Here is a 47,030-nt window from a genome sequence, read left to right as displayed (position 1 = left end):
TCCCGCGCGGCACCGAGCGCCTGCGCTTCACCCCGTCGCCCGCCCACACCGACGCCATGATGGACGACCTGGCCCAAGCCCTCGAAAGGCTCTGGGCCCACTGCAACATCAAGCGCGTCGGCGGATACGCCGCCTGACGGCAGAGCTCGCCGAGGCGGCGGTCAGGAAAAGCCGTCGTCAGCTTGCGATTTGAGGCGTGCAGGCGCATACGGGGAGCGCACTCACCGCTTCGGAGAAGCCTCAACTTCTATATTCATCTGAACGATCAGGCGGCCAGGCCGCCCAACTCAGGTCCGCCGCCGCACGCCCTTGCCGAGACCGATCTGCTTGGCGAAGTCCGAACGGCGCGCCGCATAGGCCGGCGCCACCATCGGATAGTCGGGCGCCAGGCCCCAGCGACGCCGATAGTCATCGGGGCTCATGTCGAACCGCGAACGCAGGTACCGCTTCAGCATCTTCAGCCGCTTGCCGTCTTCAAGACAGACGATGAAGTCGTGCTGGATCGACTTGTTGATCGGCACCGCCGGCTTGGGCCGTTCTTCCACGGCGATGGGCGCGGCCTGGCCAAGGCCCTGCAGAGCCTGGTGCACCGACCGGATCAATTCTGGCAGGTCGTTCTGAGACACAGAGTTACGGCTGACGAAGGCCGAGACGATGCCGGTGGCGAGGGACAAAACCTCTTCGACGTCCGTGCCGTCAGCTTCCCTATCGATACTCATCAAGCGCCCCCTGGGTACATGGCATTGCAAAAGCCCGACCACCCCTTCGCCCAGGGTCATCGGACTTGGCGTCAACGCCTCCGACCCGACATGGTTCCCAACGTTTGGCCCCGGGCCCGCAAGGCGGTAAAGAGCCGCCCAGGCCCGTCCTCCCCAGATTCCCGAAAGGCCCTCTCATGACCGCCCAAGCCGCTAATTTCATCGACGCCTTCTTCACCGCGCCCGCTTCAGAGAGCGACCCGGCGGTTTCCAGCGTGCTCACGCGGGAGCTGAAGCGCCAGCAGGATCAGATCGAACTGATCGCTTCGGAGAACATCGTCAGCCGCGCCGTGCTGGAGGCCCAGGGCTCGGTCCTGACCAACAAGTACGCCGAGGGCTATCCGGGGAAACGCTATTATGGCGGCTGCGAGGTGGTGGACGAGGTCGAGGAGATCGCCATCGAGCGCGCCAAGCAGCTGTTTGGCTGTGAGTACGTCAATGTGCAGCCCCACTCCGGCAGCCAGGCGAACCAGGCGGTCTTCATGGCAACCATGAGCCCGGGCGACACCTTCATGGGCATGGACCTGGCGGCCGGCGGCCACCTGACTCACGGCAAGAGCGTCAACCAGTCGGGCAAGTGGTTCCGGCCCGTGGCCTACGGCGTGCGCCAGCAGGACCACATGATCGACTATGATCAGGCCGCTGAAGTGGCCCTGGCCGAAAAGCCCAAGGTGATCATCGCCGGCGGCTCGGCCTATTCGCGGGCCATCGACTTCGCCAGGTTCCGCGAGATCGCCGACAGCGTCGAGGCCCTGCTGATGGTGGACATCGCCCACTATGCGGGCCTGGTGGCGGGCGGCGCCTACCCCAACCCGTTCCCGCACGCCCACATCGTGACTACGACGACGCACAAGACCCTGCGCGGTCCCCGCGGCGGCATGATCATGACCAACTCCAAGAAGTGGGCCAAGAAGATCGACAGCGCGGTCTTCCCCGGCCTGCAGGGCGGTCCGCTCATGCACGTCATCGCCGGCAAGGCCGTGGCCTTCGGCGAGGCCCTGCGTCCGGAGTTCAAGCAGTACGCCCGCCAGGTGATCGACAACGCTCGCGCCCTCGCCGACAGCCTGCAATCGGCGGGCTTCAAGATCGTGTCGGGGGGCACCGATAGCCACCTGATGCTGGTGGACCTGACGCCCAAGAACGTCTCCGGCGCCGACGCCGAGATCGCCCTGGAGCGGGCCGGGATCACCACCAACAAGAACGGCATCCCCTTCGACCCGCTTCCTCCCATGCAGACCTCGGGCCTGCGCGTCGGCACGCCGGCCGGCACGACTCGCGGCTTCGGCCCGGCGGAATTCCGTCAGGTCGGGACCTGGATCGGTGAAGTTCTGGACGGCGTCGCGGCCGGCGGCGACAATTCCGCCGTGGAAGCCAAGGTGAAGGCCGAGGTCCTGACCTTGACGAAACGCTTCCCGATCTACAGCTAATCCCTCTAATAGGGGTTCGATTGGCCGGAAGGGCTAGATCATGCGCTGCCCGTTCTGCGGTCATCTTGAGAGCCAGGTGAAGGACAGCCGTCCGTCGGAAGACGGCGCGGCCATCCGCAGGCGGCGGCTGTGTCCCGAGTGCGGCGGCCGCTTCACCACCTTTGAGCGGGTGCAACTGCGCGAACTGACCATCCTGAAGCGGTCGGGTCGGCGTACGCCATTTGAACGCGACAAACTTGCGCGCTCGATTGCGATCGCCACCCGCAAGCGGCCCATCGAACCGGACCGCATCGAAAAGATGATCTCCACCATCGTGCGCCAGCTTGAGAGCATGGGCGAGACCGAGCTGCCGTCGTCGGCCGTGGGCGAGATGGTGATGAAGCAGCTCAAGGTGCTCGATGACGTGGCCTATGTCCGCTACGCCTCGGTCTATCGCGACTTCCGTGAGGCCGGCGAGTTCGCCACCTTCCTCGGGGAAGAAGGCCTGAGCGAAGGTCCAGAGGATGAGCGTTAGCCTCAAGCTCGCCACCTCCCTCGACGGTCGCATCGCCACCGGAACCGGGGAGAGCCGCTGGATCACCGGGAGTGGGGCGCGCCAACAGGTCCACCGCCTGCGCGCCGAGCATGACGCGGTCGTCGTCGGCGTCGAGACCGCCCTGGCCGATGACCCCGAGCTCACCGTGCGGCTGGCCGATTTCAACGGTCCGCAGCCGGCCCGGGTGGTGCTGGACAGCCGCCAACGCCTGGCGGACGGCTGCAAGCTGATCACCACGGCCCGCGATATCCCCACCTATCTGATTTCCACCACACCCCCGGAAGCTCGCCTGATCGACGCCGGCGTCCGGGTGCTGCAGGTCCATGCGGTTGGCGACGAGCGGCCCGAACTGCACGATGTCGTCCGGGCCCTGGCCGCCGAGGGTCTGGATCGTCTGTTCGTCGAAGGCGGTGGACAGGTGGCGGCCAGCTTCCTGCGCTGCGGCCTGGTGGACCGGCTGGAGTGGTTCCGGGCGCCCATCATCATCGGCGGGGAGGGGCGGCCGGGGATCGGCGCCCTGGCCATCCAGGCGCTTTCCGACGCGCCCAGGCTTAAGCGGGTTGATCTTCAGCTGCTGGGTCCCGATGTGTGGGAACGCTACGAGAGGATCTGAATGTTCACCGGCATCGTCACCGATGTGGGCCGCGTCCGCGCCGTCCGCGACACCAACCGCGACCGCAGGTTCGAGATCGAGACGAAGTTTGATCTCTCGACCGTCGATATCGGCGCCTCGATCAGCCATGCCGGCTGCTGCCTGACCGTGGTGGAGAAGTCCGACGGCTGGTTCGCCGTGGAGGTTTCCGGCGAGACCCTGGCCCTCACCACCCTCTCGGACTGGGAGGAGGGCCGTCCGGTCAACCTGGAGCGCGCCGCCCGGGTGGGCGACGAACTGGGCGGCCACATCGTCTCGGGCCATGTCGACGGCGTCGGCGAGGTGATCTCCATCGAGAGCGAGGGCGGATCGCACCGTGTGCAGGTCCGGGTTCCCCGGCCCCTGCATCGTTTCATCGCCCCCAAGGGCTCCATCACCATCGAGGGCGTTTCTCTGACCGTGAACGAGGTCGAGGACGACGTGTTCGGGGTGAACCTGATCCCCCACACGTGGGACGTGACCACGCTGGGGACCCTGAACGTCGGCTCCCGCGTCAATCTCGAGATCGACATGCTGGCCCGGTATCTCGCCCGCTGGCGCGAAACAGCCTAAAGGGGGCGGCCAAGTAGGTGGCCGTCCGGAAAGAACCCATGCTCGAAGACAAAATCCGCATCCTCGTCGTCGAGGCGCGCTTCTATTCCGACCTGGCCGACGCCTTGCTGCAGGGGGCGGCGGACGCCATCACCTCGCAGGGCGCGGAGTATGACGTGGTGACGGTGCCCGGCGCCCTGGAGATTCCCGGCGCCATCGCGCTTGCCGAGGAAGGCGGCGCCACCGGCGTGCGCTATGATGGCTATGTGGCGCTGGGCACGGTGATCCGCGGCGAGACTTATCATTTCGAGATCGTCTCCAACGAGTCGGCCCGCGGCATCATGGACCTGACGGTCGGCAAGCGCCTGGCCATCGGCAACGGCATACTCACGGTCGAGGACGAGGACCAGGCCTGGGCCCGCGCCAAGGCCAGCGAGGGCGACAAGGGCGGCGGCGCGGCCCGCGCGGCCCTGACCATGATCTCTCTGAAGAGCCAGCTGATGGGCGTCCGATGAGCAAGCCCAAGCAGGCCCGCTCGGTCGCGCGCCTCGCCGCCGTCCAGGCCCTGTACCAGATGGAAGTCTCCGGCGTCGGCGTCGAGGCGGTGATCCGGGAATTCACCGACCACCGCTTTGATCGCGGCATCGAGGGTGACGGGGAGGGTGACCCCCTGGCCGCCGCCGACGAGCTGTTCTTCGCCGAACTGGTGCGCGGCGTAGTGCAGAGCCAGCGTGAGATCGACGCCGCCGTGGTCAAGCGCTTGGCCACCGGCTGGAAGCTGGACCGGCTGGACGCCACCGTGCGCGCCATTCTCCGCTCGGGCGCCTATGAGTTGTCCCACCGCGACGACGTGCCGGTCGAGGTGGTGATCGACGAGTATGTCGAGTTGGCCAAGTCTTTCTTCGAAGGACCGGAGCCCGGGTTCGTCAACGGCGCCCTGGACAAGGTGGCCCAGGATGTCCGCGCCGGATGAATTCGAACAGATCGCCCGGCTGTTCCGGCCGCTGACCCGCGGCGCGGCTGAGGCCCTCGATCTGCTGGACGACGCTGCGGCGATTCCCTCGCGGCCGGGCTTCGACCTGGTGGTGACCAAGGACGCCCTGGTGGCCGGCGTGCATTTCCGGCCCGATGACCCGCCTGACATCGTGGCGCGCAAACTTCTCCGCTCTAATCTTTCCGACCTGGCGGCCAAGGGCGCCGAACCCTACGGCTATTTCCTGATGACCGCCTGGCCGGCCGGGTTCGGCTGGGACCAGCGCCAGGCGTTCGCCCGCGGACTGGACGAGGATGGCCTGGCCTATGACGTCATCCTGCTGGGCGGCGACACGGTCTCCACACCTGGACCGCTGGTGGTCTCCATGACCCTGCTGGGCTGGGTTCCGAGCGGGACCATGATCCGTCGGGGCGGCGCCAAGGCCGGCGACCTGCTGATGGTGAGCGGACCGATCGGCGACGGCTGGCTGGACTGGGGCCCAGGATGGGGTGAACTGGATCGCCGCTGGCTGGCGGAGGCGCACCGCCTGCCCAATCCGCGCCTGGACCTGCGAGGGTCACTCCGCGCACACGCCAGCGCCGCCGCCGATGTCTCCGACGGGCTGGTGGCCGACGCCGGCCACATCGCCCAGGCCAGCGGCCTGGGCCTGAGGCTCGACCTGGAACGAATGCCCCTCTCCAAGCCCGCCCGCGCCTGGCTGGCCACGCAGGACGATCAAGCCACCGCCCTGCTGCGGCTGGCCACGGGGGGCGATGACTATGAGATCGTTTGCACCGCGCCGGCCGAGCATCCGGCGCTGAGCAGCCTGACCGTCATCGGAGAGATGGTGGAGGGCGAGGGGATAGAGGTCCGGGTGGGCGATGAGGTGATCGACCCCGGCGTGGGCGGCTGGACCCACGCCTGACCTGGCGCATATCGGCCGCCTGACCATGTCTCCACCTCAGCTGTCACGCCCTGCAAGCTTCCGGAAACCATATCCTGTCAGGGTGGCGAGATGGATCGTCGCGCCCTCATCGCCCTTGCGCCTCTCGCGCTCATCGCCGCCCCGGCGCGAGCTTCGGCGCCGAAAAAGCCCGCGGCGGCGGCGACGGACGGCCAGTACGTGGACCTGGCGCCAGTGGCGCTGCCCATCATCGTGCGCGGCCTGCTGGTCAACTACGTCTTCGCTTCCGTGCGCATCCAGCTCTCCGCCATGGCCAACACCAGCAAGCTGCGAACCAAGGAGCCATATTTCCGCGACGCGCTGGTGCGGGCCGCGCACCGCTCGCCGTTCTTCACCCTGGCCACCGACTACACCAAGATCGACGAGGCCAAGCTGAAGGCCGTCCTGCTGCGCGAAGCCATCGCCATCGGCGGGGCCAAGGAGGTGAAGGGCGTCGCCGTCCTCTCCCAATCGCCCAAGAAGCGCACCGGCCTGCCTACTCTGAGGTGACTTCGGCGCGGGGAATGCGGCCCTAGGGACCGAATGGCCAACAGGCGTTGCTTACGGGCGCCAGTTTTGGCACCTTCACGCTCTCAAATAAAAGGGGCGTCGCCAAAGGCGCTCCACTGGGGAAACACCATGGGGCCGGGAACATACCGACGCGCGCGCCTAAGGCTGGCGTCGTCCCCCCTCCGCACAATTGCAAAAGGGGCTTTCAGATAATGAGTTTTACGCTTGAGCTGGTGATCGCCGCCGGCGTTCTGGCGGTGCTTTACGGCATCGTCCAGACGGCCGCGCTGCTCCGGGAGTCGCCCGGGAACGCGAAGATGCAGGAGATCGCAGCCGCCATTCAGGAGGGCGCGCAGGCCTATCTGAAGCGCCAGTACACCGCCATCGCGATCGTGGGCGTCGTCGTCCTGATCGCCCTGTACTTCCTGATCGGCGGCTATTCGGCGGCCGGGTTCCTGATCGGCGCGGTGCTTTCGGGCGCCGCCGGCTTCGCCGGCATGCTGATCTCGGTTCGCGCCAACGTCCGCACGGCCCAGGCCGCCTCGGAGAGCCTGGCCAAGGGCCTGAAGCTCGCCTTCACCTCAGGCGCCATCACCGGCCTGCTGGTCGCGGGCTTCGCCCTGATCGGCGTCGCCGGATACTATGGCTACCTGACCCAGGTCCAGGGCCTGGCCCCGGCCGATCGCCACGTGATCGACGGTCTGGTCTCGCTGGGCTTCGGCGCCTCTCTGATTTCCATCTTCGCCCGCCTGGGCGGCGGGATCTTCACCAAGGGCGCCGACGTCGGCGGCGACATGGTGGGCAAGGTTGAAGCCGGCATTCCGGAAGATGACCCCCGCAACGCCGCCACCATCGCTGACAACGTGGGCGACAATGTCGGCGACTGCGCCGGTATGGCCGCCGACCTGTTCGAAACCTATGCGGTGACCACGGTCGCCACCATGGTCCTGGCCGCCATCTTCTTCGGCGGCTCGGCCCTGCTCCCGAGCATCATGCTGCTGCCGCTGGCCATCTGCGGCGTCTGCATCATCACCTCGATCATCGGCACCTTCGCCGTCCGCCTGGGCAAGTCTGGCTCGATCATGGGCGCCCTCTACCAGGGCCTCATCGTCACCGGCGTGCTCTCGGCCATCGCGCTCTGGTTCCTGATCCCCGCCCTGGTCACCGAACCCTTGACCGTCAACGCCGGCACCCCGCTGGAGAAGACCTTCGACTCGATGTCGCTGTTCTACTGCTCCATGGCGGGCCTGGTGATCACCGCGCTCATCGTGATGATCACCGAGTACTACACTGGCACCAACTTCCGCCCCGTGAAGTCAGTGGCTCAGGCTTCGGTCTCCGGCCACGGGACCAACGTCATCCAGGGTCTGGCCATGAGCCTGGAGGCCACCGCGGCCCCCGCCCTGGTGATCATCGTGGGAATCATCGTCACCTATAATCTGGCGGGCCTGTTCGGAATCGCCATCGCCACGACCGCCATGCTGTCCCTGGCGGGCTTCGTTGTCGCCCTGGACGCCTTTGGCCCGGTCACCGACAACGCCGGCGGCATCGCCGAAATGGCCGGTCTGCCTCCGGAGGTGCGCGTCACCACCGACGCCCTCGACGCCGTCGGCAACACCACCAAGGCGGTCACCAAGGGCTATGCGATCGGCTCGGCCGGTCTCGGCGCCCTGGTGCTGTTCGCGGCCTATACGGAAGACCTGAAGTACTTCGCGGCCAATGCGACGCCGGGCTCGTTCTTCGACGGACTGGGGGCGGTGGCCTTCGATCTGTCCAACCCCTACGTCGTGGTCGGCCTGCTGTTCGGGGGCCTGCTGCCCTTCCTGTTCGGCGGCATGTCGATGACCGCCGTGGGCCGCGCCGCCCAGTCGGTCGTGGTCGAGGTCCGTCGTCAGTTCCGCGAGAACCCGGGGATCATGACCGGTGAGGTGAAGCCGGAATACGGCCGCGCCGTCGACATCCTCACCAAGGCGGCGATTCGCGAGATGATCGTGCCGTCGCTGCTGCCGGTGGCCTCGCCAATCGTGCTGTTCTTCGTGATCAATGCGATCGCCGGCAAGGTCGACGCCTTCGCCTGCGTCGGCGCGATGCTGATGGGCGTGATCGTCACCGGCCTGTTCGTCGCCATCTCGATGACCTCGGGCGGCGGCGCGTGGGACAACGCCAAGAAGGTGATCGAAGAAGGCTTCACCGACTCTGACGGCGTCCTGCACGGCAAGGGTTCGGAGGCTCACAAGGCCGCCGTGACCGGCGACACCGTCGGCGACCCCTACAAGGACACCTCGGGTCCCGCGGTGAACCCGATGATCAAGATCACCAACATCGTGGCCTTGCTGCTGCTGGCTGTCCTGGCGCAGCAATAATCGACTGACACGCACATGAAGACGCCCCGGAGAGCGATCTCCGGGGCGTTTTTAATTTGGTGAAGGGTGTAGGTTTAGCGGCGGTCGCCAGGGCGGCTGCCGGGGACGCCCTCGTCGTCGTTGGGCAGCATGGTGCCGCGTCCGACGGTGCCGATCAGCTGCTCGAAGATGGTCAGCTCGCGGCCCCGGGTGGGGGTTTCGCGGTCGTTGAAGGCGATGACCTTGCCGTCCTTCAGGCTGTACTGGCTGACGCTCTCCACCACTTCGCTATCCTTGTTGAAGGCGATGGCGGTCACGTCCCGCCGCGTGGTCTTGGGCATGCGGAACGCCACGGTCTCCTTGACCTGGTCGATATAGAACCAGACGTTCGGGTCGAAGGTGGAGGTCGCCGAGGGTGAGCCCAGCCGGCCGCGGACGACGGACTTGGTGTCAGTCCCCACCTTCACGTCCTTGGGATTGGCGTCGATGGCCTGGAACCCCGAATAGGTGGTGATCGGCGCACAGGCGGCCGTGGCCATGAGACCGGCGGCGATTGCGGCGAAGGCGACACTGCGAAACATGTGCGGATCAGACCCGTTCAATTTTCCTGGGCTTTGACCTATCGCTCGCGGCCCCTTACTGCAATGCCGCCCTTAAAGGCCCCTTCGGGCGAAATCGAGGCCAAGATGCTTCTGGACCGTCTGTTCCGCCCCAAGCCCGCCCAAACCGCCGGGCGCGCGCTGTACGCCCGCGTGGTCGATCAGTCGCGGACGCCGGCGCTTTACGAGGTCTATGCCGCCCCCGACACCGTCGAGGGACGCTTCGAGATCTACAGCCTGCATGTCTTTCTGGTGCTGGACCGCCTGAAACGGCAGGGTGCGCAGGCCAGCGACACGGCCCAGGCCCTGTTCGACACCTATGTCTCCTCGCTCGACGACGCCTTGCGCGAGATGGGGGTGGGCGACCTCTCGGTGGGCAAGAAGATGCGCAAGCTCGGCGAAGCCTTCTACGGGCGGGTGAAGTCGTATGAGGCGGCCTTCGAATCGCTGCCCGACACGGCGGCCCTGGAGGCACTGCTGGTCCGCACCGTCTATGCCGAGGCCGAATCTCCCGCCGCTCCGAAGCTGGCCGCCTATGTGCTGGCCCAGCGCGCGCGCCTCGCCGATCAGCCCCTGGACGCGATGTTGGCCGGGAACGTCGACTGGAACCCCGCATGAAACGCGCCTGGAGCCAGACGATTCGCCTTCAGGAACTATCCAAGGGCCCGGTGAAGGTCCGCCTGGAGCCCGACGCCGAGACCCGCGCCCTGATCGCCAAGGAGATCGGCCTGGAGAGCCTGCCGGCCCTGACCGCTGACGTCACCGTCCATGCCTGGCTGGATGGCGCCGAGATTCTGGGCCAGCTTGATGCCGTGGTGGAGCAGATCTGCGGTGTCAGCCTGGACGCCTTCGAACAGCCGCTGACCGCCGACATCGAGTTCCGGGTGGTCCCGGCCGGCAGCCCGCATGCCCCGCCTGAGTCGGAAGCCGCCACGGTTGAACTGGAATTCGACCCCGACGAACCTGATCCGCCGGATGTGCTGGCCGATGAGGAGATCGACCTCTCAGCCTATCTGATCGAACAGCTGGCGCTGGAGATCGATCCCTTTCCCCGTAAGCCCGGGGCAGTGTTTGAATACGCCCCGGACACCACCGACCTGTCGCCCTTCGCCGCCCTGAAGAAGCTCAAGGGGGAGGGCGAATGAGCGCGCGGTCCTCACGCGGTTTGCATCGCCAGGCCTGGGCTGTATCGTCCGGGCGCGGTCGCAATAGGGGGCTGAACGCAATCTCTTGACCCGATCCCTGGTCATTTCAATCGATGCGATGGGCGGCGACCACGGACCTTCCGTGACCGTCCCCGCTCTCGCGCTCGCCGCCAAGGCCATGCCGGCCGGCACGAGGTTCCTGGCCCACGGCGACGAGGCGGCGCTGGCGTCAGAGCTCGTCCGTCACCCAGCGCTGAAGACCCTGGTCGAGGTCCGCCATACCGACAAGGTCATCGCCTCTGACGAGAAGCCCGCCACCGCCCTGCGGCGAGGCAAGGGCAGTTCGATGTGGAACGCCGTCGAGGCGGTGAAGACGGGTGAGGCGGTCGCCGCTGTCTCTTCCGGCAACACCGGCGGCCTGATGGCCATCTCCAAGCTGATCCTGCGGATGAGCGTGGATGTCGACCGGCCCTGCCTGGTGGCCAGCTGGCCCGGCGCCAAGGGCCTGACCACGGTGCTCGACGTGGGCGCCAATATTGACTGCGACGCCGAGCGCCTCGTGGAGTTCGCCATCATGGGCGAGGCCTTCCATCGCGCCTTCCACGGCGTCGCCAAGCCGACGGTCGGGCTGATCAACGTCGGATCCGAGGACGTGAAGGGCCACGAGGAGGTTCGCCAGGCGCATGCCATCCTGCGCTCCGGCAAGTTCGACCTCGACTATCGCGGCTTCATCGAGGGCGACGACCTGTCGAAGAACACCGTCGACGTCGCGGTCACCGACGGCTTCACCGGCAACATCATGCTGAAGGCCGCCGAGGGCACCGGGCGCTATGTGGAAGCCGAGCTCCGCGCCGCCCTCACCAGTTCGCTGATCACCACCGCTGGGGCCTTGCTGGCCCGGTCCGGCCTGCGCAGGTTCGGCCAGAAATTGAACCCGCCCCGTGCGGCGCCACTTCTTGGCCTCAACGGTGTGGTGGTGAAGTCGCACGGGGGCGCCAAGGCCCAGGACTTCGCCGACGCCATCCGCATGGCCGCCAGCCTTTCGCAAAGCGACTTCGCCAGCGAGGTCGAAAAGAATATGACGCGGCTCACCGCCGCTGTGGCCGAGTCGAGTGCTCCGGCCGCCGATGGAGCTGCAACCGTTGACTAAAGTCCTGCGTAGCGTCGTGACCGGGGTCGGGGGTTATCTGCCCGACGAGATCGTCACCAATGCCGACCTCTCCAAGACGGTCGACACAAGCGACGAGTGGATCATCGAACGCACGGGCATCCGCCAGCGCCATCGCGCAGCGCCGGACCAACCTGTGTCCGATCTGGCGGTGGAGGCCGCCAAGAAGGCTCTGGCCGCGGCGGGCAAGACCCCCGCCGACGTCGACCTGATCATCGTCGGCACCACCACGCCGGACCTGACCTTCCCCGCCGTGGCGACGATCGTGCAGCGCAAGCTGGGCTGCCCCATCGGCATCGCCTTCGATGTCCAGGCGGTCTGCTCGGGCTTCGTCTACGCCCTGTCCACCGCCGACGGGTTCGTGGCCCGCAACCGGTCCAAGTGCGCCCTGGTGATCGGGGCCGAGACCATGACCCGGCTGATGGACTGGACCGACCGTGGCACCTGCGTGCTGTTCGGCGACGGGGCCGGGGCCGTAGTGCTGGAGCCGGGCGAGGGGGATGGGACCACCGCCGACCGTGGCCTGCTGGGCTTTGCGCTCCGCGCCGACGGGACCAAGCAGGACCTGCTCTACGTGGACGGCGGGGTTTCCACCAACGGCCAGATCGGCCACCTGCGCATGCAGGGCAACCAGGTGTTCCGACACGCCGTGGTGAACATCTCCGAGGCTGTGGTGGCCGCCGCCGCGGACGCCGGCGTCAATGTGGCCGATGTCGACTGGTTCATTCCCCATCAGGCCAACCAGCGCATCCTGGAAGGCGTCGCCAGGCGCCTTGGCATCGACGAGAAGAAGGTCATCTCCACGGTGGCCAAGCACGCCAACACATCGGCGGCCTCGATCCCGCTGGCGCTCTACGAAGGCATTTCGGACGGACGCATCAAGCCCGGCCAGCTGCTGCTGCTGGAGGCCATGGGCGGCGGACTGACCTGGGGCGCCTGCGTCATACGCCTCTAGGCGAAAGCTTCGGGTCCGTGCCCGGTTACGCCTTGAAGTCTTTGACCTGATGCGACAATCAGGCCATGACGGTTATCCGACGTTCCCGCGATTGCGGCCCGTCGCAGTGGTTCAGTGGGGGCAGGGGCGAGGATGAAGGGCGCGACAGTAACGCGGGCCGACCTGTGCGAGGCGGTTCACGAGGAGGTGGGCCTGACCCGCCAGGATTGTTCCGAACTTGTCGAGCGTACGCTCGAACTGGCCGCCCAGGCTCTGGAGCGCGGCGAACAGGTCAAGCTTTCCGGCTTTGGCGTGTTCCAGGTGCGCGCCAAGCGGGCCCGCATGGGCCGCAACCCGAAGACCGGCGAACCCGCCGCGATCGAACCTCGGCGCGTGATTGGTTTCCGTGCTTCGCAGGTCATGAAGGCGCGAGTAGACCGCGCCCTCGGAAAGTAGCGAGAGGCCCCCCGTGGCCAAGGGCCCGGACGCCTTTCGCACCATTTCGGAAGCGGCCGACGAGCTGGGCGTGCCCCAGCACGTGCTCAGGTTCTGGGAGACAAAGTTTTCCTTCATCCGCCCCATGAAGCGGGCGGGCGGGCGCAGGTTCTACCGCCCGCAGGACATCTCGATGCTGCGCGGGGTCAAGACTCTGCTGCACGAGGATGGCTACACCATCAAGGGCGTCCAGCGCCTGCACAAGGAACAGGGCCTCAAGCGCCTGCTGTCGGCCGCCAACGGGGAGGGCGCGCCAGTCCCCGTATCCGAGCCTGCCGATAACAGAGCCGTGCTGGGGCTTTCCAGCGCCCGCCTGGGCGCTGACGACCGCGAACGCCTGGTCTTCGCCCTCGACGACCTGCAGGCCGCCAAGCGACGTCTGGACGCGCTCCTGAAGCGTTGAGCCGCAAGCTGCGCCGCGCTGGCGCAGATATCGACGCTGCCCGGAAATTCGAGCTTGCCCGTGGGCCGCAAGAGGTTAGAAGGGCCGCCTTGCCGATGTCGGAGCGTGGCGCAGCCTGGTAGCGCACTTGACTGGGGGTCAAGGGGTCGCAGGTTCGAATCCTGTCGCTCCGACCATCGGAAGGCCGAAGGGGCGCTCTCGCAAGAGGGCGCCCTTTTCGTTTGGGGCTACTTCCCCCGGTTCATCCAGGACAGCAGCGGCAGGATGGGCACGCCCCAGCCGATGCCGGCCACGGCGTAAAACAGCGTCTGGATGAAGACCTGATCGGGGAGGTGTTCGGCGATGGCCGTCACCGCCCAGATATAGGCGGCGAGGAAAATCAGGATGCCGATACCGCCAACAAACTTCCGGACGCGTGCGCTCATGGCGCCGGTATAGGGCTGAGCTGGAGCGCATTCCACTCCGATCCCACTTCGCTCGGATTGCGCTTAGCGCCGGCGGAAGATGGCGAAGGGCGCCAGGAACAGGATCGAACCGACGGTGGCGGCGATCAGGCTGCCCCAGATCCCCACGAGATGGATGTCCAGCCCCCCGGCGATGGCGTGGCCCAGGACGGCCCCGACCAGGCCCACGGCCATGTAGGTGAACAGGCTGTGGCGGCGGCCCAGCGCCAGGGCGGCGAACCATCCGGCCAGCATCCCGATCAGGATCTGAGCATAGAGGCCGACGCCGTCCATAAATCCGCCTCAACGCCCCCGTCTGGCTGTGTCCCGGACCATCCCCGGTTCACATGTCACCTGCAAGTGGCGTGCAAGCGTGGACGCCGCTTGGCTTCTCAGGTAGCCGGTCGCCCCGGAACGCACCGAAAGGTCTCAAGTCACCCCCATGACGTCCTTCCTTCGCTCGGACCGGTCGCGGCCGGTCGCCCTCTGGCTCTTCGCCGTCGCCCTGCTGGTCCTGGCCATGGTGGTGGTGGGGGGCGCCACGCGGCTCACTGACTCCGGCCTTTCCATCACCGAATGGAAACCGGTCACGGGCGCCCTGCCGCCGATGTCGGCCGGCGACTGGAACGAGGAGTTCGCCCGCTACCGCGAAATTCCGCAGTACCAGCAGCTGAACAAGGGCATGAGCCTGGAGGCCTTCAAAGCCATCTATTGGTGGGAGTGGGGCCACCGGCTCCTGGGCCGACTGGTGGGCGCGGCCTTCGCCATCCCCTTCGCCTATTTCCTGATCCGTCGCCAGCTTCCCAAGCGGCTCATCTGGCGCTGCGCGGTCCTGCTGGCGCTTGGCGGCCTGCAGGGCGCCATCGGGTGGTGGATGGTCTCAAGCGGCCTTTCGCAGTCTCAACTGGTGTCGGTCGCGCCCGAGCGGCTGACGGTTCATCTGGGCCTGGCCTTCGCGCTGTTGGCGGGCCTGATCTGGACGGCGCTCGACGCCTGGACAGGCGCCCCCCGGCAGACCGTCCCCAGCGCCTGGAACCGGCACGCCTTGGGGCTGGCCGGGCTCATCTTCTTGCAGATCCTGCTGGGCGCCCTGGTGGCCGGCACCGACGCGGGCTTCGTCTACAATGACTGGCCGCTGATGAACGGCGCCCTGTTCCCGACGGACTACGCGGGCGCCACCCTATGGGCGACCGTGGCCCACAGTCAGGCGGCGGTGCAGCTGCACCACCGGTTGCTGGCCTACCTGCTGGTGATCCTGGCCCGGGTGGCGGCGGTCGCCGCGCAGCGCTCGCGCTTCCTGCCGGCGGGCGCCAAGGTCCTGGCCCTGGCGCTGGGCGGCGCGGTCCTGGTCCAGGCCGCTTTGGGGATCGCCACCCTGATGGCCGGCACGCCGCTCTGGCTGGCCCTGCTGCACCAGGTCACCGCGGCCCTGCTGCTGGCCATCGCCACCGCCTTCGCCTGGCGGGTCCGCAGGCCCTAGCTCCGGAAACCGGGCCATGGCCCATCGGGCCTGCTTCCAGCCCAGCGCCATCACGGTCGCGAAGTGCGGTATTATTATACCCATCCCGCCAAACCCTTATGGCGTAAGGATTTGCGCCGCGCGGGTTCGCGAAGTTGTTGACAGACCGACCCAGCCGACGTATCAGCGCGCCTCTTTCGTCGGGATCTTCCGGTCCCACGCCAATTACGGACCCGTTCCCATGATGAAGACGACGGCTTCTCTGAAGCCCGCCGACGTCACGAAGAAGTGGATCGTGATCGATGCCGAGAACGCCGTCGTCGGCCGTCTCGCCTCGTTCATCGCCATGCGTCTTCGCGGCAAGCACCGCCCCGACTACACCCCGCACGTCGATTGCGGCGACTACGTCGTCGTGATCAACGCCCACAAGGTGAAGTTCACCGGCAAGAAGCTGACCGACAAGATTTACTACCGCCACACCGGTCACCCCGGCGGCATCAAGCAGCGCAGCGCCGGCCAGGTGCTGGACGGCAAGTTCCCGGAACGCGTCCTGGAAAAGGCCGTGGAGCGCATGCTGCCCAAGGAAAGCCCCCTGGCGCGCGCCCAACTGACCCATCTGCGGCTCTACAATTCGCCTGAGCATCCGCACGAAGCGCAGACCCCCGAGACCATCGCGTTCAAAGAGATGAACGCCAAGAACGTGCGGAGCGCCTAAGCATGTCCGAGTCCCAAGGCTTCGAGGCCCTGCAAAGCCTCTCCTCGCAACCGGCCGCCGAGCCGGCCGTGCAGAAGATCGACAAGTTCGGCCGCGCCTACGCCACCGGCAAGCGCAAGAACGCGATCGCCAAGGTCTGGATCAAGCCGGGCAAGGGCAAGATCACCATCAATGGCCGCGACCAGGAAATCTATTTCGCCCGTCCGGTGCTGCGCATGATGCTCGCCCAGCCCTTCCAGGTCACCGACCGTGAAGGCCAGTTCGACGTCGTCGTCTCGGTCGTGGGCTCGGGCCTCTCGGGCCAGGCCGGCGCGATCCGTCACGGCCTGTCCAAGGCCCTGACCTATTATGAGCCGGGCCTGCGCCCGGTGCTGAAGCCGCACGGCTTCCTCACCCGCGACAGCCGCGTGGTCGAGCGGAAGAAGTACGGCAAGGCGAAGGCGCGACGCAGCTTCCAGTTCTCGAAGCGCTAAACCCGCGCGCGTTCACTCGCGTTTTGCAAAGGGGCGCTTCGGGAAACCGGGGCGCCCCTTCTGCTATCTGGAATTGGTTTTGCTTGGATCTGCGACATGACCCACACGGTATTCATCGACGGCGAGGCGGGCACCACGGGCCTGCAGATCCGCGAGCGGCTTGAGGGCCGCAGCGATCTGCAGCTGATCTCCATCGATCCTGCCAAGCGCAAGGACCCGGCCGCCCGCGCCGAGCTGTTGAACGGCGCCGACGTGGTGATTCTGTGCCTGCCCGACGACGCGGCCAAGGAAGCGGTCGGGTTGATCCACAATCCCGCTGTCAAGATTGTCGACCCTTCGACGGCCCATCGGGTCGCGCCGGGCTGGGCCTATGGCTTCCCGGAGGCCATTATCGGCCAGCGGGAGGCCATCGCGGCCTCCAAGCGCGTGTCGAATCCCGGCTGCTACTCGACCGGCTCCATCGCCCTGATCCGGCCCCTCGTGGACGCCGGCCTGCTGCCGGCCGAGCAGCCGGTGACCATCAATGCGGTGTCCGGCTATTCCGGCGGCGGACGGCAGATGATCGCCGAGTTCGAGGACAAGAGCGCTGCCGACTACACCACGGTCGCCTACCGCATCTACGCGACGGGGCTTTCCCACAAGCACGTCCCCGAGATCGCTGAACGTGGCGGACTGACCCACAAACCGATCTTCACCCCGGCGGTGGGCCGCTACCATCAGGGCATGATCGTGGAGATCCCGCTGCACCTCTGGTCCTTGCCGAAGAAGCCGACCCTGGCGGCGATCCAGGCGGTGCTGGCCGAACGCTACCATGGCCAGCAGTTCGTCGAGGTCGCGAGCCTTGAGGAGGCCCAGGGAATAAAGACCCTGGATCCCGAGGGCCTGAACGGCGGCAACCGCATGAAGCTGTTCGTGTTCGGCAACGAGGCCGAGGGCCACGCGCGGCTGGTGGCCCTGCTGGACAACCTGGGCAAGGGCGCCTCGGGCGCCTGCGTGCAGAACATGAACCTGATGCTGGGCCTCGACGAGGCGGCGGGGCTCTAGGTCGGCAGGGTGAAACCTTCGCACGCGCCGCCACGTATGACCTGACATGACCCAGACCCTGGACCGCCGCCGCTTCCTCACCACCTCCGCCGTCGCCCTGGCGCTCGCGCCCGCCGGCTCCGCTCTGGCGGCGCCCGCGCCCGATCCCAAGTGGAAGAAGCTCACCGACGCCCAGTGGAAGGCCCGGCTGCCGGCCGACAGCTACCGGGTGCTGCGTCACGAGGGCACCGAGCGGCCGGGGACCAGCCCCTTGCTCAAGGAACACCGCAAGGGGACGTTCGTCTGCGCCGGGTGCAACTGGCCGCTGTTCAAGAGCACGGCGAAGTTCGAGAGCGGCACCGGATGGCCCTCATTCTTCACTTCCATCGGCGGCGCTCTGATCAAGAGGCCGGACTATTCCCTCGGCATGCTGCGCACCGAGTACAACTGCGCCCAATGCCTGGGCCACCAGGGCCACGTCTTCAACGACGGCCCACGCCCTACGGGCCTGCGCTATTGCAACAACGGCGTCGCGCTGAAGTTCTTGCCGGCCTAACCCGGGCGGTGCGCCAGCGAGCCTTGCGCATCCAGGGATCGCGGGCGTGCGCGACGGCGTTCGGCGAGCATTGACCTGCGGCGCAGGGGGGCAGTAGTGCAGCTTCCTTTGACCTGCAGGGTGCCGGAAGTTCGCCATAGTGACCCGTGGCGAGCAAACGCGGCGGCGTTGAACCAAGAGCCGCTTCGCAACGACCTCATGGGAACACGGAGAACAGCTTCATGCGCAAGACCCCGCTCATCCTGGCCGGCGCCATCGCCTTCGACCTCGGCCTGATGGTTGTGTCAGGGCAGGCCGCCGAGGCCCCCAAGGGGCCGGACGCTGCCGCTACCACGGTGCGCAAGGCTGGCGGCGGCACGCAGGAGTACCTGAAGATCAAGCTGACCGACGTGCTGATCAGCTCCTACCGCATCAACAGCGCCCGTACCGCCAGGGAGTGCGTCCTCAAGCTCGGCAAGGTGGTCAACGTGGCCGGCGGCCAGGAATGTCAGATCACGACCAAGGCCGCTCCGGCGAAATGATCCCGCTTCCTCGTTTCAAGAAGGCTCACTCATGCGCAAGACACCTTTGATCCTGGCGGGCGCGATCGCCTTCGATCTCGGCGTCATGGTGGTGTCTGGTCACGCGGCGGAGGTGGTCAAGGGGCCACAGCCGGCCGCGGCCGCCAAGACGTCGCAGGACTTCCACATTAAGATGGAGAAGGCCGGTGCGAACCTGAATTTCACCAAGTTCAAAGTCGAATACCCCAAGATCGACAACGTTGACACGCGGCGGGCCTGCACGGTCGGCGGCGGGCAGGTGGTGTTGAAGGACGGCGCGGCCCAATGCCAGACTCCGGTCAAGGCGGGCCCCGGCGGGCGATGACCTCTGACGGCGCCGTGCAGGAGCCAGTCCGGCTTTCGGCCGGCGGCCCCGCCCTGGGCGCGCTGAGCACCGGTCGCGTGACCCTGGTGCTGGGCGGCGAGGCGGTGGACTTCGAGCTCACCGTTCCGGCCGGCCCAGCCTCCATCGAGGACCTGCTGCCGATCTTTCACGGCCTCAGCGACCTGATGGGCGATCGCGCCATCGCGCGCGCGGCGGCGGCGGGCCAGACCCTGTCCTGCAAGGCTGGATGCGGCGCCTGCTGCAGCCAACTGGTGCCCGTCTCGGCTTCAGAGGCCTTGGCCCTGGCCCATCTGGTGGCCGCGATGCCGCAGCCACGCCAGGCCGAGGTGCGCGCCCGCTTCGACGCGGTGCTGCGCGCCCTGGCCGAGGCGGGGCTGCTGGACCGGCTGAGCGGCGATGGCGACCTGCGGGATCTGGGCATGGATTATTTTCGCCTGGGCCTGGCCTGCCCGTTTCTTGAAAACCAGTCCTGCTCCATTCACTCCGACCGCCCGACCTCCTGCCGCGAGTACCTGGTGACCTCGCCGGCGGCGGCCTGCGCCGCGCCCACGGCGACCACCATCGACCTCCTGCCCCTCGATGGCGATCCTTCCCGCGCCCTGCTCAAGGCCGAGGCCGCGATCGGCTGGTCGCCCCTGGTCCTGGCCCTCACCCTGGAGGATCAGGATAGGCCGTCGGGGCGCGAGCTGTCGGGACCGGAACTGCTGGGCGAACTGCTCCGCGGCCTCTGATGGACGTGGCGTCCGGCGCGCGCTCCGATAGTGTCGCGCCTTTGTAAGCCTGAGGCGTCCCGTGCCGCGCATATATTACCTGACCCACCCGCAGGTGGTCATCGACCCTGCCGTCCCCGTGCCCCACTGGCCGCTGACGGAGGTGGGCCGCCGCCGCGCGGGCATGTTCGCCGACACCCTGGCCGGCGGCAGCGTCACCGCCGTCTGGTCCAGCGACGAGCAGAAGGCCCTGGATGGCGGCGCCATCATCGCCGGTCGCCTCGGCGTTCCACACCGGATCGACCCGGACCTTGGTGAGAACGACCGCTCAGCCACCGGCTACATCGCCCCGCCTGAGTTCTGGGAGGTCGTCGCCGAGTTCTTCGGCAAGCCCGATGAGAGCGTGCGCGGTTGGGAAACCGCCCGCCATGCCCAGGACCGCATCGTCAACGCCATGCAGCGCCTGGCCCGCGACGAGCCGACCCGGGGCGATATCGTCGTGGTGGCCCACGGCGGGGTGGGCGAACTGCTGATGGCCCACTTGCAGGATGTCGCCATCGGCGCCGCCGAAAAACCCCAGCATGCCGGCGGGGGCTGCTGGATCGAGATCGACAAGGATGGGTTCAGCCTGCTCACCGGCTGGCGAAACGTTCCCGACTGACCAGCTACTTCCGCCCGCCTCGGGGCTTGGTGTTCCGGGTCATCAGGTCGGGCTTGGGAGGCGGTTTCCAGCCTTCGGGCGGCCGCACGGCCTGGGTGTCGGTGCCGAGGCCCATCTGGCCCGGCTGCTGGACCCTAATCGCCGAGCCGGGGGTCAGGGCCGCGATCTGGTCGCGCAGTTTCGCGGCCAGTTCGTATTCCTCGTGGTCCATCGCCTGGGCCATCTCACGCTGCAGCTCGGCGATGGTCTTGGCCACCTAGGACTTCACCTTCACATAGGAGCCGGGCGCGTCTTCAAGCGGCTTGAAGGGGCCCTTGGCGGGGTCGCGGGCCGGAACCTGTCCGCCTGACTTCGCCTTCAGCCACTCCGCCCAATGCGGCCACCAGGAACCGGGGGTTTCCTTGGCGGCGTCCATCCACTGTTCGACGGAGGCCGGCAGGTCGTTGTTGGTCCAGTGCTGGTACTTGTTGGCGACCGGGGCGTTGATCACGCCGGCGATGTGGCCCGAGCCCGCCAGGGTGAAGGTCACCGGTCCGCCGAACAGCTTGGCGCCGCGATAGACAGAGCGCGCCGGGGCGATGTGGTCCTCCTTGGACGATTGCACATAGACCGGGGTCTTCACCTTCGACAGGTCGAGCTTGATGTTGTCCATCACCAGCTCGCCTTTGGCCAAGGCGTTCTCGCCGTAGAACTTGCGCAGGTAAAACAGGTGCAGGGCCTTGGGCATGCGGGTCTGGTCGGAGTTCCAGAACAGCAGGTCGAAGGGCTTGGGCTCCTTGCCCATCAGGTAGTTGTTCACGAAGAATGACCAGATCAGGTCGTTGGCCCGCAGGGAGTTGAAGGTCTCGGCCATGGCCTGGCCCGACAGCACGCCGCCAGCGGCGTCCATCTGCTTCTCCAGGTCCCCCAGCCAGTCCTCGTTGGTGAACAGCAGCAGGTCGCCGGCCTCGGCGAAGTCCTGCTGGGCGGCGAAGAAGGTGGCCGAGGCGATCCGCTTGTCCCCCTTGGCGGCCATATGGGCCAGGGTGGAGGAGAGCAGGGTGCCGCCGATGCAGTAGCCGACCGTGTTCACCTGATCGACACCGGCCTGTTTCATGGCCGCCGCGGTGCCCTCATAGATGCCCTGCTGCATGTAGTCTTCGAAGGTCTTGGCGGCCAACTCCACGTCGGGATTGACCCAGGAGGCCACGAAGACGGTGATCCCCTGGTCGGTGAGCCACCGGATCATCGAGTTTTCGGGGCGCAGGTCCAGGATGTAGAACTTGTTGATCCAGGGCGGGAAGATCACCAGCGGGATGTCGAACACGGTCTCCGTGGTGGGGGTGAACTGCAGCAGCTGCAGCACCTCGTTCTGGAAGACCACCTTGCCCGGGGCGGTGGCGACGTTCTCGCCGATCTTGAACATGTCGTAGTCGGTCTGGCTGATGGCCAGGGTCCCGCCGCCGCGGGTGAGGTCGGCGGCGAAGTTCTCCATGCCCTGCAGCAGGCTCTGGCCTTGCGTCGACATGGCCTCGCGCAGGGCCGCCGGGTTGGAGACCAGGAAGTTGGAGGGGGAGAAGGCGTCGGTGAGCATCTTCATGAAGAATTCGACCCGCCGCTTGGCCATGGGATCAACGCCGTCGACCTCGGAGACCAGGGCGTTGAGCCAGTTGGATGTGACCAGATAGGACTGCTTGATCACGTCGAAGACCGGGTTGTCGCTCCATTCGGGGTCCATGAACCGCTTGTCGCCCTTGGCAGGCGCGACGGTAGGCTCGACGGTCTCGCCCGAAGCCCGGCGCGCCGCCGATTGCCAGAGCTCCAGATAGCGTTGGAACAGGTCGGCCTGAGCCCGGACCAGGCGGTCGGGCTGTGACGCCAGCCGGCCCATGACGTCGGTGAGGGCAGGCGCCACGTGGAAGGGGTCGGGCTGCAGGGCGGCGGGGCGCTCGGCCTGACGCAGGGCGGCTTCGGCGATGGCGCCCTGGGCGGTGAGAGCCGCGCGGGCCAGGTTCGCCGACAGCTTCTCCATCATGTCGCGCTGCTCGGGGCTGAGCTGGGCCTGCGGGAAGTCGATGGTGGCGCCGAAGGCCGCGGCGGCCGCAGGGCTGGGCTGGGCGCGGGGGGATTCGGCCCTGGGGGGCTCGACGCGCGGCGCTTCGGGGGCGGGCTTGGACGGCTTGGCCTTAGGTTCGGCGGCCTTGACGGCCTTGGTCTTGGCCTTGGCGGAGCCGGTCTTGGCCTTGTCCGACGCCTTGGCCTTCACGGCCTTGGTCTTGGTCGGCTGTTTGCTCATGACCGTCTTCTCCCAGGTTTGTCTTGCAGGCTTGGCGCTCGCGCTCTTTCGCCCGAAGCAATCATGGCATAAGACCAGCGCCAAGATGAACGCGTCGCCTAGACTTTTCGTGATGAGTCGCTTGGAACCTTTGCGGACGAGCCTGCTTGTCTGCGCCTGCGCCGCCGCGATGCTCGGCGGATGCGCGATCTCCAACCCCTTCGTGACCGCGTCTGTGGATCCCGCCTCGCCGATCGCCGCCGAGGTGGCCGCAAAGGCGCGGGCGAGCCGCAACTATCCGACCTTCGCCGACATTCCTTCGGTTCCCAGCGACGTGCGCCCCCTGCCGGCTTTTGGCCGCGCGGCGGACGAGCTCGAGGTGGCAGGTGTCGAGCTGGTCCGCGAGACCGCGCCCGGCACCTGGACCCTGACCGGCACCGAGGCCTTCGCCGGCCGTGCGCGCGATATGGCAGGCCCCGAAACGACCGGCCCCGAATCCACCACCGCGGCCACCGAAGCCTTCGCCAAGGCCCAGCGGGCGCGAGCTACACCGCCTCCGCCGCCCAGATAGGCCCGCGGAGGCTGACGACCTTGAACCTGCCTGGCGGAGCCCCGCAACGGGACCCGCCTCGCGCGACCTCAGCTCCCTACCGCCGCGAGGCCCGCGGCCCGAGCTCAAAATGACCCCTGAATTCCACCGTATCCGACGCCTTCCGCCCTACGTCTTCGAGGAAGTGAACCGCATCAAGGCCCGCCTGCGCGGCCAGGGCGTGGACATCATCGACTTCGGCATGGGCAATCCCGACATGCCGACGCCCAAGCACATCGTCGACAAGCTGATCGAGACTGCTCGAGACCCCAAGGCGGGGCGCTATTCCGCCTCCAAGGGCATTGTCGGCCTGCGCCGCGCCATGGCCGGCTACTACAAGAAGCGCTTCGGCGTGACCCTAAACCCTGACACCGAGGTGATCGCCACCCTGGGGTCGAAGGAAGGCTTCGCCAACCTGGCCCAGGCGCTCACCGCCCCGGGCGACGTGATTCTCTGCCCCAACCCGGCCTACCCGATCCACGCCTACGGCTTCATCATGGCCGGTGGCGTGATCCGCCACGTGCCGGCCCCGTCGCCGGAGGAGTACCTGTCGGGCGTCAGCGCCGCCATGCGCCACTCCAGCCCGGCCCCCAGCGTGCTCATCCTGTCCTATCCGTCCAATCCGACGGCCCAGTGGGTGGACCTGGACTTCTACAAGGAGGCCGTGGCGCTGGCGAAGAAGCACGACCTGCTGGTGCTTTCCGACATCGCCTATTCCGAGATCTACTTCGACGACAACCCGCCGCCCTCCATCCTGCAGGTGGACGGGGCCAAGGACATCGCCGTCGAGGTCAACTCGCTGTCCAAGACCTACGCCATGGCCGGCTGGCGCGTGGGCATGGTGGTGGGCAATGAGCGGATGTGCGCGGCTCTGGCCCGCGTGAAGTCCTATCTGGACTACGGGGCCTATACCCCGATCCAGGTTGCGGCGGCCGCGGCGCTGAACGGGCCGCAGGACTGCGTCGACGAGATCCGGGCCATATACAAGAGCCGTCGTGATACGCTGGTAACCTCCATGAAGCGCGCCGGCTGGGACATCCCCGCGCCGCCCGCCTCGATGTTCGCCTGGGCGCCGCTGCCCGAGCAGTACAAGGACGCCGGCTCCATGCTGTTCGCCAAGCTGCTGATCGAGGAGGCCGGCATCGCCGTCGCTCCCGGCGTGGCCTTCGGCGAGTACGGGGAGGGTTATGTCCGCATCGGCCTGGTGGAGAACGAACACCGCATCCGGCAGGCCGCGCGCAACGTGAAGAAGTTCCTGGCCAATTCCGAAGAGATCCTCGGCCGGGCCCACAACACCCTGGCGGCCCAATGACCAAAGACGTCTGGCGCATCGGCGTCGCTGGCCTGGGCACCGTCGGGGCCGGCCTGCTGAACTTCCTCTCCGACCGGCCGGGGTTCGCCCCGGCCGGCGGGCAAGCGGTGATCACCGGGGTCTCGGCGCGCTCGCGCTCGCGGCCCCGGCCTTTCGACATCTCGAACCTGCCGTGGTTCGACGACCCGGTGGCCCTGGCCGCCTCGCCGGACAATGACCTGTTCGTGGAACTGATCGGCGGCTCGGACGGTCCGGCGAAGGCCGCGGTGGAGGCCGCGCTCAACGCCGGCAAGCCCGTGGTCACCGCCAACAAGGCCCTGATCGCCGAGCACGGCGCGGAACTGGCCCTGCTGGCCGAGTCCAAGGGCGTGCCCCTGCTGTTCGAGGCCGCCGTCATGGGCGGCACGCCGGCGGTGAAGATGCTGCGCGAGGCCATGGTCGGCGACGACATCAAGTCGGTGGCCGGCATCCTCAACGGCACCTGCAACTACATCCTGACCGAGATGGACTCCGGCGGCCGCGCCTTCGCCGAGGTCCTGGCCGAGGCCCAGCGCCTGGGCTACGCCGAGTCCGATCCCACCATGGACGTCGGCGGCTTCGACGCGGCCCACAAGATCTCCATCCTCGCGGCCCTGGCCTTCGGCTGTGCGCCCACCTATGCGGCGGCCGAGATCGAGGGCATCGACGGCATCGAACTGCTGGACATCAAGCTGGCCCGCGACCTGGGCTACCGGGTCAAGCTGGTGGCCTCGGCTGACCGATCGTCGGACGGCGTCCTGGTCCGCGTGCATCCGTCCCTGGCACCGATCAATCACCCCCTGGCCCAGGCCGGCGGGGCGATGAACGCGCTCTTCATCGAGGGGACCCGGATCGGCACAATCTATATCCAGGGCCCTGGCGCGGGCGCAGGTCCCACCGCCGCCGCCGTGGCCGCCGACATCGCCGACGTGATGACCGGCGCCGTGCGTCCGGTCTTCCAGCGGCCGGCCGGGGAGTTGAAGCCCTTCACGCCCGTGAATCCCTCCAAGAGCATGGGGCGGGCCTATCTGCGCTTCCTGGTGAAGGATGAGCCTGGGGTCATCGCCGCGGTGTCCGAGACCCTGGCCGAGGCCGGCGTCTCCATCGAGAGCTTCCTGCAAAAGCCGGTGGAGAACGCCGACGGTGTTCCCATCGTGCTGACCACCCACGCGGTGGCGGAGTCGGTGCTCACGGCGGCCATCGACCGCATCGCCAATCTGCCTTCAGTGCTGGAGAGACCGCGCCTCTTGCGCATCGCGCGCATCTGAGAATCTCAAGATAGTCGCCGGCTATGCCGGATTCCGGCAGGAGACGTGTCCATGAGTTCCGAAATCCTCGATCGCGGTCTGGTGATCGACGCTGTTCGCGTGACCGAGATCGCCGCCATCGCCGCCTGGAAACTGGTGGGCCGGGGCGACGAGATGGCGGCGGACCAGGCGGCGGTGGACGCCATGCGCACGGCCCTGAACGACCTGGATATCGACGGCGAGATCGTGATCGGCGAGGGCGAGCGGGACGAAGCCCCCATGCTCTACATCGGCGAGAAGGTCGGACGGGGGAAGGGCCCCAAGATCGACATCGCCCTGGACCCCCTGGAGGGCACGACCCTGACCGCCAAGGCGATGGCCAATGCGCTGGCGGTCATGGCCTGGGCGCCCAAGGGCACCCTGCTGAACGCGCCCGACACCTATATGGACAAGATCGCCTGCGGACCCGGCTATCCGGCCGGCATCATCGATCTCGACAAGACCCCGGCCCAGAACGTCGAGGATCTGGCCGAGGCCAAGGGCGTCGACCCCAGCGAGATCACGGTGTGCATCCTGGACCGTCCGCGCCACGCCGAGATCATCGCCAGCGTCCGCTCGGTGGGTGCGCGCATCTACCTGATCACCGACGGCGACGTGGCGGGCGTGATGAACACGGCCGACCCCTCTACCGGCGTTGACCTCTATCTCGGCCAGGGCGGCGCGCCGGAGGGCGTGCTGGCCTGTGCGGCGCTGAAGTGTGTCGGCGGGCAGTTCCAGGGTCGGCTGGTGTTCCGCAACGCCGACGAGAAGGCCCGGGCCAAGCGGATCGGCATCACCGATTTCGACCGCAAATATGATCTGCACGAGATGGTCAGAGCCGACGCGATCTTCGCCGCCACCGGTGTCACCAACGGCGCCCTGCTGGACGGCGTCCACTATGAGGACGGCTTCGTTCACACCCACACCATCGTCATGAACTCCGCCACCCAGACGGTGCGCGAAGTGCGGATGAAACGGCCGGTGTGATGGCTGACGGCTCCACCCCGGCGGGCTATCTGGGTGTCACCAAGTCGCTCAGCGGCCGGCTGTGGCGCGAACGGGCCGCCGATCCCGAGACCGTGCGCCGCCATGAGATGGCGCTGGGCCTGCCCGAGCCCCTGGCGCGGGCCCTGGCCTCGCGTGGCGTGCAGGACGGCCTGGGCGAGCACTACCTCAATCCGACCCTGAAGGCCCTGTTCCCCGACCCGTCCAGCTTCATGGACATGGACAAGGCCGCCACCATCCTGGTGGACGCCGTCGCCAAGGGCCGCCCCATGGCGGTGTTCGCCGACTATGACGTGGACGGGGCCTCCAGCGCCGCCCAGCTGGTGCGCTGGACCCGGGCGATGGGCGCGCCCCTGCGCATCTACGTCCCCGATCGCATCACCGAGGGCTACGGGCCGTCCCCCGCCGCATTCCGCCGCCTGAAGGACGAGGGCGTCGAGCTGGTGATCACTGTCGACTGCGGCGCCGCGGCCATGGAGGCGGTGACCTACGCCGTTGAGATCGGGCTGGAGGTGGTGGTGATCGACCACCACCTGATGCGCGGCGATGAGGTTCCCCCCGCCACGGCGCTGGTGAACCCCAACAGGCCGGGCTGCGGGTCGGGGCAGGGGGTGCTGGCCGCCGCTGGGGTCACCTTCGTTCTGATGGCCGCACTGAACCGCGAGGCGCGCCGCCAGGGCCTGTTCACGCCCGAGCGGCCCGAACCCGATATCCGCCAATGGCTGGACCTGGCCTGCATGGGCGCCATTTGCGACGTCACCCAGCTGGTGGGCTTCAACCGTGCCCTGGCCTCCCAGGGCCTGAAGGTGATGTCCGGCTGGCGCAACCCTGGCCTCAAGGCGCTGCTGGACGTGGCCAAGAGCCAGGGGCCGGCCACGGCCTTCCATGTGGGCTTCGTGCTGGGGCCCCGAATCAACGCGGGCGGCCGCATCGGCCGCGCCGACCTGGGCGCGCGCCTGCTGGCCACTGACGACCCCCGCGAGGCCGCCGACCTGGCCGCCGAACTCGACGCCCTGAACGCCTCGCGCAAGGAAGTCGAGCGCGAGGTGCTGGAGCAGGCCGTCCAGATCATCGAGCGCGAGAGCAATCAGGCCGACCTGCCGGTGCTGCTCGTGTCGGCCGACGACTGGCACCCTGGGGTCATCGGCATCGTCGCCGGGCGCCTGCGGGAGCGCTATCGCAAGCCGGTGATGGTGATCGGCGTCGACCGTGCGGCCAATGTCGGCAAGGGCTCGGGCCGGTCCCAGCCCGGGGTGAACCTCGGCCGGGCCGTCCAGGCCGCCTATGAGGAGGGCCTGCTGATCGCCGGGGGCGGCCACGCTATGGCCGCGGGCCTCAGCGTCAAGCCCGACACGATTCCCGAGCTGCGCGCCTTTCTCTGCGAGCGCCTCGCCGACGAAAGCGAGGTCGCCGCGGCGGAGGACGGCCTCGACATCGACGCCCTGATCACCACCGGCGGCGCCGACCGGGCGCTGTATGAGAGCTTCCAGCGGATGGCCCCCTTCGGCCCCGGCAACCCTGAGCCGGTCTTCGCCCTCTCCGATGTCCGCGTGGAGCGGGCCATGGCGCTCAAGGGGGGGCATGTGCGGGTCACCCTGACCGACCGCACCGGCGGCAAGCTGAAGGCCGTGGCCTGGCGATCCGAGGGCACGGAGATCGGCGCGCGCCTGCTGGCCGAGGGCGGCGGATTGCATATCGTCGGTCGCTTGAAGCCCGATGACTGGCAAGGCCGATCCAGCGTCGAGCTGGAGATCGAGGACGTCGCCGACCTGCGTCGGGTGGGGTGAAGCGCGGCCATTGTGGTGAACTGCGACAAGTCGTGGTCAGTGCGCTTGCACACCCCCAGGAACGCAGATATAGAGCCGCCCTTCGCCGCTGCGGTCCCTTCGTCTATCGGTTAGGACGCCAGGTTTTCAACCTGGAGAGAGGGGTTCGACTCCCCTAGGGACTGCCACGCGAATTCGCCCTCAGAAGGGCAGCCGACATAGGCTCGGCGCCAATCCATCGCGCAAAGCGCGAGAAACACACCAAATGCGTGCATTTGGCTGAAAAACCCCCATTGACGGCTCTCCTGTTACGAGAACAGTGTTATGACTGGCCAGTATCCGTAGGGATTGGGAGATCGGGCCAGAGGGGCAAATGTCTGGTTACGAATTCGAGAGTGTAGATTCGCACGAGGATGCTGTGCGGATCAGTGGGCGGATCAAGTGGTTCGACGCAGGTAAGGGCTATGGGTTCATCGTCCCTGACGATCCGGGCCAGACCGACCTGAAAGATGTACTCCTACATGTGACATCGTTGAGGAACTCGGGGCGTGAACACGCCCTGGAGGGCGCCATCATTGTTTGCGACGTCATCCGTCGCCCCAAGGGCTGGCAGGTGTCGGAAGTGGTGGACCTCGACGAGAGCTCTGCGCCCCCCCCAGCTGAGCGTCGGCCGCGTGAGGATCACGGCTTCCGACGCGACCGCGACAGCTTCGATCGCCACAACGGGGGCTTCGACCGGCAGGCGAGCGGTTTCCCCGCCCGCAGTTCACGTCCGGCGCCGGAGGCGCGAGGCCCCCTGGAGCGCGCCAAGGTCAAGTGGTTCAACCGCGCCAAGGGCTATGGCTTCGTGGTGCGGGACGGCGAGCCCGGCGACATCTTCGTCCATATCGAAACCCTGCGCCGCTCGGGCATCGAGGACCTGCAGCCGGGGGACGACGTCATGGTTCGCTTCGCCGAGGGGCCCAAGGGCCTGGTGGTGGCGGAACTGGAATCCATAGGCATGGCCTGAGCCCGCCTTGCCTAGGCCGCAAGCCTCCCCCAAAGGATAGCTGACTGTCCTAGTCAGGGAGGCCGGCTTGTCGTCTTTGTCCTTCAGGCCGCTATGGCTGGCGGCGATGGCCTTCGCCGCTGTCATGGTGGGCAGCCCCGCCGCCGCGGTCCTGCCGGTCCAGGGCTATGAGGTGCGCGCCACCTATCCCCACGACCCCCGGGCCTTCACCCAGGGCCTGTTCTATCTCGACGGCTTCATGTTCGAGAGCACCGGATGGCTGGGCCGATCCACGATCCGTAAGGTCCGGCTGAAGGACGGCGTCGTCCTGAAATCGGCCGCCATCGCTCCGGACCAGTTCGGCGAGGGCGCCGTCAACTTCGGCTCCGAGATCGTGAGCCTCACCTGGCGGCACGAGACGGGCTACCGGTGGGACCTGAAGACCTTCGCCCGCAAGGGCAGCTTCAGCTATCCGGGAGAGGGCTGGGGCCTGACCCAGGACGGCAAGTTCCTGATCATGAGCGACGGCACCGCGTTCCTGCGGTTTCTCGACCCTAAGACCCTGCGCGAGACCCGGCGGATCAAGGTGACCGCCGAGGGCCGGCCAGTGCTCCGGCTCAATGAGCTGGAATGGGTGAAGGGCGAGATCCTTGCCAACATCTGGGAGACCAACCGCATCGCCCGCATCGATCCCGGGACGGGCGCGGTGAAGGGCTGGATCGACCTGACCGGCCTGCCCGAGACCCTGTCCTACCGGGACCCCAACGCCGTCGCCAACGGCATCGCTTATGACCAGAAGGGTGACCGCCTGTTCGTCACCGGCAAGTACTGGCCCAACCTCTACCAAATCGACCTGAAGCCCCTGAAGGACGCCCGATGACCGCGCTGGCCGAGATCACGCCCCCGGAGGGCTTCATCAAGTCCCAGGGGCGCGGTGACTTCTCCACCATCAACGGCCCCTATTATCACCGCGTCCAGCAGCAGGAGGGCCTGACCGAGCAAGCCTTCTTCGCCGAGCAGCGGCACGCCAATGGACTGGGTCTGGTGCACGGCGGCATGTTGACCGCCTTCCTGGACGGCCTGCTGGCCGCCGCCGTCTGGCGCGCGACCCAGACCCGGTCGGTGACCATCCACCTGTCGGTGGATTTCCTGCACATGGCCCGGATCGGGGAATGGGTGATGGGGGACGCCCGTGTCACCCGCGCCACCCGCGATGTGGCCTTCGTGGAGGGTCGGGCCTATGTCGGCGGCCATGATGTGGTCCGCGCCTCAGGTGTGTTCAAGCTCATGCACCGGCGGGCGCGTTAGCCCAGGACGACCTTGGCCAGGAGGGTGGCGACGAGGATCGCCCCGCCGCCGATCAGCACCAGACGGATGTGTTCGGCGTGGCGGTCGAAGAACTGGGCGCGCTTGCGCATCTCGCCGCGCCGGGTGCGTTTCGACTTTGTTTTTGATCTCGGCATGCCGGCTCCCCGTCCCAAACCTAACAGACGAAGGCGGCAAAGGTCGAGGGATCGAGCCCTGCGGCCTCCTATCGTTTGCGGGAACGGCCAAAGCCTTATATCCCACGCCCTCCGGTGCTTTTCGGGGTGTAGCGCAGCCTGGTAGCGCATCTGGTTTGGGACCAGAGGGTCGGAGGTTCGAATCCTCTCGCCCCGACCAGCACCGGCCAAAACGACTTATCGCCAGGGATCTGTCATGCTCGCGCGCATCTACCGTCCGGCCAAGAACGCCATGCAGTCTGGCAAGGCCAAGACCAAGGATTGGCTGCTCGAGTTCGCGCCCGAGGACGCCCGGGCCTCAGACCCGCTGATGGGCTGGACCCAGACCCGCGACACCGACGGCCAGATCCGCCTGTCGTTCGACACCTCGGAGGACGCGGTCGCCTACGCGCAGGCCCACGCTATCCCCTTCCAGCTGTTCGATCCCAAGCCGGCCAAGCGCATCGTGAAGGCCTACGCCGACAACTTCGCCTTCAACCGCAAGCAGCCCTGGACCCACTAGCCCAGGGCGCTCCAGGGTTCAGGAAATACCGTCGAGGCGCGCGGCTTCGGAGTCTGAGATGCGGGCGCGGGGCGAGCCCACCGTGGCCGAGGCGGGAATCGCCGCTTCTTCAGCCGACCGTGCGGTGACGATCGTGCGCTGAGGCGCACTGCTGTTCTCGATCAGTGCCAGGCGCTGTTGGGCTTCATCCGCCACATTGAACCGGCGCCGCGGGGCGCTGGGACCATCGCCGCTCAACGTTCCGTCGAGATAGGCATACTGGCCATCCCGCACGAGCCCACGATAGATCTCGGCGGCTTCCCGGCGACGGGCGGTGTTCTCGTAGCCCACGGCCAGGTTGAACCGGTTGCGCAGGGAGGGACGGGCGGCGACGGCGCGTTCGAGCAGGTTCGTCGCGGTGTAGAGGTCGCCATACCGCAGCGAGGTCAGGCCGGTTTCCATGCTGGCGTTGTGCGGCACACCCGGCGCTGCGGCCAAGGTTTGCGCCGCGTCGAGACGGGCGGTTTGTTGGGTTGCGCAGCCGGATGCCAGTGTTCCCAGCGCAAGCGCTGCAATGACGTGAATATAGAGTTTCATGGTGTAGCTCCACCTTGTTTAAGGCGTGAGATTCCACGACGCGCGGAGATCTGAGAGCTACAATCACTGCATCTTGTACTCACGGTGATTGCTTAAGATGAATTAACGACTTTTGGTTCCTGTGCTTTGTGGTGTTTTTCAGACGCTACCCGCCAAGGCCTGCCCGGCCGCTTGCGGACAGGCGCTCAAGGCCCTATCGCCTAGTCCGCACCAACGAAGCGCCCTTAGCTCAACTGGATAGAGCACCTGCCTTCTAAGCGAATGGCTGACGTTGTTTTAACTTCCGACCGTCAGACTTTTTGGGTTCTTGGGCTTACTTGAATTTGCTCGAGTTTTTCATGGCAGGTCAGACGGTTTTGGGCGCGTTTACGACGCCTCGCCGGCCACCAACCCCCGTTTGCGCTGGGCATTGAGCGCGACCACGGAATCGCGGGGGAGATAGACGGTGAGCATCTTCGCGACGGTCTGGATGCTGTGGCCGGTGATTGAGGCGATCTCGGGCACGGTGCACCCGGCGCGCGCCAGCTGCACCACGCAGCTGTGACGTAGGGCTCTGAGCACCAGGTGGCGCCAGTTCCCCGAGGCGAGGACCAACGCGCGCACCTCTTCGAAGACGTGGCTCAGGCGATCGACGTCGGCGAAGGGCCGGCCAGTCGCGCCATCATGGAAGAGATACGGCGAGCCCTTCACCAGGCACCCCGCCAGGACCTCTCGGAGGTACTCGCTGACCTGGATGGTGACATAGCCGCCGCCCTCGCCGTCGGCCGTCTTCGACTGGTGAAAGCGGAACATACCGCAGGAGGCGTCGTACCCGACCGCGCCGGGCCGCAGGGCGCGCGTCAGCAGCACGCAATCGGTGAGCCGTTGGCCTATTTCCCATTCGGTGAGAATGAGCGCCGCGACCCAGGGCTGACCGACCCACACCGCAGCCCAGGCGTGGGCGTCGACGTCGGCCTGTTCCCAGATCCTTACGGTCGAGGTCGGCATCTTCAGCTTCACGCCGATGACTGGATTATCCAGCCGCCAGCCCTTCGCGACGGCTTGGTCCATGACCAGGCGCATGGCCTTCCGGATGTGCCATTTTGTCGTTGGGCGGTCATCGAACGCCCTGAGCATCTGGCTGACGTCGTCGCGGGTGAGGCGGACGGCGTCAGGCTTCGGCGTGGCAGTCTCTACGAGCGCCTCGATGTCCTTCGCCAGGAGACGATAGCCGGCCATGGTCTTGGGCCGGGTCCGGCGGCCAGCTTCGTCCAGCCAGGAATCGAGCAGGATCTTGAAGGATCGCTCAGGGGGCTTTGGGGCGGATGGCAGCTTGCTGGCCAAGTATCGGCGATAGAGCTCGGCGGCGTCGCGCTGAATACGCAGAACCTCGTCCCGGTTGAATAGGTCCCCGGTCCTCTGCCCCTCAATCGGTAGGGGCGTTGTCGGCAACCAACCGGAGGGCCGGAGCCTTGGCGGAAGCTCGAACAGCACGCGAAATGTCCCGTCCGCTCGCGGGCCGCGGCGGCTGACGAACCGTCCGAGTTCTTTGCTTGTAGGCGCGCGCGGCATCAGGGTCGAAGACGTAGGGGGTGGGGGCTGGCGGGTCGGCATCCTTCACCCCCTCCTGGGGGCCAGTCAATCCGAGGGCGCGGGTGACGTCCTCGCGGGCGAATACGAGATCCTTGCCGAGCTGGAGCGGGGCAGGGGCCAGCCAATCGGGGTCCAGCTTGCGCCGGCGCCAGAGGGTGACCTTCGAACAGCGCGCCAACTCGCATACCTGCGCTGCCGTCATCCGGTGAGGCAGGTTGTCGGCGTCGAGGGCGAAAGCGGCCTTAGTCACGGTGCCACCCTCACACCCTCGGTGGGGGCGTAGACGATGCTGTGATCGGCCGGCAGGTAGGCGCGGAAGGCCGTGACCGCCTCGTCCAGATTGGGGTGGCGCTGGCCCATGCCGCCCTGGTGGCCGCGCTGCCAGAAGCCGAGTTCGAGATAGCCGCGAGCCTTCGCTGAGATCTCGCACCGGATGCGGGCTTCGTGGCAAAGGAAGACGAGCGCGGTCAGCTTGTAGAAGTCGAAGGTCGAGAACCCGTCGTCACGCAGCGTGACGAACATCCCGCCGCCGGCATTCCATTCGGTCTTGTCCCATGAAATCGGGGCGTTGTAGATGCCGCCGCAGACCATCCCAAGGATGTCCATCACGCGGCCCTGGAAGGGCGCAAGGGTCTCGGGCTTGGTCCTGTAGCCCTTGCGGTGGCCCCGCATCTTATTGTCGGCGGCGTTGCTATTCTCGACCCAGCCCGCGTGGTCCATGCTCTGGTAGCTCATTCGTCACCTGTAGTTGAAGGGGTGTGCAGGAGGGGTTGGCGGCGACAGGTCATTGACCAGCGGCCTTCAGGATCGCTGCGCGATTGGCCTTCAGGGCGCCGAGCACCGTGTCTCGAAAGCCGGGCTCCGAATGACGAACAGCGCTATCGATGATGAGCGCGAGCCGATCGATCTCGCGGGCGGCCCTATCCAGGCTGGCCGCGCCGATCATCAGATGGGTGTTGGCAAGGTGGATGCTGTGCGGCCGACCGCCAATCTCGATGGCTCCCGAAATTTCGCCAATGAGGTATGAGGCGCAGCAGATCTGCGCGCCGACCAGATGAGGCTCGCCCTGATAGCTCTCGATGCGCTCGAGATACCAAGGGAACCGGGTGTACTTGGCCTGAGGCAGTTTCATCCGCGCGCGCTCTCGGTTGGGATGAGGGTGTGGGGGTGCGCGGCTTCCGACTCCGGCTCGGGATCGAAGTCCCGCAGCAGGGCGTAGTCGCTCTTCGGCCGCGTGCCGTTCCAGACGTCCAGCGGGGCGGTGCAGTCGCAGACCTGACAGGTGACAGCGGTTACCTGTTCCGTGCCGGTCGGCTCGCCGTCCTTCCAGACGATCTCGCACACCTTCCCATTGATGATCGCCACGCGCTCTAGGCCGAAAGGTTCGACCTGCAGATGCTCGCGCTCACCGCAAAAGCGGCAGGGTGATAGAGCGGTCATTCGGATTCCTGACATTCACGGGCGAAGTCGAGCGCGGCCTGGTGGGTCAACAGCAGGACCGGCTTGCCCATCTGGTGAATCTCCACGCCTTCGCGGGTGCTGACGATGTTGTGGCGCTTCAGCTTCAGCGCTCCGATGGCGGTCGCCACGGCGGCGACGGTCTTCATCACGTCGCTCATGACGGCCTCGATGGGATGAAGCGGCGCTGCACCCGGAGGCCGTCAGACCCGCCACGGAAGGCCTCGTAGAGCGCTGCGCAGTAGTCCGCGGCGTCGATGCCCAGCCGGGCCCAGAAGCTGTCCTGGCCCTTGTCGCAGGCGTTCGGAGCGAGCTGGTGATGCCACCGGCAGAGAGGGCAGGAGTGGCGGTCGTGATCACGCACGCCCAGCTTCGAGCCGTCGATGTGCTGGTGGGCGACCTCGATGGGATTCGGCTCGCCCATGAGCTGGCGCGCCGTGGGTTCGCCGAGCATCTCGCAGGCGATGCAGACCAGCCCGCTCTCATGCTGCCACGTCATGTAGTCGCCGTCGCGGTCTCGGCCGCCCTTGGGCTTGATCCGCGCCTGGATGGTCCGCGCCGGCCGCTCGGCCTTTCGGGCGCGCTTGTCCTGGCGGATGATCTCGCGGGCTTCGGCTATGGCCTTGGGGGAAGGGCGGATCATGCCGCCCTCGCCAGCTCGGCCGGCGCCACGCCAATCAGGTCTTCAAGGAAACGGAGGGTGTCTTCCTTCGCCTTCTGGAAAGCCTCCTTATCCATCGACTTTATGTCCATGGACTTGGCCGTGTAGCGCGTGACCACCTTGCCGTTCACCGTGACGACGGAGAACTCATCCAGAGGCCGCATGGAGGCCGCCAGCCGCTGCGCCTCGGTCTTGAACATGCAGACAGTCGAGGACTCGTCGCAGTGGCCGGTGCTGATCAGCGCATACTTGCGGAGAGCATCAGCGGACTTGAACCGCGCCGCCAGCGGATCGGGCAGGGTTGCCCAGATGTCGTTGACCCGAGCGAAATAGTGGGCGTGGGTCTTGTGGGAACGGGCCTGGATCTCGGCCATCGTGTAGACTTGGCCGACGACGTAATGCTCATCAGCGAGGCCCGCGAACCGGGGCAGGGGCACGAAGGCTTCCCCGTCCCATCGCGTCGGGATCGGTGGAGCGATCATCGGCCGCCACCCAGCGCGCCGTCGCGCCCGGGAAAGAGCGCCTTCACCTTCGCAAAGAAGGCGCGGGCCTCCTCGGCGGAGATTTCCTCGACGGGCGGGCGCATCAGGCCGCAGCCTTCTCGGGCTGGCCATAGCGCCGGACCTTCTCGACGGTCTCGTGGAGCTCGACGTTGAAGACATCGACGGCGTGGGCGAGGTCGCGGATGAAATTGTCATCCCGATAGGCCCGCTTCACGAAGAGCGGCAGGCCAGGCCAGTAGACGCCAAGGTCGATCCATTCCCGCTCAGCGACCCAAAGGGCCCCTTGGCACTGTGCGCGGTGCTCACTGGGGAACTCGTCCTTCAGCAGGCAGGCGATGTGCAGCTCGGGCTTCTTGGTCTTGAACTCGACCATACCATTGGCGTCGATCAGCCCATCGGGGCTGCACCCTTTGGGCCCGTTGACGATGAAGCCCACTTGGCGGACGTCCTGCCCCTGAGTGAAGGCGTAGGCCTCGCGGGCGTCCTCCTCCATGGCGTTGCCGCGCTCCATCTCGGCGCTCTTGAAGGTCTCCGCCGGTTGGCCGGTGATGATCTCGCCGGCCAGGCGGAGCATGTAGGTTCGGCGGGTCTTGCCCTCGCCTTTCGCCATGATGTCGGAGAACTTCGACGAGGTCGGAAGGCCGCAGCGCAGTTGGTGCCAAGCCTCGGTGCCTTGCTCGATGGCGTCGTGGATGATCGGGCCGCTCACTGGCTGGCTCCCTGCTGGGTCTTGGCGTTGGCGGCCTTCTTCTGCGCCAGCAGGCGGCAAGCGTGCTGGAAGTCGCGCTTGGGCAGGTGAGCGAGAGTGTCGACCTTCAAGACGTTGAGGAAGCGGTCGCGGTCGGCCCCGCTTTCGTCGATCAACTTCGTCAGGTCGGCGACCTGATGTTCGCTGATCCAGTCGTTCGGGTCCTGCTTGCGGCCAGCCGCGTTGCCATCGTCATCGTCGCCCACGGCGATGTTGAAGATCAGCTTCAGCAGGTAGCGTTGGCCGTAGGACATGGCCGACCCAGTCGCGTGGGTCTTCGTCATGACATCGCCGCCCTTGGCGCCCTTGCCGTCGGCAGGCATGTCAATGTGATAGGTGCGGCTGAACCCCGCCTCGTGGGAGACGTAGCACTCGACCCGAACGTGATCGGCGGGGGCGTTGGCGCCCTGGTTGAAGCTCAGACCGAAGCCGTGCGCCGTGTAGACCGGCCGGGCCATCGCATCGAGCGCCTGATAATCGGCGTAGCGGCTGCGGGTTTGGCTGTTGGCCTTGTTCGTCCGCACGGCCCCCATTTCGCCCTGCGCGGCCTTCATGGCGGCATTGAACGCGGCCTCGGCGTCCTGGGCCTTCAGGCGCTCGTAGAACGTCTGCATGCGTTCCAGCTTGTCGAAGTCCAGGTCCTTTCCGGCCCGGATCATCAGATCCATGACCTTGGAGGCGTCGGTCTTGATGACCTGGGCCGCCCGCGTCTTCGGAGAGACGTCGAGGGCCTGGGTGTCGTGGTCAATGACCATGGGGGCGGCTGCGTTCATGTCGGACCTCAGAACTTGATGGAGACGTGGGGGATGGCGCCGGTCTGGATGGCCTTCACGACGGCCTTGGCGTGGTCTTCCGAGACGCCCAAGCCCATGACCGCCAGCTTGGCGGCTCCCATGATCTTGGAGACGTGGGCGCGGTTCTTCTCGCGGGCCTCGGCTTCGTCAGCTTCGCGCTTGGCCTTGGCGGCTTCGGCGTCCGTCTCCCGCTGGATGCGGTCGAGTTCGGCCTGGTGGGCGCGGGCTTGCTCGGCGAGGGCCGCCTGAGAGGCGCGCTCCGCTTCCTTGCGAGCGTCTTCGGCGGCGTTGGCGGCAGCAAGTGACCGGGCATCGGCTTCACGTTCCGCGCGGGCGTCTTCATCGGCCTTGGCCTGGGCGGCGCGGGTAGCTTCAGCCTGCGCGGCTTCCTTGGCGGCGACCTCGGCGCGTTCGCGTTCCTCCCGCTCGGCGGCCTCCTGGCGCAGCCGGGCCAACTCGGCGCGGTCGGCCTCTTCTTGGGTCAGCCGGGCGTGAAGGACATTCAGGCCTTCAATGCCCGCGGCGCGCGCGCTTTCGGCCCGCTCCAGGCTGTCGCCGAACACCTTGGCGTCAAAGGTCATGGCCTGCAGTTGGGCGGCGCGTTCGGCGACCGCCGCAGCGGTGTCCTCGACAACTTGCCGGGAAAGGTCTTCGATGGCGCCGAAGCAGTTGGCGACGGTCTCGACGCGGGCCTTCTCGGCTTCCTCCCACTCGGTGAGGGGGCGGCGGGCTTCGATGGCTAGGGCTTCCAACCGGTCCCAGATCACCCGGCCGGCGGCGTTGGCGGCGTCCACCTGCTTGCGGGCGTCCTCCGTCAGGGTCTTCCGGGCGGCATCGACGGCGGTCTTGGTCTTGGTGACCTTGAAGGCCAGGGACTTGATCGCCTCGCGTCCCTTCGCCGTGGTCAGGTCGGGAACGTGGGCCTCGATCTCGGCCTGGACGCGGGCGAACAGCGAGTCCGCCTCGGCCTTGTTCTGCAGGACCGCGAGCGGGGTCTGAGGGTCGGCGACGAACGAGATCGCCGTCTCTTCGATGATGGTGACGGGCGCGTTCATCCGACGCTCCTTTCGAGAATGAGAATGAGGGTCGCCAGCAGCCCACCGGCGGCGAAGGCGATGACGTGGCCGACAAGGTGTCCGCGCGCCCTGGGCAACATGTGGATGGACCCATGAGCGGGGGCGAAGCACTGGCCTGCCTCGGAGGCGATGATGCGATGCTGTTGAGACATCAGGCCGCTCCTTGCGTCAGTGGTTCGGCCAGCATGTCGGCCAGGGCCCTGCAGGCGTCCGCGACCGCAAGGCGGGGCATGGCGTCTTCCTGAGGGATGGAGAGGAGTTCGGTCAGGGCTTCACCGATCAGCGGCACGTCACGACCGTCAGGGCGGGTGAGGGACCTCAGGTAGGTCGCATAGACTCGATCAGCGGTGTGCTCGTAGCCGACAGCCTTGAGGGTGTTCAGGGCTCCGACGAGGCGGCCGCCGGGGGTCCGTTGCCATGCCGCGAGGTCGGCGGCGTTCGTGGCCACGCGGGCGGCCATATCGATAGGCATGGCGCGGGCGGGGCGAGGGGGGAATTGAAAGACCTGGGCCATGGCTATTCAGCCGCGATCAGGAGGGGGGCGTAGACCCGAACCGGGACCTGCGCCCCGTAGGTCGCTTCAACCTTCGCTTCGATGGCGCGGAGGTTGGCGACGGCCTTGCGAACCCGCTCGCGGGATTGGTGCGGCTGGGTGGCGAACTGGCGGGCCAGGGGAGAGGTCGCGCGGTGGGCGTTCCGGTGAAGCCTCAGGGCGTCCACCACGGCGGCGCGGGCCTGGATCATCTCGACGGCGAGGGGCGAACAGCCCGCCAGCATGTCGACGCGGCGAGTGTTGCGGGGGGCGGTCTGGGTGGTTGCGAGGTGCATGTCGTTCTCCCGGTGTCAGGAGAACTTATGCCGGTAACATTACCGCGTCAACGGTAAACGGTATTTCTACCGGTTCTTTCTCGCCCTACGTCTATCGCGGTCGCGCCCACCAGAGCGTCACGTTGACTCACCCTGGCCGCGCGGGGAATCGATAGGGCGTTAACTTTTGGAGGCCCGGCCAATGGCCAGCGTGACGATCTACTGTGTGCAGCCGTACTGGACGGACGGGCGGAAGCTTGCCCACGGTTCACTGCGCCAGTTCAAGCGCAGGAGTGATGCGATCAGGGCAGGGGAGACCGCGGCCCGCCGGAACGCCGGCGCCATCGTCTACGTGGTGGAGGGCGATCCCGAGTTCGAGAGTTGGAGCAGGCCCCGCCTCCTAGCTGCCCATGGTCAGGTGCCGGAGGTGGCGTTTTAGGGCCTGGAAGCAAGCGACTCCCGCCGGGGCTACCGCGTCATGGAGCCAAGCTCGAACCGCGATTTTAGAAGCACCGTGTCGGCCATGCCGGCGCACGTGCCGACGATCTCGATAACGCTGGGCTTGGCAATTTTAATGTCCAGCGTCGGAAACAGGATTATGCTGTAGGGCCCCGCGTCGGGATTGGACTCGCAATCCAATCGGCCGAAAGGCGCGCCATTCATCAGAAAATTGATCTGAAGAGTGGTCGGGGTGGATTCGATCTCACCGAAATAGGCCAAGCGGAGTTGCATTGGCATTTCGGTGAGTACGATGTCGCCAGAGTACACCCCGACTAAGGTTGGCTTTCCGTACAAGCCTTCAGTTGCGTAGTCGCAAAGAAGTGAGGTCTTAAACTTAAGCTTACGCGCCATTAGTTTTCACATAGACATAATTCATCTTTGGCGATGAACCGCCCGCCTCTTTCCTTTGATCGCCTTCCGCAGTGTTGTTGAGCCGCGCTTGCTGGCGAGCGTCAACGACGTTGACCTCCAGATAGGCGTCCAACGCACTCAGCGAGCGCGCCATGGTGGTCGTCGTCAGATTGGCTGGGCGGCGCATAAGGCGGCTGATTGCGGTCGGCGTCATGCGCGCTTGAGCAGCCCATTCGGCTTGGGTGAGGCCGTCTTCGCGCTCGCGACGCCGGAAGGTTTTCACAATTGCTTCCCACACAGCATCGCGAAGGTCGCCCTCTCGGTTGAGCGAGCGAAACTCAGGATCATTACGGAACCGATCTTCCGCCGTCTGGATCGGTGTTGCTGACATAGTCTCCAAGCTCCGTTCCATGGTGCCGTCTGAAGTTTGGGAAGAGCCTTTCCCATTCTTGGTGGATTTCTCGGATCGCCGGTCCCCACTTACCGCCGTCAAAGGTTGAGCGTGGCGCCGCGCGTAGAATGACGAGGCCGTCCCGCTCAACGAACGCCCCAATCAGTCGAAATTCCGGTCGGGGTGAACGGCATCGGATCTCCCAGGTTTCGTCTGCTGGGGGCGCCGACAGCCTTTTCAGATCATTGGGAACGCGCAGCATGCCGCCCCGCGCGAACTGGTTGAGGGTTTGACTTAAGGCGGCGGCCCGGCCCGCGCTCTCTGTCGCGGCAAAGGCCTGAACCTGCTCATGCGCGCATCTCGACAGCCATAAACACCTTTTGATTGAACCCTGATCGCCAATGGGACGCCACAGGATAAGCTCGCGCGCTGCTTCCAGCTTATCAAGGTGATCGGTTAACATATATGTCAACCCGACCCAAGCGAGATATAGCCAGCAGACCGCGCTGTTAGGCGGCGGGGCTCGGTCACGGGGTTCGACAATGGCCTGCGCGGGCCTGTTGAACGCGGAACTCGGCTTCGGCCATCGCGTCCTCGTATGTGGCCCGCTCGCCCGTCGTCGCCGCGCCGGTCTCAGATGACCAAAATTCGGGCTGACCGCCGCCCGCTGCCTTTTCGATGGCGCGCGCATCCATGTAGTTTTGTAGAGCCCACCGGCTGATGGGGGTGCGGCAAGCGCCCAGTACGCCCCGCACAACAGCGGCAGCGGGATCGGGAGAGCCTGACAGCCGATAGGCCCAGCGATGAATGCAGTCTTTGGCGTCCGTGGACCTAGGGTTCGGGCCAGCGCCACCAACGGCAAGCATCGGATTGTTGAGCGCGGGCGGCTTGGCGCAGATCTTGTCGTTCTCCAGCCCCGGCGAGCAGCCGGCGACCGCCAGTACCGACACCAGCGCGACCTGGTGCATGATTGGCAATCGGGGGAGGGGCCGCCGCCCGATCATCTGCCGCCCTGGATAAGCCGCAGCAGCACCGGCCGCGCGCTCTTGATTTGCTGGTTTTGGATTGGGTCGGCGTTGTCGCTTTCTAGGTTGTACAGGCGGCCCCGACCGGGGACGGTCATCCCACGCGTCACCCGCTTGACCCAGCCCAGGCCGTCGTCGGTCTCGACCACGCAGTAGCGGTTTAGGAATTCACCCTCGTCAGCACGGCCAGGTCCGCGGACCACCAGCACGTCACCAGGCTCAAATACCGGGGAGCAAGAGTCGCCCTCGACCCAGTAGGCGCTGGCGTCTTCCAGCTCACCGGGTAGTGCAATCGGTTCTTGGCTCATATCCTCGATCGCCTCGACCCGCGCTCCCGCGCCGACCCGGCCAACAATTTTCACCATTGCGGGCGGGGCCACCCTGATCTCGGTTTCGATTTCTGCGTCGACCTCGTCGCCCATTAGCCAGCCGACGGTCGTGTCGAGCACGTCAGCAAGCGCCGTGATCGTCGCCGTGGAGACGCCCTTCCGGCCAGAGTCTTTTTTTGCCGCCCGCTGCATATTGCGGATCGCGTCTTCGCTTAAGCCGGCGTTGCGCGACGCCGCAGCGGCCGACAGCCCAACGGCCTCAAGCCGTTGCTCCACGCGGAAAAGAACGTCCTTTAGCATCGCGCGGTAAGATGACCGCCCCCACAAAGAGACGCGACCGGTAAGATAACCGTTGACCGAAACGGTAGAAATACCGATATCTCGTGGCATGAGCGCCATTGATCAGCTTCTCGAACTCACCGCCGAGTACCGGCGAGCGTCTGGCATCGACACCAAGACGCTGAGCTGGCGCGTCTTCGGCGACAGCAAGAAGCTGGGCGCCATCGTGGACGGCGCAGACATCCAGACCAAACGACTAGAGCGCGCCGTCCAGTGGCTCTCCAGCAACTGGCCTGAGGGCGCTACCTGGCCGAAAGGTGTCAATCGACCACTCACCCCCATCGAAGCGGGGAGGGCGGCATGAGCCTCTTGGCAGAAGTCAGGGCTCTCGGGTCGGAGGTTCAAGCACTTCGCGCAGCATCTCGACCCGCAATTGGAGAACAAGCTTCGCATTCTCGCTCGGAGGCGGATTGCGAGTTTCGGCCGACGACGCCACCTGTTCCGACTCCGCAAGCAGCGCCTCCACGTCCGCAGGGGCGATCCGATGGATGATGCGCAGCACGTCCACAAGGAGCGTTTGGGTGGCGCTGTGGATCGCCGCCTGTTCGTTGACCATGGAAGTTCCATTCGTGGTGGAGTCGAGACCTCCACGATATCGGCGGGCGAGGGGCTGTACAGCTTCTCGCCCCAAGCCCCACGTGCGCCGATCATGCGCCGCACCCCTCACACCAATTCGCGAGCCTCGAGCCGTCTGCCTGCGGCGCGCGATAGCTGGCCGACCCCAGCGAAAAGGGCAGGGCGCGTCTCTCCACGCGCCCTGCCCGATAGTTTCCCATCATCGGACCTCGGGCTCCAAGCCCTTGGCCCGTTGGATGTAGCGGCGCGCGGCTTTCGCCAGCGCTCGCCTCGTCAAATCGTCCCGGCCTCCGCACGCCTCCAAGCACCGCAGGGCCGCTCGCCACGCATCTCGATCTCTCCGCCGTCCTCCCACCTTCGCCGAACCTCCGAGCGCCCCGTGCGCCCTCAGCCCACGGTGCAATCATGAGGATCATCGTGGGCGAAATCTCATCCGACTTTGTCGTGAAATCATCCGTGGCCAAGCTGAGCACCAAGAACGCCTGGGCCCTCTACGCCCGGCGCCGCTGGCCGCTCAATGGCGTGAAGTGCGCCATGGCCGAGTGGGGCCTGACGGAGGGCGAGGCCAAGGGCCTGTTCGCCGCTCAGATCAGCCAACCCACCATCGACAAGATCATCGACCATCCCCGCGGCGGCTTCGGCCTTGGGCTGCTCATCCTGGAGATCAGGACGCAGACCGCCCTCCGCTCGTGGGTGCATTCCGAGCGTGAAAGGCTCGCCCATGAATCCGAACAACAAGCCGCCGCCGCTGACGAGTTGGCTGCGATGGCCCGCGATCTGCCTGCTCGTCTTGGCCTGGGCGCCGCTGGCGCTGGCCGGATGGCTGGCAGCCGGCGCCGGCACGACCGCGAGGCGGACGGCTGATGCCGTCCTCGACATGATCGAGGGCCTCGCGGCCTGAGAACAAATAGCGACCGCTGATCGCCCCCTAAGCGACCAGCCCACACCGAAAACCACCAGCAGCCTGAGGGCTGATTAGGAGAGCAAACCTGTGTCTGACGCCCAAGCACATGCGGATGTCCTGAATGGCACCGCCCAGAACCAGATCAAGTCCATCGTCGAGCGCGTCGAGCGCTTGGAGGTCGAGAAGGCCGAGATTGCCGAGCAGGTGAAGGAAGTTTTCGCCGAAGCCAAAGGCAATGGCTTCTCAACCAAGGCCCTGCGCTCGGCCCTGAAGATCCGCAAGCAGGACCGCGCCAAGCGCCAGGAAGAGGAAGCCATTCTCGACCTCTACCTCTCCGCGCTTGGGGAGATCTGAGCCGTGCGCGGCGCGACCTTCTTCACGGTCTGGTGTGAGGGCGGCGGCACGCCGACCGTCAAGCACGCCACCTATTCCTCGGCGAAAGCGGAGGCTCAACGTCTGGCCCGTTCCGCTCGCAGCCGCCGCTACACCGTCATGGTCGCGGTCGCCGGCTTCGAGGTGAGCGACCTGAAAGAGACCGAGTACCTCGGCTTCGGCCGGGCACTCGATGACGAGATCCCCTTCTAGTGTTCCGCATCCCCAACCCCTTCTCCCGCCGCAGGCTGACCCGCCTCCAGAAGGCCGAGCGCGCGTCAGCCCTGGCCGCACCGACACAAGACGTCGGACACGTCAGGGCGATGAAGCGCCGCGCCACCCTCAACGGCCTTCGTGCTGCGGTCTCTCCTGATGCTCGCGAACGGTTCGATGCCGCCATGTCCATCCTTGGCGAGGGGAGGGGTTAGCCGTGGCCGTTCGCGTCGCTGAGAAATCCGACGCCGTCTCCCGGTGCGTCGCCCGACAGGACGGCGGCTGGATGGTCGTGACCCACAAGGGTCAGTCCGGCGTCTCCCCCTCTGAAATCCCCATCGGAACCCGCGTGATCATTCGCGACGGGAAGGTTGAAAGGCAACAGCCATGAGCCAAGCCCAGGAAGCCGCGCAAGCCAAGCCCAGGAAGCCGCGCAAGGTCGTAAAATCCCGCGTCCAACTTCGGATCGAAGCGGGGGCCGAAATCATGAAGACCGTGAGCCGCGACGGAACGGTCTGGAGCTTCACCGACACGGGCCGCGCCGCCCGCGCTGATGTTGTCGAGCGCCTGATCATGGCTGGCGTCCTGGCCCCGCGCCGCGATGCCCTGTTCGCCGACGACAGCCAAACGTGGGGGCTGGCGTGAGCGGCAAGAAGCCTCCGCGCGCCGTCCAACGGCAGAAGCAGCTTTGCGTCACCGCCGACCGCGAGTTGGTCGCCGAGATCGACGCCGTCGCCAAGCGCGAGAAGCTGACCCGCTCTCAGATCGTCCGCGAGTTCATCGAATGGGGATTGGAGAACCGGGCATGACGCCTTCAACACCCCAGATGGCCGAGACCCTGGCTGCGATCCGCCGGCTCACGGTCAATGGCGTCCCGCCGTCTATCCAAACCCTCGCTGACGCGTGCGGAATCCGTAGCCGTGGATCATTCCCCCAGATGCTGGAGCGAATGCGAGACCGTGCGCTGATCATCTGGGAGCCGAACAAGGCCCACACGCTGCGGATCGTGGACCAAGGGCCCGACTACGAGACCATGCCGACGGCCCAGTTGATGCGGTTGAATCGCCGGATCGAGGCGGTGCTGGCGGACAGGTGCGCGGCATGAACCTCGTTCCGGTTTCTCTATGGCGTCACTCCACCTTGCCGCCAATCACATGGCCTCGCATCACCATGTCCGCGATCACCGAGCGAGTTGCGGCTCGCCATGGCCTGACCGTCGAAGAGCTGAAGGCTCCCACTTCCTGCACCCGCATCGCTCACCCGCGTCAGGAGGCGATGATGGAGATGCGGGCCCAAGACCGCTGGAGCCTGCCGCAGATCGGTCGTTTCTTCGGCCTAGATCACACCACCATCCTGCACGGCGTTCGCGCCCACGCGCGCCGCGCTGCGGCCATCGCGGATGCTTCCGACAGGGAAGCCCGGGCATGAGCAAGGATGCCAAGCCCGACGCCTGGATGCCCCTCTACATTGGGGACTGGGACGGAGACACCGGCCACCTGGACTGTGAGCAAGACGGCGCCTATGGCCGTCTGGTGCGATGGTACTGGCGCAACGGTCCGCCGCGTGACGACGACGCGACCTTGGCCCGCATCATCCGCATGGACCTGAAGCGATGGAAGAAGGTGCGGCTGGCCATTGCCCCGTTCTTCGCCATCGCCGAGGGGGTCTGGCGTCACAAGCGGGTGGACGAAGAACTCGTGCGATGGGCGGATAAGCGTCGTCGCGCCATTGAACGGGCGAGTGCCGGGGGGAGGGCGAAGGCTGCTAAAAGCAGTGCTTCAAGCACCCCACAAGCAGTGCTTAGAGGTGTGCTTGACGGCTGCACATCAGCATCATCCACAGAGGTAGATGCCCCTACAGGGCAATCTACCCTCTGTGACGAAGATTCAATTTCCGATTTGAAGAAAGAGAGTCTCGACGATGAGCGCTCGTGGGCCTTCGCCATCAGCGAGGCTGAGCGGGATGAGCTGCGCTGCCGGCGATCGGACCCCGACCTCAACAGTGAGCTGTGCGAGTTCATCGCCACGGGCCGCGCCGAGGTCGCAAGGCTGCGCCGGGCTAGGCTGAACATTGTCGAGTCGTCGGACCATTCGGAGCTAGCAGCATGATCATCCTCGCAGCCGCCATGTCCGGCCTCATCCTGTGCGCTGATCCATCCATCACCGACGGCGACACCTTCCGTTGTGACGGCAACCTGAAGATCCGCCTCTGGGGCATTGACGCCCCTGAGCTGCAGACCGCCGCCGGCCCAGCTGCACGGCGCGCTCTCGCC

The 47,030-nt window shown here is 66.6% G+C and carries 70 protein-coding genes, 3 tRNA genes and 2 pseudogenes (1 of these 75 only partly in view); 48 read left to right on the top strand and 27 right to left on the bottom strand.

Annotated features, from left to right (window positions below; genetic code table 11):
* A pseudogene (locus tag Q8N10_RS03765) lies at positions 1 to 137 on the top strand (5-aminolevulinate synthase); the annotation flags it as partial.
* A 150-nt stretch (positions 138 to 287) separates the two neighbouring features.
* On the opposite strand, the gene Q8N10_RS03760 reads toward Q8N10_RS03765, so the two are convergent.
* Complete coding sequence (locus tag Q8N10_RS03760) at positions 288 to 719, bottom strand: MucR family transcriptional regulator (protein ID WP_304778200.1); 432 nt, start codon at positions 717 to 719, stop codon at positions 288 to 290.
* Between the two features lie 176 nt (positions 720 to 895).
* Between Q8N10_RS03760 and glyA the strand changes: the two genes are divergently transcribed.
* The 9 genes from glyA (at position 896) to Q8N10_RS03715 (ending at position 8,692) form a co-directional block, all read left to right on the top strand.
* A complete protein-coding gene (glyA, locus tag Q8N10_RS03755; RefSeq protein WP_304778198.1) occupies positions 896 to 2,185 on the top strand; it encodes a serine hydroxymethyltransferase in 1,290 nt (429 codons plus the stop codon).
* Positions 2,186 to 2,225: 40 nt separating this feature from the next.
* Positions 2,226 to 2,699 (top strand): transcriptional regulator NrdR, encoded by a 474-nt coding sequence (nrdR, locus tag Q8N10_RS03750; protein ID WP_304778195.1) that lies wholly within the window; start codon positions 2,226 to 2,228, stop codon positions 2,697 to 2,699.
* A complete protein-coding gene (locus tag Q8N10_RS03745; RefSeq protein WP_304778193.1) occupies positions 2,689 to 3,333 on the top strand; it encodes a RibD family protein in 645 nt (214 codons plus the stop codon). Before nrdR ends, Q8N10_RS03745 begins: the two co-directional genes overlap by 11 nt.
* A complete protein-coding gene (locus Q8N10_RS03740; RefSeq protein ID WP_304778191.1) occupies positions 3,334 to 3,924 on the top strand; it encodes a riboflavin synthase in 591 nt (196 codons plus the stop codon).
* A 38-nt stretch (positions 3,925 to 3,962) separates the two neighbouring features.
* A complete protein-coding gene (gene ribH, locus Q8N10_RS03735) occupies positions 3,963 to 4,418 on the top strand; it encodes a 6,7-dimethyl-8-ribityllumazine synthase (protein WP_304778189.1) in 456 nt (151 codons plus the stop codon).
* Entirely contained in the window at positions 4,415 to 4,876 is a 462-nt protein-coding gene (gene nusB / locus Q8N10_RS03730; protein ID WP_304778186.1) for a transcription antitermination factor NusB, read from the top strand. The genes ribH and nusB overlap by 4 nt, the downstream gene beginning before the upstream one ends.
* The gene (gene thiL, locus Q8N10_RS03725; RefSeq protein ID WP_370690198.1) at positions 4,782 to 5,801 is read left to right on the top strand and encodes a thiamine-phosphate kinase; all 1,020 of its coding nucleotides are present in this window, start codon (positions 4,782 to 4,784) and stop codon (positions 5,799 to 5,801) included. Before nusB ends, thiL begins: the two co-directional genes overlap by 95 nt.
* A gap of 90 nt (positions 5,802 to 5,891) precedes the next feature.
* A complete protein-coding gene (locus tag Q8N10_RS03720; protein ID WP_304778180.1) occupies positions 5,892 to 6,329 on the top strand; it encodes a hypothetical protein in 438 nt (145 codons plus the stop codon).
* 212 nt (positions 6,330 to 6,541) lie between these two features.
* Entirely contained in the window at positions 6,542 to 8,692 is a 2,151-nt protein-coding gene (locus Q8N10_RS03715) for a sodium-translocating pyrophosphatase (protein ID WP_304778177.1), read from the top strand.
* Positions 8,693 to 8,766: 74 nt separating this feature from the next.
* Here Q8N10_RS03715 and Q8N10_RS03710 read toward each other — a convergent pair whose 3' ends face one another.
* Positions 8,767 to 9,252: an outer membrane protein assembly factor BamE gene (locus Q8N10_RS03710; protein ID WP_304778174.1), complete on the bottom strand. Its 486-nt coding sequence runs from the start codon at positions 9,250 to 9,252 to the stop codon at positions 8,767 to 8,769.
* A gap of 105 nt (positions 9,253 to 9,357) precedes the next feature.
* Here Q8N10_RS03710 and Q8N10_RS03705 point away from each other — a divergent pair, with 105 nt between their 5' ends.
* The 7 genes from Q8N10_RS03705 to Q8N10_RS03675 all read left to right on the top strand — a co-directional run bounded on the left by Q8N10_RS03705 (position 9,358) and on the right by Q8N10_RS03675 (position 13,591).
* Positions 9,358 to 9,888 carry a ubiquinol-cytochrome C chaperone family protein gene (locus Q8N10_RS03705; RefSeq protein WP_304778172.1) on the top strand — a complete coding sequence of 177 codons (531 nt, stop codon included), beginning with the start codon at positions 9,358 to 9,360 and terminating at the stop codon, positions 9,886 to 9,888.
* On the top strand, positions 9,885 to 10,415 hold the full coding sequence (locus Q8N10_RS03700; protein WP_304778169.1) for a DUF177 domain-containing protein: 531 nt from the start codon (positions 9,885 to 9,887) through the stop codon (positions 10,413 to 10,415). Before Q8N10_RS03705 ends, Q8N10_RS03700 begins: the two co-directional genes overlap by 4 nt.
* 85 nt (positions 10,416 to 10,500) lie before the next feature.
* Complete coding sequence (gene plsX, locus Q8N10_RS03695; protein WP_304778160.1) at positions 10,501 to 11,565, top strand: phosphate acyltransferase PlsX; 1,065 nt, start codon at positions 10,501 to 10,503, stop codon at positions 11,563 to 11,565.
* Positions 11,558 to 12,538 carry a beta-ketoacyl-ACP synthase III gene (locus Q8N10_RS03690; RefSeq protein ID WP_304778157.1) on the top strand — a complete coding sequence of 327 codons (981 nt, stop codon included), beginning with the start codon at positions 11,558 to 11,560 and terminating at the stop codon, positions 12,536 to 12,538. The genes plsX and Q8N10_RS03690 overlap by 8 nt, the downstream gene beginning before the upstream one ends.
* A gap of 132 nt (positions 12,539 to 12,670) precedes the next feature.
* Positions 12,671 to 12,973: an integration host factor subunit alpha gene (locus Q8N10_RS03685; RefSeq protein WP_293497622.1), complete on the top strand. Its 303-nt coding sequence runs from the start codon at positions 12,671 to 12,673 to the stop codon at positions 12,971 to 12,973.
* A gap of 13 nt (positions 12,974 to 12,986) precedes the next feature.
* Positions 12,987 to 13,415, top strand: a complete 429-nt coding sequence (locus Q8N10_RS03680) for a MerR family transcriptional regulator (RefSeq protein ID WP_304778151.1) — start codon at positions 12,987 to 12,989, stop codon at positions 13,413 to 13,415.
* 99 nt (positions 13,416 to 13,514) lie between these two features.
* Positions 13,515 to 13,591: transfer RNA gene (locus tag Q8N10_RS03675), tRNA-Pro, on the top strand.
* Positions 13,592 to 13,642: 51 nt separating this feature from the next.
* Here the strand turns inward: Q8N10_RS03675 and Q8N10_RS03670 are convergent.
* Both Q8N10_RS03670 and Q8N10_RS03665 read right to left on the bottom strand, forming a co-directional pair.
* Positions 13,643 to 13,840: a DUF2842 domain-containing protein gene (locus Q8N10_RS03670; protein WP_304778149.1), complete on the bottom strand. Its 198-nt coding sequence runs from the start codon at positions 13,838 to 13,840 to the stop codon at positions 13,643 to 13,645.
* Between the two features lie 63 nt (positions 13,841 to 13,903).
* On the bottom strand, positions 13,904 to 14,152 hold the full coding sequence (locus Q8N10_RS03665; RefSeq protein ID WP_304778146.1) for a GlsB/YeaQ/YmgE family stress response membrane protein: 249 nt from the start codon (positions 14,150 to 14,152) through the stop codon (positions 13,904 to 13,906).
* Positions 14,153 to 14,300: 148 nt separating this feature from the next.
* Between Q8N10_RS03665 and Q8N10_RS03660 the strand changes: the two genes are divergently transcribed.
* The 9 genes from Q8N10_RS03660 to Q8N10_RS03620 all read left to right on the top strand — a co-directional run bounded on the left by Q8N10_RS03660 (position 14,301) and on the right by Q8N10_RS03620 (position 20,340).
* A complete protein-coding gene (locus tag Q8N10_RS03660; protein WP_305663866.1) occupies positions 14,301 to 15,338 on the top strand; it encodes a COX15/CtaA family protein in 1,038 nt (345 codons plus the stop codon).
* A gap of 220 nt (positions 15,339 to 15,558) precedes the next feature.
* Entirely contained in the window at positions 15,559 to 16,032 is a 474-nt protein-coding gene (gene rplM / locus Q8N10_RS03655; protein WP_304778140.1) for a 50S ribosomal protein L13, read from the top strand.
* A gap of 2 nt (positions 16,033 to 16,034) precedes the next feature.
* A complete protein-coding gene (rpsI, locus tag Q8N10_RS03650; protein ID WP_304778137.1) occupies positions 16,035 to 16,505 on the top strand; it encodes a 30S ribosomal protein S9 in 471 nt (156 codons plus the stop codon).
* A 96-nt stretch (positions 16,506 to 16,601) separates the two neighbouring features.
* On the top strand, positions 16,602 to 17,549 hold the full coding sequence (gene argC, locus Q8N10_RS03645) for an N-acetyl-gamma-glutamyl-phosphate reductase (protein ID WP_304778134.1): 948 nt from the start codon (positions 16,602 to 16,604) through the stop codon (positions 17,547 to 17,549).
* A gap of 46 nt (positions 17,550 to 17,595) precedes the next feature.
* On the top strand, positions 17,596 to 18,084 hold the full coding sequence (gene msrB / locus Q8N10_RS03640; protein WP_304778131.1) for a peptide-methionine (R)-S-oxide reductase MsrB: 489 nt from the start codon (positions 17,596 to 17,598) through the stop codon (positions 18,082 to 18,084).
* 221 nt (positions 18,085 to 18,305) lie between these two features.
* Complete coding sequence (locus tag Q8N10_RS03635) at positions 18,306 to 18,605, top strand: type VI secretion system tube protein Hcp (protein WP_304778129.1); 300 nt, start codon at positions 18,306 to 18,308, stop codon at positions 18,603 to 18,605.
* 31 nt (positions 18,606 to 18,636) lie between these two features.
* Positions 18,637 to 18,948, top strand: a complete 312-nt coding sequence (locus Q8N10_RS03630) for a hypothetical protein (protein ID WP_304778126.1) — start codon at positions 18,637 to 18,639, stop codon at positions 18,946 to 18,948.
* Between the two features lie 14 nt (positions 18,949 to 18,962).
* Positions 18,963 to 19,700 carry a YkgJ family cysteine cluster protein gene (locus Q8N10_RS03625; RefSeq protein ID WP_305663865.1) on the top strand — a complete coding sequence of 246 codons (738 nt, stop codon included), beginning with the start codon at positions 18,963 to 18,965 and terminating at the stop codon, positions 19,698 to 19,700.
* Positions 19,701 to 19,761: 61 nt separating this feature from the next.
* Positions 19,762 to 20,340 (top strand): histidine phosphatase family protein, encoded by a 579-nt coding sequence (locus Q8N10_RS03620; RefSeq protein WP_304778120.1) that lies wholly within the window; start codon positions 19,762 to 19,764, stop codon positions 20,338 to 20,340.
* A gap of 4 nt (positions 20,341 to 20,344) precedes the next feature.
* Here Q8N10_RS03620 and Q8N10_RS03615 read toward each other — a convergent pair whose 3' ends face one another.
* Entirely contained in the window at positions 20,345 to 20,596 is a 252-nt protein-coding gene (locus Q8N10_RS03615; RefSeq protein ID WP_304778117.1) for a UvrB/UvrC motif-containing protein, read from the bottom strand.
* Positions 20,597 to 22,585 (bottom strand): annotated as a pseudogene (gene phaC, locus Q8N10_RS03610) (class I poly(R)-hydroxyalkanoic acid synthase).
* Between the two features lie 28 nt (positions 22,586 to 22,613).
* On the opposite strand from phaC, the gene Q8N10_RS03605 reads away from it, so the two are divergent.
* The 9 genes from Q8N10_RS03605 (at position 22,614) to Q8N10_RS03565 (ending at position 30,866) form a co-directional block, all read left to right on the top strand.
* Positions 22,614 to 23,165: a hypothetical protein gene (locus Q8N10_RS03605; protein WP_304778114.1), complete on the top strand. Its 552-nt coding sequence runs from the start codon at positions 22,614 to 22,616 to the stop codon at positions 23,163 to 23,165.
* 109 nt (positions 23,166 to 23,274) lie between these two features.
* The gene (locus Q8N10_RS03600) at positions 23,275 to 24,495 is read left to right on the top strand and encodes an LL-diaminopimelate aminotransferase (RefSeq protein ID WP_304778112.1); all 1,221 of its coding nucleotides are present in this window, start codon (positions 23,275 to 23,277) and stop codon (positions 24,493 to 24,495) included.
* Entirely contained in the window at positions 24,492 to 25,781 is a 1,290-nt protein-coding gene (locus Q8N10_RS03595; protein WP_304778109.1) for a homoserine dehydrogenase, read from the top strand. The genes Q8N10_RS03600 and Q8N10_RS03595 overlap by 4 nt, the downstream gene beginning before the upstream one ends.
* A gap of 51 nt (positions 25,782 to 25,832) precedes the next feature.
* Positions 25,833 to 26,786 (top strand): class II fructose-bisphosphatase, encoded by a 954-nt coding sequence (gene glpX / locus Q8N10_RS03590; protein WP_304778107.1) that lies wholly within the window; start codon positions 25,833 to 25,835, stop codon positions 26,784 to 26,786.
* Entirely contained in the window at positions 26,786 to 28,591 is a 1,806-nt protein-coding gene (recJ, locus tag Q8N10_RS03585; RefSeq protein ID WP_304778105.1) for a single-stranded-DNA-specific exonuclease RecJ, read from the top strand. The genes glpX and recJ overlap by 1 nt, the downstream gene beginning before the upstream one ends.
* Before the next feature lie 92 nt (positions 28,592 to 28,683).
* Positions 28,684 to 28,758, top strand: a tRNA-Glu gene (locus Q8N10_RS03580).
* A 185-nt stretch (positions 28,759 to 28,943) separates the two neighbouring features.
* Positions 28,944 to 29,579 (top strand): cold-shock protein, encoded by a 636-nt coding sequence (locus Q8N10_RS03575; RefSeq protein WP_304778103.1) that lies wholly within the window; start codon positions 28,944 to 28,946, stop codon positions 29,577 to 29,579.
* Between the two features lie 67 nt (positions 29,580 to 29,646).
* A complete protein-coding gene (locus Q8N10_RS03570) occupies positions 29,647 to 30,438 on the top strand; it encodes a glutaminyl-peptide cyclotransferase (protein WP_304778101.1) in 792 nt (263 codons plus the stop codon).
* Entirely contained in the window at positions 30,435 to 30,866 is a 432-nt protein-coding gene (locus Q8N10_RS03565; RefSeq protein ID WP_304778099.1) for a PaaI family thioesterase, read from the top strand. Before Q8N10_RS03570 ends, Q8N10_RS03565 begins: the two co-directional genes overlap by 4 nt.
* On the opposite strand, the gene Q8N10_RS03560 is transcribed toward Q8N10_RS03565, so the two are convergent.
* Positions 30,863 to 31,021: a hypothetical protein gene (locus Q8N10_RS03560; RefSeq protein ID WP_304778097.1), complete on the bottom strand. Its 159-nt coding sequence runs from the start codon at positions 31,019 to 31,021 to the stop codon at positions 30,863 to 30,865. The two genes, Q8N10_RS03565 and Q8N10_RS03560, sit on opposite strands and share 4 nt — an antisense overlap.
* A 122-nt stretch (positions 31,022 to 31,143) precedes the next feature.
* Here Q8N10_RS03560 and Q8N10_RS03555 point away from each other — a divergent pair.
* Together Q8N10_RS03555 and Q8N10_RS03550 are read left to right on the top strand one after the other, a co-directional pair.
* A tRNA-Pro gene (locus Q8N10_RS03555) sits at positions 31,144 to 31,220 on the top strand.
* A gap of 36 nt (positions 31,221 to 31,256) precedes the next feature.
* Entirely contained in the window at positions 31,257 to 31,562 is a 306-nt protein-coding gene (locus Q8N10_RS03550) for an ETC complex I subunit (RefSeq protein ID WP_304778096.1), read from the top strand.
* 18 nt (positions 31,563 to 31,580) lie between these two features.
* Here the strand turns inward: Q8N10_RS03550 and Q8N10_RS03545 are convergent, their stop codons facing one another.
* The 15 genes from Q8N10_RS03545 to Q8N10_RS03475 all read right to left on the bottom strand — a co-directional run bounded on the left by Q8N10_RS03545 (position 31,581) and on the right by Q8N10_RS03475 (position 39,778).
* On the bottom strand, positions 31,581 to 32,138 hold the full coding sequence (locus tag Q8N10_RS03545) for a hypothetical protein (protein WP_304778093.1): 558 nt from the start codon (positions 32,136 to 32,138) through the stop codon (positions 31,581 to 31,583).
* A gap of 366 nt (positions 32,139 to 32,504) precedes the next feature.
* Positions 32,505 to 33,356 carry a hypothetical protein gene (locus Q8N10_RS03540; RefSeq protein WP_304778090.1) on the bottom strand — a complete coding sequence of 284 codons (852 nt, stop codon included), beginning with the start codon at positions 33,354 to 33,356 and terminating at the stop codon, positions 32,505 to 32,507.
* A gap of 187 nt (positions 33,357 to 33,543) precedes the next feature.
* On the bottom strand, positions 33,544 to 33,960 hold the full coding sequence (locus tag Q8N10_RS03535; RefSeq protein WP_304778088.1) for a hypothetical protein: 417 nt from the start codon (positions 33,958 to 33,960) through the stop codon (positions 33,544 to 33,546).
* Positions 33,957 to 34,445: a hypothetical protein gene (locus Q8N10_RS03530; RefSeq protein WP_304778085.1), complete on the bottom strand. Its 489-nt coding sequence runs from the start codon at positions 34,443 to 34,445 to the stop codon at positions 33,957 to 33,959. The genes Q8N10_RS03535 and Q8N10_RS03530 overlap by 4 nt, the downstream gene beginning before the upstream one ends.
* A 49-nt stretch (positions 34,446 to 34,494) precedes the next feature.
* On the bottom strand, positions 34,495 to 34,842 hold the full coding sequence (locus Q8N10_RS03525) for a hypothetical protein (protein WP_304778082.1): 348 nt from the start codon (positions 34,840 to 34,842) through the stop codon (positions 34,495 to 34,497).
* Positions 34,839 to 35,150: a hypothetical protein gene (locus Q8N10_RS03520; RefSeq protein ID WP_304778079.1), complete on the bottom strand. Its 312-nt coding sequence runs from the start codon at positions 35,148 to 35,150 to the stop codon at positions 34,839 to 34,841. Before Q8N10_RS03520 ends, Q8N10_RS03525 begins: the two co-directional genes overlap by 4 nt.
* Positions 35,147 to 35,329, bottom strand: coding sequence for a hypothetical protein (locus Q8N10_RS03515; protein ID WP_304778076.1), 183 nt, complete (start codon positions 35,327 to 35,329; stop codon positions 35,147 to 35,149). Before Q8N10_RS03515 ends, Q8N10_RS03520 begins: the two co-directional genes overlap by 4 nt.
* A complete protein-coding gene (locus Q8N10_RS03510; protein WP_304778073.1) occupies positions 35,326 to 35,811 on the bottom strand; it encodes a hypothetical protein in 486 nt (161 codons plus the stop codon). The genes Q8N10_RS03515 and Q8N10_RS03510 overlap by 4 nt, the downstream gene beginning before the upstream one ends.
* Positions 35,808 to 36,311, bottom strand: a complete 504-nt coding sequence (locus Q8N10_RS03505; protein ID WP_304778070.1) for a hypothetical protein — start codon at positions 36,309 to 36,311, stop codon at positions 35,808 to 35,810. The genes Q8N10_RS03510 and Q8N10_RS03505 overlap by 4 nt, the downstream gene beginning before the upstream one ends.
* 103 nt (positions 36,312 to 36,414) lie before the next feature.
* Positions 36,415 to 37,041, bottom strand: coding sequence for a lambda exonuclease family protein (locus tag Q8N10_RS03500; RefSeq protein ID WP_304778067.1), 627 nt, complete (start codon positions 37,039 to 37,041; stop codon positions 36,415 to 36,417).
* Positions 37,038 to 37,853, bottom strand: coding sequence for an ERF family protein (locus tag Q8N10_RS03495; RefSeq protein ID WP_304778064.1), 816 nt, complete (start codon positions 37,851 to 37,853; stop codon positions 37,038 to 37,040). Before Q8N10_RS03495 ends, Q8N10_RS03500 begins: the two co-directional genes overlap by 4 nt.
* An 8-nt stretch (positions 37,854 to 37,861) precedes the next feature.
* Complete coding sequence (locus Q8N10_RS03490; RefSeq protein ID WP_304778061.1) at positions 37,862 to 38,929, bottom strand: hypothetical protein; 1,068 nt, start codon at positions 38,927 to 38,929, stop codon at positions 37,862 to 37,864.
* Positions 38,926 to 39,102 carry a hypothetical protein gene (locus Q8N10_RS03485; RefSeq protein WP_304778058.1) on the bottom strand — a complete coding sequence of 59 codons (177 nt, stop codon included), beginning with the start codon at positions 39,100 to 39,102 and terminating at the stop codon, positions 38,926 to 38,928. The genes Q8N10_RS03490 and Q8N10_RS03485 overlap by 4 nt, the downstream gene beginning before the upstream one ends.
* On the bottom strand, positions 39,102 to 39,464 hold the full coding sequence (locus Q8N10_RS03480; RefSeq protein ID WP_304778055.1) for a hypothetical protein: 363 nt from the start codon (positions 39,462 to 39,464) through the stop codon (positions 39,102 to 39,104). Before Q8N10_RS03480 ends, Q8N10_RS03485 begins: the two co-directional genes overlap by 1 nt.
* 2 nt (positions 39,465 to 39,466) lie before the next feature.
* Positions 39,467 to 39,778: a hypothetical protein gene (locus Q8N10_RS03475; protein WP_304778052.1), complete on the bottom strand. Its 312-nt coding sequence runs from the start codon at positions 39,776 to 39,778 to the stop codon at positions 39,467 to 39,469.
* 181 nt (positions 39,779 to 39,959) lie between these two features.
* Between Q8N10_RS03475 and Q8N10_RS03470 the strand changes: the two genes are divergently transcribed.
* A complete protein-coding gene (locus Q8N10_RS03470) occupies positions 39,960 to 40,196 on the top strand; it encodes a hypothetical protein (protein ID WP_304778049.1) in 237 nt (78 codons plus the stop codon).
* Positions 40,197 to 40,225: 29 nt separating this feature from the next.
* On the opposite strand, the gene Q8N10_RS03465 is transcribed toward Q8N10_RS03470, so the two are convergent.
* The 4 genes from Q8N10_RS03465 to Q8N10_RS03450 all read right to left on the bottom strand — a co-directional run bounded on the left by Q8N10_RS03465 (position 40,226) and on the right by Q8N10_RS03450 (position 42,753).
* Complete coding sequence (locus Q8N10_RS03465; protein ID WP_304778047.1) at positions 40,226 to 40,609, bottom strand: hypothetical protein; 384 nt, start codon at positions 40,607 to 40,609, stop codon at positions 40,226 to 40,228.
* Positions 40,599 to 41,000 carry a hypothetical protein gene (locus Q8N10_RS03460; RefSeq protein WP_304778044.1) on the bottom strand — a complete coding sequence of 134 codons (402 nt, stop codon included), beginning with the start codon at positions 40,998 to 41,000 and terminating at the stop codon, positions 40,599 to 40,601. The genes Q8N10_RS03465 and Q8N10_RS03460 overlap by 11 nt, the downstream gene beginning before the upstream one ends.
* Positions 41,001 to 41,527: 527 nt before the next feature.
* Entirely contained in the window at positions 41,528 to 41,968 is a 441-nt protein-coding gene (locus Q8N10_RS03455) for a hypothetical protein (RefSeq protein WP_304778041.1), read from the bottom strand.
* 32 nt (positions 41,969 to 42,000) lie between these two features.
* Entirely contained in the window at positions 42,001 to 42,753 is a 753-nt protein-coding gene (locus tag Q8N10_RS03450) for a S24 family peptidase (protein WP_304778038.1), read from the bottom strand.
* Between Q8N10_RS03450 and Q8N10_RS03445 the strand changes: the two genes are divergently transcribed.
* Positions 42,743 to 42,997, top strand: a complete 255-nt coding sequence (locus Q8N10_RS03445; RefSeq protein ID WP_304778036.1) for a hypothetical protein — start codon at positions 42,743 to 42,745, stop codon at positions 42,995 to 42,997. The two genes, Q8N10_RS03450 and Q8N10_RS03445, sit on opposite strands and share 11 nt — an antisense overlap.
* 15 nt (positions 42,998 to 43,012) lie before the next feature.
* Here the strand turns inward: Q8N10_RS03445 and Q8N10_RS03440 are convergent, their stop codons facing one another.
* Positions 43,013 to 43,249, bottom strand: a complete 237-nt coding sequence (locus Q8N10_RS03440; RefSeq protein WP_304778033.1) for a hypothetical protein — start codon at positions 43,247 to 43,249, stop codon at positions 43,013 to 43,015.
* A gap of 425 nt (positions 43,250 to 43,674) precedes the next feature.
* On the opposite strand from Q8N10_RS03440, the gene Q8N10_RS03435 reads away from it, so the two are divergent.
* From Q8N10_RS03435 to Q8N10_RS03395, 9 genes are all read left to right on the top strand, one after another.
* The gene (locus Q8N10_RS03435; RefSeq protein WP_304778030.1) at positions 43,675 to 44,133 is read left to right on the top strand and encodes a hypothetical protein; all 459 of its coding nucleotides are present in this window, start codon (positions 43,675 to 43,677) and stop codon (positions 44,131 to 44,133) included.
* 127 nt (positions 44,134 to 44,260) lie between these two features.
* A complete protein-coding gene (locus Q8N10_RS03430; RefSeq protein WP_304778027.1) occupies positions 44,261 to 44,527 on the top strand; it encodes a DUF2312 domain-containing protein in 267 nt (88 codons plus the stop codon).
* 3 nt (positions 44,528 to 44,530) lie between these two features.
* Complete coding sequence (locus tag Q8N10_RS03425) at positions 44,531 to 44,758, top strand: hypothetical protein (RefSeq protein WP_304778024.1); 228 nt, start codon at positions 44,531 to 44,533, stop codon at positions 44,756 to 44,758.
* Between the two features lie 387 nt (positions 44,759 to 45,145).
* A complete protein-coding gene (locus Q8N10_RS03420; protein WP_304778021.1) occupies positions 45,146 to 45,403 on the top strand; it encodes a hypothetical protein in 258 nt (85 codons plus the stop codon).
* Positions 45,400 to 45,567: a ribbon-helix-helix protein, CopG family gene (locus tag Q8N10_RS03415; protein ID WP_304778019.1), complete on the top strand. Its 168-nt coding sequence runs from the start codon at positions 45,400 to 45,402 to the stop codon at positions 45,565 to 45,567. The genes Q8N10_RS03420 and Q8N10_RS03415 overlap by 4 nt, the downstream gene beginning before the upstream one ends.
* 17 nt (positions 45,568 to 45,584) lie before the next feature.
* A complete protein-coding gene (locus Q8N10_RS03410; protein ID WP_304778016.1) occupies positions 45,585 to 45,863 on the top strand; it encodes a hypothetical protein in 279 nt (92 codons plus the stop codon).
* On the top strand, positions 45,860 to 46,186 hold the full coding sequence (locus Q8N10_RS03405) for a helix-turn-helix domain-containing protein (protein ID WP_304778013.1): 327 nt from the start codon (positions 45,860 to 45,862) through the stop codon (positions 46,184 to 46,186). Before Q8N10_RS03410 ends, Q8N10_RS03405 begins: the two co-directional genes overlap by 4 nt.
* A complete protein-coding gene (locus Q8N10_RS03400) occupies positions 46,183 to 46,866 on the top strand; it encodes a YdaU family protein (RefSeq protein WP_304778010.1) in 684 nt (227 codons plus the stop codon). The genes Q8N10_RS03405 and Q8N10_RS03400 overlap by 4 nt, the downstream gene beginning before the upstream one ends.
* Positions 46,863 to 47,030 carry the beginning of a thermonuclease family protein gene (locus Q8N10_RS03395; protein WP_304778007.1) on the top strand. 186 nt of this gene lie beyond the right edge of the window, so only the first 168 of its 354 coding nucleotides appear in the window; it begins with the start codon at positions 46,863 to 46,865; the stop codon falls past the right edge of the window. Before Q8N10_RS03400 ends, Q8N10_RS03395 begins: the two co-directional genes overlap by 4 nt.

Origin of the sequence: Phenylobacterium sp. (assembly GCF_030693625.1) — a bacterium.
Classification (GTDB): domain Bacteria; phylum Pseudomonadota; class Alphaproteobacteria; order Caulobacterales; family Caulobacteraceae; genus Phenylobacterium; species Phenylobacterium ferrooxidans.
This window is presented reverse-complemented; position numbering and strand designations above follow the sequence as displayed.

Excerpts from the sequence above, each read along its gene's own strand:
- Q8N10_RS03575 (WP_304778103.1), top strand. The coding sequence starts at position 28,944 with ATGTCTGGTTACGAATTCGAGAGTGTAGATTCGCACGAGGATGCTGTG.
- Q8N10_RS03560 (WP_304778097.1), bottom strand. The coding sequence starts at position 31,021 with ATGCCGAGATCAAAAACAAAGTCGAAACGCACCCGGCGCGGCGAGATG.
- Q8N10_RS03745 (WP_304778193.1), top strand. The coding sequence starts at position 2,689 with ATGAGCGTTAGCCTCAAGCTCGCCACCTCCCTCGACGGTCGCATCGCC.
- nrdR (WP_304778195.1), top strand. The coding sequence starts at position 2,226 with ATGCGCTGCCCGTTCTGCGGTCATCTTGAGAGCCAGGTGAAGGACAGC.
- rpsI (WP_304778137.1), top strand. The coding sequence starts at position 16,035 with ATGTCCGAGTCCCAAGGCTTCGAGGCCCTGCAAAGCCTCTCCTCGCAA.
- Q8N10_RS03485 (WP_304778058.1), bottom strand. The coding sequence starts at position 39,102 with ATGTCTCAACAGCATCGCATCATCGCCTCCGAGGCAGGCCAGTGCTTC.
- Q8N10_RS03760 (WP_304778200.1), bottom strand. The coding sequence starts at position 719 with ATGAGTATCGATAGGGAAGCTGACGGCACGGACGTCGAAGAGGTTTTG.
- Q8N10_RS03445 (WP_304778036.1), top strand. The coding sequence starts at position 42,743 with ATGAGCGCCATTGATCAGCTTCTCGAACTCACCGCCGAGTACCGGCGA.
- Q8N10_RS03715 (WP_304778177.1), top strand. The coding sequence starts at position 6,542 with ATGAGTTTTACGCTTGAGCTGGTGATCGCCGCCGGCGTTCTGGCGGTG.
- Q8N10_RS03495 (WP_304778064.1), bottom strand. The coding sequence starts at position 37,853 with ATGAACGCAGCCGCCCCCATGGTCATTGACCACGACACCCAGGCCCTC.
- Q8N10_RS03400 (WP_304778010.1), top strand. The coding sequence starts at position 46,183 with ATGAGCAAGGATGCCAAGCCCGACGCCTGGATGCCCCTCTACATTGGG.
- Q8N10_RS03440 (WP_304778033.1), bottom strand. The coding sequence starts at position 43,249 with ATGGTCAACGAACAGGCGGCGATCCACAGCGCCACCCAAACGCTCCTT.
- Q8N10_RS03405 (WP_304778013.1), top strand. The coding sequence starts at position 45,860 with ATGAACCTCGTTCCGGTTTCTCTATGGCGTCACTCCACCTTGCCGCCA.
- Q8N10_RS03700 (WP_304778169.1), top strand. The coding sequence starts at position 9,885 with ATGAAACGCGCCTGGAGCCAGACGATTCGCCTTCAGGAACTATCCAAG.
- Q8N10_RS03475 (WP_304778052.1), bottom strand. The coding sequence starts at position 39,778 with ATGCACCTCGCAACCACCCAGACCGCCCCCCGCAACACTCGCCGCGTC.
- argC (WP_304778134.1), top strand. The coding sequence starts at position 16,602 with ATGACCCACACGGTATTCATCGACGGCGAGGCGGGCACCACGGGCCTG.
- Q8N10_RS03595 (WP_304778109.1), top strand. The coding sequence starts at position 24,492 with ATGACCAAAGACGTCTGGCGCATCGGCGTCGCTGGCCTGGGCACCGTC.
- Q8N10_RS03450 (WP_304778038.1), bottom strand. The coding sequence starts at position 42,753 with ATGGCGCTCATGCCACGAGATATCGGTATTTCTACCGTTTCGGTCAAC.
- glpX (WP_304778107.1), top strand. The coding sequence starts at position 25,833 with ATGAGTTCCGAAATCCTCGATCGCGGTCTGGTGATCGACGCTGTTCGC.
- Q8N10_RS03720 (WP_304778180.1), top strand. The coding sequence starts at position 5,892 with ATGGATCGTCGCGCCCTCATCGCCCTTGCGCCTCTCGCGCTCATCGCC.
- Q8N10_RS03470 (WP_304778049.1), top strand. The coding sequence starts at position 39,960 with ATGGCCAGCGTGACGATCTACTGTGTGCAGCCGTACTGGACGGACGGG.
- Q8N10_RS03665 (WP_304778146.1), bottom strand. The coding sequence starts at position 14,152 with ATGGACGGCGTCGGCCTCTATGCTCAGATCCTGATCGGGATGCTGGCC.
- Q8N10_RS03455 (WP_304778041.1), bottom strand. The coding sequence starts at position 41,968 with ATGCACCAGGTCGCGCTGGTGTCGGTACTGGCGGTCGCCGGCTGCTCG.
- Q8N10_RS03600 (WP_304778112.1), top strand. The coding sequence starts at position 23,275 with ATGACCCCTGAATTCCACCGTATCCGACGCCTTCCGCCCTACGTCTTC.
- Q8N10_RS03525 (WP_304778082.1), bottom strand. The coding sequence starts at position 34,842 with ATGAAACTGCCTCAGGCCAAGTACACCCGGTTCCCTTGGTATCTCGAG.
- Q8N10_RS03520 (WP_304778079.1), bottom strand. The coding sequence starts at position 35,150 with ATGACCGCTCTATCACCCTGCCGCTTTTGCGGTGAGCGCGAGCATCTG.
- Q8N10_RS03545 (WP_304778093.1), bottom strand. The coding sequence starts at position 32,138 with ATGAAACTCTATATTCACGTCATTGCAGCGCTTGCGCTGGGAACACTG.
- Q8N10_RS03550 (WP_304778096.1), top strand. The coding sequence starts at position 31,257 with ATGCTCGCGCGCATCTACCGTCCGGCCAAGAACGCCATGCAGTCTGGC.
- Q8N10_RS03685 (WP_293497622.1), top strand. The coding sequence starts at position 12,671 with ATGAAGGGCGCGACAGTAACGCGGGCCGACCTGTGCGAGGCGGTTCAC.
- Q8N10_RS03490 (WP_304778061.1), bottom strand. The coding sequence starts at position 38,929 with ATGAACGCGCCCGTCACCATCATCGAAGAGACGGCGATCTCGTTCGTC.
- Q8N10_RS03605 (WP_304778114.1), top strand. The coding sequence starts at position 22,614 with ATGACCGTCTTCTCCCAGGTTTGTCTTGCAGGCTTGGCGCTCGCGCTC.
- Q8N10_RS03510 (WP_304778073.1), bottom strand. The coding sequence starts at position 35,811 with ATGATCCGCCCTTCCCCCAAGGCCATAGCCGAAGCCCGCGAGATCATC.
- recJ (WP_304778105.1), top strand. The coding sequence starts at position 26,786 with ATGGCTGACGGCTCCACCCCGGCGGGCTATCTGGGTGTCACCAAGTCG.
- Q8N10_RS03635 (WP_304778129.1), top strand. The coding sequence starts at position 18,306 with ATGCGCAAGACCCCGCTCATCCTGGCCGGCGCCATCGCCTTCGACCTC.
- thiL (WP_370690198.1), top strand. The coding sequence starts at position 4,782 with ATGTCGAGTTGGCCAAGTCTTTCTTCGAAGGACCGGAGCCCGGGTTCG.
- Q8N10_RS03410 (WP_304778016.1), top strand. The coding sequence starts at position 45,585 with ATGGCCGAGACCCTGGCTGCGATCCGCCGGCTCACGGTCAATGGCGTC.
- rplM (WP_304778140.1), top strand. The coding sequence starts at position 15,559 with ATGATGAAGACGACGGCTTCTCTGAAGCCCGCCGACGTCACGAAGAAG.
- ribH (WP_304778189.1), top strand. The coding sequence starts at position 3,963 with ATGCTCGAAGACAAAATCCGCATCCTCGTCGTCGAGGCGCGCTTCTAT.
- Q8N10_RS03565 (WP_304778099.1), top strand. The coding sequence starts at position 30,435 with ATGACCGCGCTGGCCGAGATCACGCCCCCGGAGGGCTTCATCAAGTCC.
- Q8N10_RS03420 (WP_304778021.1), top strand. The coding sequence starts at position 45,146 with ATGAGCCAAGCCCAGGAAGCCGCGCAAGCCAAGCCCAGGAAGCCGCGC.
- Q8N10_RS03705 (WP_304778172.1), top strand. The coding sequence starts at position 9,358 with ATGCTTCTGGACCGTCTGTTCCGCCCCAAGCCCGCCCAAACCGCCGGG.
- Q8N10_RS03465 (WP_304778047.1), bottom strand. The coding sequence starts at position 40,609 with ATGGCGCGTAAGCTTAAGTTTAAGACCTCACTTCTTTGCGACTACGCA.
- Q8N10_RS03505 (WP_304778070.1), bottom strand. The coding sequence starts at position 36,311 with ATGATCGCTCCACCGATCCCGACGCGATGGGACGGGGAAGCCTTCGTG.
- Q8N10_RS03460 (WP_304778044.1), bottom strand. The coding sequence starts at position 41,000 with ATGTCAGCAACACCGATCCAGACGGCGGAAGATCGGTTCCGTAATGAT.
- Q8N10_RS03710 (WP_304778174.1), bottom strand. The coding sequence starts at position 9,252 with ATGTTTCGCAGTGTCGCCTTCGCCGCAATCGCCGCCGGTCTCATGGCC.
- Q8N10_RS03740 (WP_304778191.1), top strand. The coding sequence starts at position 3,334 with ATGTTCACCGGCATCGTCACCGATGTGGGCCGCGTCCGCGCCGTCCGC.
- Q8N10_RS03540 (WP_304778090.1), bottom strand. The coding sequence starts at position 33,356 with ATGGCCGGCTATCGTCTCCTGGCGAAGGACATCGAGGCGCTCGTAGAG.
- Q8N10_RS03630 (WP_304778126.1), top strand. The coding sequence starts at position 18,637 with ATGCGCAAGACACCTTTGATCCTGGCGGGCGCGATCGCCTTCGATCTC.
- nusB (WP_304778186.1), top strand. The coding sequence starts at position 4,415 with ATGAGCAAGCCCAAGCAGGCCCGCTCGGTCGCGCGCCTCGCCGCCGTC.
- Q8N10_RS03530 (WP_304778085.1), bottom strand. The coding sequence starts at position 34,445 with ATGAGCTACCAGAGCATGGACCACGCGGGCTGGGTCGAGAATAGCAAC.
- Q8N10_RS03480 (WP_304778055.1), bottom strand. The coding sequence starts at position 39,464 with ATGGCCCAGGTCTTTCAATTCCCCCCTCGCCCCGCCCGCGCCATGCCT.
- Q8N10_RS03660 (WP_305663866.1), top strand. The coding sequence starts at position 14,301 with ATGACGTCCTTCCTTCGCTCGGACCGGTCGCGGCCGGTCGCCCTCTGG.
- Q8N10_RS03435 (WP_304778030.1), top strand. The coding sequence starts at position 43,675 with ATGAGGATCATCGTGGGCGAAATCTCATCCGACTTTGTCGTGAAATCA.
- Q8N10_RS03515 (WP_304778076.1), bottom strand. The coding sequence starts at position 35,329 with ATGAGCGACGTGATGAAGACCGTCGCCGCCGTGGCGACCGCCATCGGA.
- Q8N10_RS03670 (WP_304778149.1), bottom strand. The coding sequence starts at position 13,840 with ATGAGCGCACGCGTCCGGAAGTTTGTTGGCGGTATCGGCATCCTGATT.
- msrB (WP_304778131.1), top strand. The coding sequence starts at position 17,596 with ATGACCCAGACCCTGGACCGCCGCCGCTTCCTCACCACCTCCGCCGTC.
- glyA (WP_304778198.1), top strand. The coding sequence starts at position 896 with ATGACCGCCCAAGCCGCTAATTTCATCGACGCCTTCTTCACCGCGCCC.